General features: G+C 51.7%; 54 protein-coding genes, 1 rRNA gene and 1 riboswitch (1 of these 56 running past the window's edge). Of the genes, 51 read left to right on the top strand and 4 right to left on the bottom strand.

What is annotated here, in order from left to right:
* Positions 1 to 95: the 5' portion of a phytanoyl-CoA dioxygenase family protein gene (locus ACFQ2I_RS22500; protein WP_377568332.1), read on the bottom strand. It extends 736 nt beyond the left edge of the window; only the first 95 of its 831 coding nucleotides appear in the window; the start codon lies at positions 93 to 95; its stop codon lies beyond the left edge, outside the window.
* A 126-nt stretch (positions 96 to 221) separates the two neighbouring features.
* Here ACFQ2I_RS22500 and ACFQ2I_RS22495 point away from each other — a divergent pair, with 126 nt between their 5' ends.
* The 12 genes from ACFQ2I_RS22495 to ACFQ2I_RS22440 all read left to right on the top strand — a co-directional run bounded on the left by ACFQ2I_RS22495 (position 222) and on the right by ACFQ2I_RS22440 (position 9,433).
* The gene (locus tag ACFQ2I_RS22495) at positions 222 to 1,022 is read left to right on the top strand and encodes a helix-turn-helix domain-containing protein (protein WP_377568329.1); all 801 of its coding nucleotides are present in this window, start codon (positions 222 to 224) and stop codon (positions 1,020 to 1,022) included.
* A gap of 107 nt (positions 1,023 to 1,129) precedes the next feature.
* A complete protein-coding gene (gene yabP, locus ACFQ2I_RS22490) occupies positions 1,130 to 1,414 on the top strand; it encodes a sporulation protein YabP (protein WP_262678615.1) in 285 nt (94 codons plus the stop codon).
* Positions 1,411 to 2,022 carry a spore cortex biosynthesis protein YabQ gene (gene yabQ, locus ACFQ2I_RS22485; protein ID WP_377568326.1) on the top strand — a complete coding sequence of 204 codons (612 nt, stop codon included), beginning with the start codon at positions 1,411 to 1,413 and terminating at the stop codon, positions 2,020 to 2,022. The genes yabP and yabQ overlap by 4 nt, the downstream gene beginning before the upstream one ends.
* Before the next feature lie 5 nt (positions 2,023 to 2,027).
* Complete coding sequence (locus ACFQ2I_RS22480) at positions 2,028 to 2,333, top strand: FtsB family cell division protein (protein WP_377568323.1); 306 nt, start codon at positions 2,028 to 2,030, stop codon at positions 2,331 to 2,333.
* 132 nt (positions 2,334 to 2,465) lie between these two features.
* Positions 2,466 to 2,951 (top strand): S1 domain-containing RNA-binding protein, encoded by a 486-nt coding sequence (locus ACFQ2I_RS22475; protein ID WP_377568321.1) that lies wholly within the window; start codon positions 2,466 to 2,468, stop codon positions 2,949 to 2,951.
* A 539-nt stretch (positions 2,952 to 3,490) separates the two neighbouring features.
* Positions 3,491 to 5,923: a stage II sporulation protein E gene (gene spoIIE, locus ACFQ2I_RS22470; protein ID WP_377568425.1), complete on the top strand. Its 2,433-nt coding sequence runs from the start codon at positions 3,491 to 3,493 to the stop codon at positions 5,921 to 5,923.
* Between the two features lie 211 nt (positions 5,924 to 6,134).
* Positions 6,135 to 6,359, top strand: coding sequence for a hypothetical protein (locus ACFQ2I_RS22465; RefSeq protein WP_377568318.1), 225 nt, complete (start codon positions 6,135 to 6,137; stop codon positions 6,357 to 6,359).
* 39 nt (positions 6,360 to 6,398) lie between these two features.
* Complete coding sequence (locus ACFQ2I_RS22460; RefSeq protein ID WP_377568315.1) at positions 6,399 to 6,818, top strand: general stress protein; 420 nt, start codon at positions 6,399 to 6,401, stop codon at positions 6,816 to 6,818.
* A 93-nt stretch (positions 6,819 to 6,911) separates the two neighbouring features.
* The gene (locus ACFQ2I_RS22455; RefSeq protein WP_377568312.1) at positions 6,912 to 8,054 is read left to right on the top strand and encodes a SpoIIE family protein phosphatase; all 1,143 of its coding nucleotides are present in this window, start codon (positions 6,912 to 6,914) and stop codon (positions 8,052 to 8,054) included.
* A gap of 88 nt (positions 8,055 to 8,142) precedes the next feature.
* Positions 8,143 to 8,610 (top strand): hypothetical protein, encoded by a 468-nt coding sequence (locus ACFQ2I_RS22450; protein WP_377568309.1) that lies wholly within the window; start codon positions 8,143 to 8,145, stop codon positions 8,608 to 8,610.
* A 38-nt stretch (positions 8,611 to 8,648) separates the two neighbouring features.
* Positions 8,649 to 9,014, top strand: coding sequence for an STAS domain-containing protein (locus ACFQ2I_RS22445; protein ID WP_377568307.1), 366 nt, complete (start codon positions 8,649 to 8,651; stop codon positions 9,012 to 9,014).
* Positions 9,011 to 9,433 carry an ATP-binding protein gene (locus ACFQ2I_RS22440; RefSeq protein ID WP_377568304.1) on the top strand — a complete coding sequence of 141 codons (423 nt, stop codon included), beginning with the start codon at positions 9,011 to 9,013 and terminating at the stop codon, positions 9,431 to 9,433. Before ACFQ2I_RS22445 ends, ACFQ2I_RS22440 begins: the two co-directional genes overlap by 4 nt.
* A gap of 48 nt (positions 9,434 to 9,481) precedes the next feature.
* Here the strand turns inward: ACFQ2I_RS22440 and ACFQ2I_RS22435 are convergent, their stop codons facing one another.
* A complete protein-coding gene (locus tag ACFQ2I_RS22435) occupies positions 9,482 to 10,306 on the bottom strand; it encodes a CheR family methyltransferase (RefSeq protein WP_377568302.1) in 825 nt (274 codons plus the stop codon).
* A gap of 13 nt (positions 10,307 to 10,319) precedes the next feature.
* Positions 10,320 to 13,043 carry an ATP-binding protein gene (locus ACFQ2I_RS22430; RefSeq protein WP_377568300.1) on the bottom strand — a complete coding sequence of 908 codons (2,724 nt, stop codon included), beginning with the start codon at positions 13,041 to 13,043 and terminating at the stop codon, positions 10,320 to 10,322.
* Between the two features lie 166 nt (positions 13,044 to 13,209).
* On the opposite strand from ACFQ2I_RS22430, the gene ACFQ2I_RS22425 reads away from it, so the two are divergent.
* Genes ACFQ2I_RS22425 through ACFQ2I_RS22415 form a run of 3 tightly spaced genes read left to right on the top strand, consistent with a single transcriptional unit; the run spans position 13,210 to position 14,887 of the window.
* Positions 13,210 to 13,620: a DUF948 domain-containing protein gene (locus ACFQ2I_RS22425; protein WP_377568298.1), complete on the top strand. Its 411-nt coding sequence runs from the start codon at positions 13,210 to 13,212 to the stop codon at positions 13,618 to 13,620.
* Between the two features lie 53 nt (positions 13,621 to 13,673).
* Positions 13,674 to 14,114 carry an ATP-binding protein gene (locus tag ACFQ2I_RS22420; RefSeq protein WP_377568296.1) on the top strand — a complete coding sequence of 147 codons (441 nt, stop codon included), beginning with the start codon at positions 13,674 to 13,676 and terminating at the stop codon, positions 14,112 to 14,114.
* Positions 14,111 to 14,887: a sigma-70 family RNA polymerase sigma factor gene (locus ACFQ2I_RS22415; RefSeq protein ID WP_377568293.1), complete on the top strand. Its 777-nt coding sequence runs from the start codon at positions 14,111 to 14,113 to the stop codon at positions 14,885 to 14,887. The genes ACFQ2I_RS22420 and ACFQ2I_RS22415 overlap by 4 nt, the downstream gene beginning before the upstream one ends.
* An 82-nt stretch (positions 14,888 to 14,969) precedes the next feature.
* Here ACFQ2I_RS22415 and ACFQ2I_RS22410 read toward each other — a convergent pair whose 3' ends face one another.
* A complete protein-coding gene (locus tag ACFQ2I_RS22410) occupies positions 14,970 to 15,365 on the bottom strand; it encodes a YtxH domain-containing protein (protein WP_377568290.1) in 396 nt (131 codons plus the stop codon).
* A gap of 167 nt (positions 15,366 to 15,532) precedes the next feature.
* Here ACFQ2I_RS22410 and ACFQ2I_RS22405 point away from each other — a divergent pair, with 167 nt between their 5' ends.
* The 36 genes from ACFQ2I_RS22405 to ACFQ2I_RS22230 form a co-directional block, all read left to right on the top strand.
* Positions 15,533 to 18,217: a right-handed parallel beta-helix repeat-containing protein gene (locus tag ACFQ2I_RS22405; protein WP_377568287.1), complete on the top strand. Its 2,685-nt coding sequence runs from the start codon at positions 15,533 to 15,535 to the stop codon at positions 18,215 to 18,217.
* A gap of 267 nt (positions 18,218 to 18,484) precedes the next feature.
* Entirely contained in the window at positions 18,485 to 20,674 is a 2,190-nt protein-coding gene (locus tag ACFQ2I_RS22400) for an NAD-dependent epimerase/dehydratase family protein (protein WP_377568284.1), read from the top strand.
* Between the two features lies 1 nt (position 20,675).
* The gene (locus ACFQ2I_RS22395; protein ID WP_377568282.1) at positions 20,676 to 21,581 is read left to right on the top strand and encodes a hypothetical protein; all 906 of its coding nucleotides are present in this window, start codon (positions 20,676 to 20,678) and stop codon (positions 21,579 to 21,581) included.
* Complete coding sequence (locus ACFQ2I_RS22390; protein WP_377568279.1) at positions 21,571 to 23,421, top strand: DUF2194 domain-containing protein; 1,851 nt, start codon at positions 21,571 to 21,573, stop codon at positions 23,419 to 23,421. The genes ACFQ2I_RS22395 and ACFQ2I_RS22390 overlap by 11 nt, the downstream gene beginning before the upstream one ends.
* On the top strand, positions 23,418 to 24,869 hold the full coding sequence (pelF, locus tag ACFQ2I_RS22385) for a GT4 family glycosyltransferase PelF (protein ID WP_377568277.1): 1,452 nt from the start codon (positions 23,418 to 23,420) through the stop codon (positions 24,867 to 24,869). Before ACFQ2I_RS22390 ends, pelF begins: the two co-directional genes overlap by 4 nt.
* Positions 24,845 to 27,958 (top strand): exopolysaccharide Pel transporter PelG, encoded by a 3,114-nt coding sequence (gene pelG / locus ACFQ2I_RS22380; RefSeq protein WP_377568274.1) that lies wholly within the window; start codon positions 24,845 to 24,847, stop codon positions 27,956 to 27,958. The genes pelF and pelG overlap by 25 nt, the downstream gene beginning before the upstream one ends.
* Position 27,959: 1 nt before the next feature.
* On the top strand, positions 27,960 to 28,670 hold the full coding sequence (locus tag ACFQ2I_RS22375; RefSeq protein WP_377568271.1) for a polyphosphate polymerase domain-containing protein: 711 nt from the start codon (positions 27,960 to 27,962) through the stop codon (positions 28,668 to 28,670).
* 16 nt (positions 28,671 to 28,686) lie between these two features.
* Complete coding sequence (locus ACFQ2I_RS22370) at positions 28,687 to 29,367, top strand: DUF4956 domain-containing protein (RefSeq protein ID WP_377568268.1); 681 nt, start codon at positions 28,687 to 28,689, stop codon at positions 29,365 to 29,367.
* Between the two features lie 178 nt (positions 29,368 to 29,545).
* On the top strand, positions 29,546 to 30,271 hold the full coding sequence (locus ACFQ2I_RS22365; RefSeq protein WP_377568266.1) for a vWA domain-containing protein: 726 nt from the start codon (positions 29,546 to 29,548) through the stop codon (positions 30,269 to 30,271).
* On the top strand, positions 30,255 to 31,181 hold the full coding sequence (locus tag ACFQ2I_RS22360; RefSeq protein WP_377568264.1) for a protein kinase domain-containing protein: 927 nt from the start codon (positions 30,255 to 30,257) through the stop codon (positions 31,179 to 31,181). The genes ACFQ2I_RS22365 and ACFQ2I_RS22360 overlap by 17 nt, the downstream gene beginning before the upstream one ends.
* Positions 31,182 to 31,207: 26 nt before the next feature.
* Positions 31,208 to 32,632, top strand: coding sequence for a tRNA lysidine(34) synthetase TilS (gene tilS, locus ACFQ2I_RS22355; protein ID WP_377568262.1), 1,425 nt, complete (start codon positions 31,208 to 31,210; stop codon positions 32,630 to 32,632).
* A gap of 50 nt (positions 32,633 to 32,682) precedes the next feature.
* Entirely contained in the window at positions 32,683 to 33,222 is a 540-nt protein-coding gene (gene hpt / locus ACFQ2I_RS22350) for a hypoxanthine phosphoribosyltransferase (protein ID WP_377568260.1), read from the top strand.
* Between the two features lie 96 nt (positions 33,223 to 33,318).
* Positions 33,319 to 35,340 carry an ATP-dependent zinc metalloprotease FtsH gene (gene ftsH, locus ACFQ2I_RS22345; RefSeq protein ID WP_377568258.1) on the top strand — a complete coding sequence of 674 codons (2,022 nt, stop codon included), beginning with the start codon at positions 33,319 to 33,321 and terminating at the stop codon, positions 35,338 to 35,340.
* 125 nt (positions 35,341 to 35,465) lie between these two features.
* Complete coding sequence (locus ACFQ2I_RS22340) at positions 35,466 to 36,545, top strand: BMP family lipoprotein (protein ID WP_449290085.1); 1,080 nt, start codon at positions 35,466 to 35,468, stop codon at positions 36,543 to 36,545.
* A gap of 90 nt (positions 36,546 to 36,635) precedes the next feature.
* Positions 36,636 to 38,195, top strand: coding sequence for an ABC transporter ATP-binding protein (locus ACFQ2I_RS22335; protein WP_377568254.1), 1,560 nt, complete (start codon positions 36,636 to 36,638; stop codon positions 38,193 to 38,195).
* Complete coding sequence (locus tag ACFQ2I_RS22330; protein WP_377568252.1) at positions 38,195 to 39,292, top strand: ABC transporter permease; 1,098 nt, start codon at positions 38,195 to 38,197, stop codon at positions 39,290 to 39,292. Before ACFQ2I_RS22335 ends, ACFQ2I_RS22330 begins: the two co-directional genes overlap by 1 nt.
* Positions 39,289 to 40,251, top strand: coding sequence for an ABC transporter permease (locus tag ACFQ2I_RS22325; protein ID WP_377568250.1), 963 nt, complete (start codon positions 39,289 to 39,291; stop codon positions 40,249 to 40,251). Before ACFQ2I_RS22330 ends, ACFQ2I_RS22325 begins: the two co-directional genes overlap by 4 nt.
* Before the next feature lie 231 nt (positions 40,252 to 40,482).
* Positions 40,483 to 41,421, top strand: coding sequence for a quinolinate synthase NadA (gene nadA, locus ACFQ2I_RS22320; protein ID WP_377568248.1), 939 nt, complete (start codon positions 40,483 to 40,485; stop codon positions 41,419 to 41,421).
* A gap of 42 nt (positions 41,422 to 41,463) precedes the next feature.
* Complete coding sequence (gene nadB, locus ACFQ2I_RS22315) at positions 41,464 to 43,077, top strand: L-aspartate oxidase (protein WP_377568246.1); 1,614 nt, start codon at positions 41,464 to 41,466, stop codon at positions 43,075 to 43,077.
* Positions 43,070 to 43,957, top strand: coding sequence for a carboxylating nicotinate-nucleotide diphosphorylase (nadC, locus tag ACFQ2I_RS22310; RefSeq protein ID WP_377568422.1), 888 nt, complete (start codon positions 43,070 to 43,072; stop codon positions 43,955 to 43,957). The genes nadB and nadC overlap by 8 nt, the downstream gene beginning before the upstream one ends.
* Positions 43,954 to 44,730, top strand: a complete 777-nt coding sequence (locus ACFQ2I_RS22305) for a type III pantothenate kinase (protein WP_377568244.1) — start codon at positions 43,954 to 43,956, stop codon at positions 44,728 to 44,730. The genes nadC and ACFQ2I_RS22305 overlap by 4 nt, the downstream gene beginning before the upstream one ends.
* The gene (gene hslO, locus ACFQ2I_RS22300) at positions 44,727 to 45,632 is read left to right on the top strand and encodes an Hsp33 family molecular chaperone HslO (protein WP_377568242.1); all 906 of its coding nucleotides are present in this window, start codon (positions 44,727 to 44,729) and stop codon (positions 45,630 to 45,632) included. The genes ACFQ2I_RS22305 and hslO overlap by 4 nt, the downstream gene beginning before the upstream one ends.
* Positions 45,633 to 45,649: 17 nt before the next feature.
* Positions 45,650 to 46,633 carry a peptidyl-prolyl cis-trans isomerase gene (locus ACFQ2I_RS22295; RefSeq protein WP_377568240.1) on the top strand — a complete coding sequence of 328 codons (984 nt, stop codon included), beginning with the start codon at positions 45,650 to 45,652 and terminating at the stop codon, positions 46,631 to 46,633.
* A gap of 128 nt (positions 46,634 to 46,761) precedes the next feature.
* Positions 46,762 to 47,700, top strand: coding sequence for a cysteine synthase A (gene cysK / locus ACFQ2I_RS22290; protein ID WP_377568238.1), 939 nt, complete (start codon positions 46,762 to 46,764; stop codon positions 47,698 to 47,700).
* 109 nt (positions 47,701 to 47,809) lie between these two features.
* A complete protein-coding gene (locus ACFQ2I_RS22285; RefSeq protein ID WP_377568236.1) occupies positions 47,810 to 49,402 on the top strand; it encodes an anthranilate synthase component I family protein in 1,593 nt (530 codons plus the stop codon).
* Positions 49,399 to 49,980, top strand: coding sequence for an aminodeoxychorismate/anthranilate synthase component II (gene pabA, locus ACFQ2I_RS22280; protein WP_377568234.1), 582 nt, complete (start codon positions 49,399 to 49,401; stop codon positions 49,978 to 49,980). The genes ACFQ2I_RS22285 and pabA overlap by 4 nt, the downstream gene beginning before the upstream one ends.
* Complete coding sequence (pabC, locus tag ACFQ2I_RS22275; protein ID WP_377568232.1) at positions 49,977 to 50,867, top strand: aminodeoxychorismate lyase; 891 nt, start codon at positions 49,977 to 49,979, stop codon at positions 50,865 to 50,867. The genes pabA and pabC overlap by 4 nt, the downstream gene beginning before the upstream one ends.
* A gap of 85 nt (positions 50,868 to 50,952) precedes the next feature.
* Positions 50,953 to 51,801, top strand: coding sequence for a dihydropteroate synthase (gene folP, locus ACFQ2I_RS22270; RefSeq protein ID WP_377568230.1), 849 nt, complete (start codon positions 50,953 to 50,955; stop codon positions 51,799 to 51,801).
* Positions 51,802 to 51,818: 17 nt separating this feature from the next.
* Entirely contained in the window at positions 51,819 to 52,205 is a 387-nt protein-coding gene (gene folB, locus ACFQ2I_RS22265) for a dihydroneopterin aldolase (protein ID WP_377568228.1), read from the top strand.
* A gap of 58 nt (positions 52,206 to 52,263) precedes the next feature.
* The gene (gene folK / locus ACFQ2I_RS22260; protein ID WP_377568420.1) at positions 52,264 to 52,788 is read left to right on the top strand and encodes a 2-amino-4-hydroxy-6-hydroxymethyldihydropteridine diphosphokinase; all 525 of its coding nucleotides are present in this window, start codon (positions 52,264 to 52,266) and stop codon (positions 52,786 to 52,788) included.
* Positions 52,740 to 52,952, top strand: a complete 213-nt coding sequence (locus ACFQ2I_RS22255) for a helix-turn-helix domain-containing protein (RefSeq protein ID WP_377568226.1) — start codon at positions 52,740 to 52,742, stop codon at positions 52,950 to 52,952. Before folK ends, ACFQ2I_RS22255 begins: the two co-directional genes overlap by 49 nt.
* Before the next feature lie 8 nt (positions 52,953 to 52,960).
* The gene (dusB, locus tag ACFQ2I_RS22250) at positions 52,961 to 54,007 is read left to right on the top strand and encodes a tRNA dihydrouridine synthase DusB (protein WP_377568224.1); all 1,047 of its coding nucleotides are present in this window, start codon (positions 52,961 to 52,963) and stop codon (positions 54,005 to 54,007) included.
* A gap of 290 nt (positions 54,008 to 54,297) precedes the next feature.
* The gene (gene greA, locus ACFQ2I_RS22245; RefSeq protein WP_377568222.1) at positions 54,298 to 54,774 is read left to right on the top strand and encodes a transcription elongation factor GreA; all 477 of its coding nucleotides are present in this window, start codon (positions 54,298 to 54,300) and stop codon (positions 54,772 to 54,774) included.
* Positions 54,775 to 54,857: 83 nt separating this feature from the next.
* A complete protein-coding gene (gene lysS / locus ACFQ2I_RS22240; RefSeq protein WP_377568220.1) occupies positions 54,858 to 56,360 on the top strand; it encodes a lysine--tRNA ligase in 1,503 nt (500 codons plus the stop codon).
* A gap of 150 nt (positions 56,361 to 56,510) precedes the next feature.
* A riboswitch (cyclic di-GMP riboswitch) is annotated at positions 56,511 to 56,590 on the top strand.
* Positions 56,591 to 56,605: 15 nt separating this feature from the next.
* Positions 56,606 to 57,400 (top strand): transglutaminase domain-containing protein, encoded by a 795-nt coding sequence (locus ACFQ2I_RS22235; RefSeq protein ID WP_377568218.1) that lies wholly within the window; start codon positions 56,606 to 56,608, stop codon positions 57,398 to 57,400.
* Positions 57,401 to 57,605: 205 nt separating this feature from the next.
* Positions 57,606 to 57,671, top strand: a 16S ribosomal RNA gene (locus ACFQ2I_RS22230); the annotation flags it as partial.

Genomic DNA, 57,671 nt, shown 5'->3' with positions numbered 1-57,671 from the left:
CCAATCTCTTGCAAGCTTCCCAGCTTGTCGGCGACCTTATCGTACCGATACAGCTTGGCGGATATATCCTCCGCCGTTCCATTGTGAAGCTTCATCGGCAATAAGCCTCCTCTGTTATATCAATTTACCTACTATACCAATAAGATATGCCAACGAAGAGGCACTTTAAATGTACCATTTGCTATAATGATTTATACAATTCTACCTAAGGTGGTGGGGTAATGGTTCTTGCGCCGGAACATATCCATGCGTCTGCTTACTTCAACAAGGTGCTCTGCGAGCCGGGCTGGAAGTGGGATATCCGCTCCCGTCCCATGAGCGACTACGATCTGTGGTATGTATGGGACGGAACAGGCGATCTGACATTGAACGGTACAGCGTATCAAGTGCAGAGAGGTTCGTGCTTCCTCTTTCGTCCCGGCGACCGGATCTTCGCCTGTCACGACCCCGAGCGTCCGCTTACGGTGTCTTATATTCACTTTCACTGCGAGGACTCGCTTCTGGAGCAAGTGGCTCCTTACCTGCTGATGTATGAGGATGCGTGGTTCGAGGGGCTGCTGGAGAGGTACATGTCCCAGATGCTTGCTAGAGAGGAAGGGTTCCGGGAAGAAGCTCGCCTGCTGATCGTCATGCTGCTTCTGCAATACAGCCGTCATGCGGCATCAATCCCGAACCGTCATGTACAAGAGCATGCGCAGCACACGACTGTAACGGATGCAATATGGGAGATTGCAGCCCGAATCCGGCAGCATCCCGCTCTGCAGCACCGAATTCGCGACTTGGCACGTGAGACGCACCTGTCGCCGCGATACTTCTCCGTGAAGTTCAAGGAAGTGGTCGGCATGTCCTGCGAGCGGTACATGGTGGAATGCCGCATTCAGCGGGCGGAGTATCTGCTTCGGTACAGCGGCATGTCCGTCGGAGAGGTGGCGGATGCGCTGGAGTATCAGAATATTTATTATTTCAGCAGGCAATTCAAGAAGTATAGAGGGATAGCGCCGTCCCGGCTGCTGAAGTCGTGACAGCGGGCAGCAAAGCCTTCCGAGGTGGCAACGAAGTGGCGGGGTTCTAAACCTTGTCCGTTCTCCATAGAGTAGAAGTAAGAATGATTGAAGCGGGGGACGAGGCTATGGTGGAACACGGCAAAGGACAGAAAGGACAAGAAGTCAAGCTGATCAACCGTAAGCTGCTGGAGCTGACGGGCGTAGTCAATGTGGAAAGCTTCGACAGTGAGGAATTTCTGCTGGAGACAGAGCTGGGATTCCTCACCGTAACGGGACAGAATCTGCACATCAAGCACCTTAGCCTGGAGCAGGGATTGGTTGCGATTGAAGGCACGGTTCACTCTCTCGCCTATCTTGACGGCACAGCTACTGCCAAGAGCAAAGGGCTGTTCGGGAAGCTGTTCAAGTGACGCTAAGCGTACAATGGCTGACAGTGGTCATGATGCTTCTATCCGGACTGGGCATGGGAGCGGTATTCGACGGCTACCGGGTTGTCTCCCATGAGCTGCGCTTTCCGCGCTGGTGGCTCCCTGTGCTGGATATTGTCTATTGGATGGCAGCTGCGGTCGTCGTATTCCGGGTACTGTATGCCAGCAACAACGGCGAGGTGCGCGCATATGTATTTCTGGGACTGGCTATCGGCGTCATTCTTTACTACTGGGTGCTCAGCCGCTTGGTAATCTTATTGTCGAAGTGGCTCATTGGTGCTGTTCGTTCTCTTATTGCATTTTTGCTCAAGCTGGTCGATTTTTTGCTGATCAAGCCGATTTTGGCGTTATATCGTCTCGTTATCGTCATTTTGGGATTTGGGTCTGCACTCACTATTTTCCTCCTGAAAATTGTGATACAATTGGTTCGTCCATTCGGCCTCTTATTGCGCTGGATGCTTGGACCGGTCACACGACCGTTAGGTCGATGGCTGACGCCATATTGGCAATCGATGCGAATAGCGGAGCGTATAGGCAAGCTCATACCCGCATTCGTGCAACGGTGGAAATCATGGTTAAGGAGGAAGTAGCAATAATGGCAGCAGCAACAGCGAAACAATCGACAATGCCGGCCGCGAAGCGTCGGATCAAAATCTGGCTTTTCTTTGTAATCTTGTTTTTGGGCTGGGCCGGTTATACGCTATTCGGTCAGATGCAGCAGAGCCAAGCTACAGAATCCAAGCTAGCCACGATGAAGGAAGAGCTTGAAGCTGCTAAGGCGCAGAGCGACGCCCTGAACATGCAAATCGAAAAATTGAAGGATCCAGAGTATATAGCACAATTAGCGACGAAAGAGCAAGGAATGGTCAAGCAGGGCGAACAACAGATCTTTAGCGACTAAATCGGGCGCTACAGCGGGATGAACGTCTGTTGACCTTCCTTCGGAGATTCGGTTATAATCACGTTAGAAGCAGGCTGCAGCAGTGATGGAGCGCTGCTCACTATAACTTTTCAGAGAGGAACATTTTATTTTATGGCAATTGAAGTGGGCGCCAAATTAGAGGGGAAAGTTACCGGCATTACACATTTCGGAGCATTTGTTGACTTGTCGGGAGGTGTCACTGGTCTTGTACACATTTCTGAGATTGCAGACAACTATGTCAAAGATGTGAAGGATCATCTGAAGCTGGACGATGTAGTTAAGGTCAAGGTCATTAATGTGGACAAAGACGGAAAGATCGGCCTTTCAATTAAACAAGCCGTCGATCGGCCTGAAGGCGCGCCGCCGCCGCAGCAGCGTGAACGCACGGGTGGTGGAGGCGGAGATAGATTCAACAACCGAGGAGGCTTCGGAGGCGGACGTCCCTTCAATAAGCAATCGTCTGGCAGGCCGTCATTCGGCAAACCGTCATTCGAGGATAAAATGTCCCGTTTCTTGAAAGATAGCGAAGAACGGATTTCGTCGCTTAAGAAGAATACGGAAGGCAAACGCGGTGGACGCGGCGCCAAGCGAGTGTAACCGTCAGCTCCCATTTAACTTATAAATAGATGCATATAGCTATTCCAGAGCAGAACCGTTTAGGGCTTCTGCTCTTTTTGCTGTTGCATCGGGTTAGTTGACTATTGCAGGGACGCATAACGACAAATGCCAAAGGTTACCTGTCAGTATGATCGCAAATGTCGTATTCAGGATACGGGAATACGCATAATTCTTCTTTTTTATAAGGCTCTTGCAATACCGACAGGTTATCGCGTCGATTCGCTAGAGAATTGAAAGCGTTTCCTGTACAATTTGTTGACAGAGAACACGTGGCGTATAGCCATGAACGTAACGAACCCCTTGCGAGGCTTGCATGTGACAGATTTATGACATAGTGCGTTGAGACAACTGTTTTGTCGGAAAAAAATTATTGAACGTGTTACGTTAACTGACAAACTTCATAAGGACAACCCCCTATAATGAGAACCACATTACTCTCGGAATGGTGGTGTCTGAACGTGAAGAAGGAACAAGTAGCGGGTACGCTTGAGCTAAAACGTCAGAAGCTGGTGCAAAGCATGGCTGGAATGGGAAGAGATTGGGTCGGGGCGAAGCGCATGATAGGTTTTTTCTCAGGGAAGAAGTGGGCGTTCTTGATGCTGGCGATCGCTTTTCTATTGGGACGGGCCGTTATATTGGAGTCTCTTATGCCGTTTGCCGCGGCATATTTTGCCGTCACTTACTTTATGCGCAGAGATCTCTTTCCTTGGGTCGCTGTGGCGCTTGTCGCGGGTAGCTGGTTCGCTCCCGATCCTGCACCGCTCTGGATCGCCCTTGAGCTCGTCGTCTTGTTCCTGCTGTTGAAGGGACTGAGCGCTTATGAGAAGGCGGAGTTGTCCACCGCCCCGATCCTCGTCTTCACCGCGACACTGCTCGTCGGTATGTTCAGCGTATTCATAGGGGACAAGCTGAGCTGGTACAACTTCGTAATGGTGGTCGTGGAGTCGTCGCTAGCCTTCGTCCTGACGCTTGTCTTCATCCACGCAATGCCGGTACTGATGATGACGAAGAAATCCTCCGTCTTGAAGCATGAAGAAATCATATGCGTGATGATTCTTCTAGCTACTCTGATGACGGGAATGGTGGGCTGGGTGTTCTACGATATGTCAGCGGAGCATGTAATGAGCCGGTATATATTGCTTCTGTTCGCTATGGCGGGCGGCGCGCCGCTAGGAGCATCGGTAGGCGTAGTCGCGGGGCTGATTCTCAGTCTGGCTGACTTCAGCGCGATTATACAGATGAGCATGTTGGCCTTCGCGGGTCTGTTGGCGGGATTGCTGCGAGATGGCGGCAAGATGGCAGCGGCATTCGGCATGCTGCTGGGCACGTCGATCTTGACGGTCTATATCGGGACGGGCTCTGATGTGATGAGCTCCACCTGGGAATCCGTCGCAGCCGCTACGTTGCTGCTGCTCACGCCGCGGGGAGTCATCCGCACGATTGCCCGTTACGTGCCGGGTACGCACGAGCATACGAAGTCACAGCATGACTATGCGAAGCGCGTGCGAGAAGTGACCGCGGAACGGGTCGTCCAATTCTCGGAAGTGTTCCGCCAGTTGTCGCGCAGCTTCGGCCAGTTGAACCGGAAGTCAAATGAGACGACACGCGAGGATGAGATTGGCCACTTCATGAACGCCGTCGCAGAACGGAGTTGTTCCTCTTGTCATCGCCAGAGCGCATGCTGGGATAGTAAGTTCTACAATACGTACAAGATGATGACGGAGATGATGACGACCGTGGAGGAGAATCGGATTCCGCTCACCAGGGATCATCCTCGGTCGTGGACTTCGCATTGCGTGAAGTCTTCTCAAGTGATGGCGGTGATGAAGCATCAGTACGAGCTATATCACAATGATATGCAGTGGAGGAAGCAATTATACGAATCCCGGCAGCTTGTCGCCGATCAATTGCTTGGGGTATCGCAAGTGATGGAGGATCTGTCCAGGGAGATTAGACGGGAGGGGCAGACGCTTCATCTGCAAGAAGAACAAATTCGGGAGGCGGTGGAAGGGTTAGGGTTGTCTATTCAAGGTGTGGACATTGTCAATTTGGAGGAGGGAAGCGTTGAAATTGAAGTATATCATTCCTTCGAGAAAGGATTCGATGAATGCCGAAAAATAATCGCTCCGCTGCTTAGCGATATTCTGGGCGAGCATATTGCGGTGAAAGGGGAGAAAGCGCCCGAGAAGCCGGGCGAGCCAACGCTCGTCGTCTTCGGATCGGCCAAGCAATTCGAGGTGGATACTGGGGTGGCGGGAGCTGCCAAGGGAGGCGATCTGCTGTCGGGAGACAGCTTCAGTCTGGTAGAGCTGGGAAGCGGCAAGTTCGCTGTCGCGATAAGCGATGGCATGGGCAATGGGGAGCGCGCGCGCCAGGAGAGCAGCGCAGCGCTATCCATTCTGCAGCAGCTGCTGCAGTCGGGGATGGATGAACGACTGGCGGTGAAATCGGTCAATTCCGTCCTGCTGCTTCGTTCGTCCGAGGAAATGTACGCTACGGTAGATCTGGCTATTGTAGATTTATATACAGCGCATACGACCTTCTTGAAGATTGGGTCGACGCCAAGCTTTATTCGTAGAGGAAGGGAGGTTATCCCAATTACCGCCAACAATCTGCCGATCGGCATTATACAGGACATCGATGTCGACTTCGTCTCCATGCAGCTGCAGCCAGGCGATACGCTCATTATGATGAGCGACGGCATCTATGACGCCCCCGGCTATGCAGTGAACAAGGAGCTGTGGATGAAGCGCATCATCGGCGAGCTGGAGACGAACGATCCGCAGGAGATGGCCGATGCGTTGCTGGAGCGCGTCGTGCGGCATCATGACGGCGATATTGTCGACGATATGACGGTGCTCGTCACCCGTATCGACAAGCATGTGCCGGAATGGGCGGCATTCCGTTGGCCGGGCGTTACCCGGATGGAGCGGCCGAGAACGGTGAGTTGAAGGAGAGCTGGATGTAGTTAATCATTAGTTGTATTTGAGTGCGAATGTTGTCTAAAATAATAGACCATGTTAAATTTTAAACATTAGACTTATATTAGGAAGCAATCTGAGAATTTTCTCATGGCCGGGTATGATTCAAGTCGGTTTCTTCGGGTTAATAAGGACTAAGGAGGCGCTCCTAATCCAATCATGACGAACCGGGAGGATGACGATGATGAATAAACATTCCTATATTCGTAAAACGAAAGTGATATGGACGGCAACGCTTTGCGCGGCATTGATCTTCACAGCGGCAGCCTGCAATAATGATGGATCGAGTGGCAATGCAGGCACAGACGGCGTGAACAATGAGTCGCCCGCCAACGATGCCATGGTTCCCGATGCTGACGGCAATGCGATGAATTCCCTGACGCCTGATGCTGGAACAGCAGAGTAATCATGCAGTGAATCATACCTATTCCAAGGAGGGATTGCGATGATGAACATACCAGATACCGACAAGACGAAGGTTCATACGGTTATGACGCGTGATGAAGTGCAAGAGCAGGTGAGAAGCTTCGCCAGAGAGGGCTATCCGGAGGAGCGAATCTTCGTGCTGACGCATGACAAGACCCGAACGAAGCGGCTTGCCGAACGTACTGATGCAGAGGAGATTGGCTTGAACGAGCAGGGACTCGGCACAGCCATTGCCAACTTGTTCCGTTCGACCGGCGAGGAGCTTCAGGCGAAGATGCGATCGCTAGGCATCTCAGTGGAGGAAGCCGAGCGGCTGGAAGCTGAGATGGAGAAGGATAAAATTGTGGTCATTGCATGGGGTGGCAGAGAATACGAGGACGATGATTTCGACAGGGATATTGTCTACCATCCTTACATGTATATGAATCATCATTATTAGAAACGCACCTATTAGCGTATGATACAAGCCTACCCAATAAGGGTAGGCTTACATCATACATAGGAGTATTCATCACCACGGGAGGAACTTTCCTTGAGCATTCTAATCGTAGACGATAATGTGACCAATCAAATGATTATTAAGACGATATTAAGCAGAGAAGGATATACCGGTCTGAGAACGGCTTCCTCGGCTGGCGAGCTGTATGACATGCTCCATATTGATACAGGTTGCCCAGCAGAAGAAGCGGTCGATCTTATATTGCTGGATATGATGATGCCGGAGATTGATGGACTGGAAGCGTGCAGGCGCATACAGCGGGATGAACGCTATAGCGATGTCCCTATTATATTTGTGACAGCGGTAGGCGATTCGGCGAAGTTAGCGGAAGCATTGGATGCGGGGGCGACCGATTATGTGATGAAGCCCATTAACCGCTTGGAGTTAATGGCCAGAATTCGGTCCGCTCTTCGATTGAAGTATGAGAAAGACTGGCATAAGGAGCAGGACAAGCGGATTCGCTATGAGCTGGAATTGGCCAAGCAAGTGCAGAGAAGCGTGCTCAGTGAGCCGATCTGTAATGACAAGATTGCAATCGAAGCGGATTATCGTCCGTCGTATGAGCTGGCAGGCGATTATTACGCCTGGTTCCGGATTGACAGCAAACGTTATGGCGTCATCTTGCTGGATATGATGGGACATGGCGTTGCCTCTTCTCTCGTGTGCATGTTCATCTCTTCTGTGCTGAAGGATACTATTCTTCGCATTACGGACCCCGAGGAGGTCATCTCCGAGCTGAACCGCTATATGGGTCAGTTGTACCGGGAGGAAGAGTTGATGAACTATTATTTTACGGCCATATTCGTACTTGTGAATACGGAAGAGAGGGTCATTCAATATGTCAATGCCGGGCATCCACCCGGTCTTGCCGTTACGAATGAGGGGACATTCTGGATGCATGCATCCGCTCCGGCCGTCGGTCTGTTCGAATCAATCCGGGTTGAGAAGGGCGTCATTTCTTATCAGCCGGGCACGACGGTCTTGTTGTATACAGACGGCTTGACAGAGGCGATGACTGAGCCGGATGAGGAGCGAGAGCAGCGAATGGCAACTCTGATCAGGAGCTGCTCCGAGGAGGAGTCCGCTTCGGAATTGGTGGAGCGCTTGCTTCCGGCCAGCGAGGGAATGAAGCGACAACCGGACGATATCTGTCTTGTCCGAATGACGTTGAAATAACGGTTCTTCTGTTTCAATTGTCTTCAATCGGTTTATACATGTTAATAAGAACCTTGATAGCCGATGATGGGCAGGAGGGAGTTCAATTATGCATGTTATTATCATATTGACCTTATTGCTTGGCGATATGTACACGTTGACGGCCGACGCAGAGAAGCGAAGTGTGGAGCCGATTCATGCGGAGTGGAGCGAAGTGAACGGGGTCTCCATCTACGATAGCCGTGAAGCGGTCGTGGAGAAGCTGGGGCCGCCCGATCGCATCTCGCAGGACGAGCATCTGCCCGGCATAGAGACTTATCATTACGAAGCGATGAGTATTAGCTTTCAAGACAGCCAGATGCAATATATCGACGTGGAAGCACCGGGCCGGTTGACCGTGAATCAGATGGAAGTGAACATGACGGAGCGGGAGATGCGACGTCTGTTGGGTGAACCGGACTATGTAGCTGAAGACGGGATCGTATTCCAGAGAGGTGCGACACTACTGAAGCTGTTCCTGGACAGCGATACTGGCGCTTCACAATATGTGAGCTATTATCATATAGCGGCAGTGTAGCTTGCACCATAGCTGGAAAATAGGTAGGATCAACATATATGCTACAGATCGGAGTGATGAATATTATGAAGTTGGATCCGTTACATATTGAACAGCAGGAGAGCAACGGACGATACTTGCTGAAGCTGAGCGGCGAGCTTGATCTGGCCGTCGTGCCACAGCTGCAGGCGGCGCTTGATCGCGTCATTAAGCGTACCGATGTGGCGCTTGTGCTGGATATGAAGGATGTCGCCTATATTGACAGTACAGGCATCGGCATTATTGTATCTATACTGAAAACGAGACACAGTATCCATGCTCCATTTTATGTAAGGAATATTCCTGACCGAGTTCGCCGATTGTTCGATATGACAGGCCTGTCCGGCTACTTGAAGGAAGGGGAAGGGGAAGAGGCTGAGGCATGAACGCAGTGCATTTGCAAATTCCGGCGGTAGCGGATTATATCGATCTTGTCCGTCTATGTCTGACAGGTGTAGCCACCAAATTGAATTACAGCTACGAAGAAATAGAAGATATGCAGGTAGCGGTCTCCGAAGCGTGCAACAATGCCGTGCTCCATGGCGGCAACGCTTCGGGGCGGCATGTGATCGATATTTCATTTGAGCCTGTTGAGGAAGGTCTGATGACTAAAGTAATCAATTATGGGCCCCCCTTTGCCTATCAAGAGGCGGTGGGAAGCGGGGCTAGTCTGCGGAGCGAAGAACCTGAAGAGCTGCGTGCCGGCGGTTTGGGCATTTATTTAATGGAAGCGCTTATGGACGAGGTGCATGTTCAGTCGGACGAAGACGCTACAGAAGTAAAGTTAATCAAATATCGCGTTTGAGGAAAGAGGCCGCTTGCTTATGCTGGGCAAGGCCTCTTTCTCTGTCGTTCAGCCGTTCGCATATTTGCGATAGATGCGCCACTCGGGCTGGTCTTCGACGAATCGCTTCTGTTGGGCTGCGAGGATGGTCTCTTTGCAGCCCAGCGCTAGATAACCATCGTACGTTAAGCTGTCAGCCAGCACATTGAACACCCGGTTTTGCAGCTCCGTATCGAAGTAAATGAGAACGTTCCGGCATAGGATGGCATGAAATTCATTGAACGAGCCGTCCGTTGCCAAATTATGCTGCGCGAACACCATTCGCTGTTTGATCGTGTCATGAAAATAGGCATGCGTCCGGTTAGTGCAGTAGTAAGAAGAAAATTCCCCTTTTCCCCCGGCTTGCAGATAATTCCGTGTATATGCCTGCATTTTCTTTAACGGGAACCTGCCTGCCTTGGCTCCATCTATCGCATCCTTGCTCATATCCGTTGCATAGATGATTGTCCGATCGAGCAATCCCTCTTCATCCAATAGAATCGCCATGGAATACACCTCTTCGCCTGTAGCGCAGCCCGCATGCCAGATGCGGATTTGTTCCTGCATTCGGAGGTGCGGGACAACGAACTTGCGGAATGCGAGGAAGAAGCCGGGATCGCGGAACATCTCCGTCACTTTGATAGATAAATCCTCCAGCAGCTTATTCATCCATTGTTCATCGTGCAAGATTCGGTCCAACAATGCAGAGACTGTCGGCACATGATCCAACTGCATCCGATGGAGGATGCGTCTTCGCAGCGAGGAACGCAAATATTGGCGGAAATCAAAACCCTTCACACGATAGATCGCTTCCAGCATCAGATCAATCTCAAGCTCTTCGATTTCTTCACTCATCGTATCCCACCCGCTAACTGGTCAGCCATACGCGCATAAGCGAGAATAGCTGCTCCATCACTATTGGCTTGCTAATATAGTCCGAAGCGCCGGCGGCCAGACAGTTGTCCCGGTCACTCTTCATTGCTTTGGCAGTAAGAGCGATAATGGGCGTATGCCGGAACGCTTCGCGCTCCTTCAGCGCCCGAGTCGTCTGGAATCCGTCCAGTACAGGCATCATGATATCCATCAGTATCAGATCGAAGCGAGCATCAGAATCACTGTCCACCATGTCGAGGCATTCCTGACCGTTGCGTGCCACTGTAACATGAAGCCCCCTCTTCTCAAGAGACTGGCAGATGGAGAAGATGTTGCGCTCGTCGTCTTCTACCAGCAGCACTTTCTTGTTCAAGAAGACGGTATCTTCTTCCTGGGGGGTAACAGCCTGAGAGGGCGCCTCAGACATCAATGCAGCTTGAGCTGACTCGTCCCGCGTGGCCGGAGCTGCTGATTCATGCGCTGCTGCAGCTTCCAAGACGGTATTCCCTCGCTCGATAGGGAGCAAGAGCGTGAAGGTGCTTCCCTGATTCGGCATACTGCTTACAGCGATGCTTCCTCCCAGCATAGTCGCGAATTCTCTGCAGATGGACAGTCCCAATCCTGTGCCGCCGTAGATACGATTGGTATTGCCGTCCACCTGCTGGAAGGCTTCGAATATTTCCTCCTGCTTCTCAAGCGGGATGCCGATGCCCGTATCTTTAATCGAGACGGCCACCGCATTCTCCTGGGGAAGAGATGGTATATGCCGCCGGATGAAGGCCGGATCGGGCCGATGCAGCGTAAGTGTAACCGAACCTTTATGTGTGAACTTGAAAGCATTGGACAACAGATTCTTCAATATTTGCTGCAGCCTCTGACCGTCCGTGCGAATGGTAGGCGGGAGCCCTTCCTTCAGCTCGGTATGAAAGGCGATGCCCTTATTCTCCGCTACGGGAGCAAAGCTCGGCTTTAGCATGTCTGGAATTTCCGACAAATTCACTTCATCCATAACCAGTTCGATTTTGCCGGCTTCCAGCTTGGACAGATCCAGCATATCGTTAATGAGTGTGAGCAAGTCGTTGCCGGAGGAATGAATGACTCTTGCATAGCCGGCTTCTTCCTTGGAAAGGTTGCTGTGCTCATTCTCGTAGAGCATCTGTGACAGAATCAATATGCTATTAAGCGGTGTTCGAAGCTCATGAGACATATTGGCGAGGAAGTTCGACTTGTACTGTGCGCTTTCTTCCAGCCGATTAGCGTAATCCTCTAATTCCTGCTTCGCTTGTTCCAATTCCTTCGTCTTCTGCTCGGCGTACAGATTCTGTTCTTCCAAGTGCTCCGTCGTCATTCGCATCTCTTCCTGCTGCATCTGCAGTTCTTCCGATTGCGCCTGCAGCTCCTCCGTCAGAGCTTGAGACTCCCCTAGCAGTCGTTCCACTTCCATTCGGCCGGCGACATTGTCGATGGCCACTCCGAAGTGCTCCTCAATTGCCTCCAGCAACTTCAGATGCTGTGCTTGGAACGCTTCCATGGAAGCGAACTCCACGACGGCAATCACTTTGCCTTCCAGCTCTACGGGAATAATCAGCACGCTCTGCGGCTCCATCTCTGTTAGACTGGACTGTATGCGTCCTTCATAATGTTCCGGCCGTGTGAGCAGGAACGGACGTTTGTCCTTGGCGCATTGGCCTACCAATCCCTCGCCGACAAGGAAGCTGGACCTGGCGTCGCACCCGCCTTGCGCGGCATAAGTAGCAAGCTTGTCCAGTCTGTCATTCTCTCCGCTGCCCCTCCGATAGTAGAACGCGCCATAGCTGGCGCCAATCATCGGAGCCACATGGCTGAGGAAGGCGTCGGCCAGTTGAATTAGATTCTGCATGCCCTGATTCATCGTGGCGACATCGGCAACATGTTTCTGTACCCACGATTTCATCTCCATGCTTTCAAGCAGACTGTTGGTAGCCTCCGCCAGCCCCTGGATCTCATCTCTGGAGCGGACCTTGATACGTCTTGCCAGACCAACTCGGGACTCTGCGATCTCGCGAATGGCGGTTGTCACCTGACGTATCGCATTCACAATCGTTTGCGATACGTAGGCTACAATAAGGAGTGACAGGAGCGCTACGGCAACTAATATGATGATAATTGTGCGAATCATGGACGCATTGCGCTGCTCCAGCAGCACCAATGACGCCTCATTGGCTGATAGGTGATTCTTGCGAAGGTTCTCCAGCTGCTCTCGGAGCCGTTCAACGCTGTTTTTACCGGAATCGTTACGGAAGTAGTCAATGACAGTAGCGGTCTCATTGTTTCTTCTCAGCTGTATAGTCGGTTCTCCGTATGTATTAATCCAATGCTCGATCGTTGCCTTTATGCCCTCGAGCTCCTTCTGTTTCTCCGGATCGGCATCGAAGTGGTCCTGCAAGTCCTCTAGGTTATTCCGCCATTCTGCTTTCCCTTGCGTATAAGGCTCCAGATAGGCTTCGTCTCCCGTTATAATGTAGCCTCTCTGACTAGTCTCCATACTAATGACATTGTAGCGGATCATCGTAATTAGGCTGCTAATTTCAATGCTCTTGCTCGATAGCATTTCCATTTCATGCTGCTGATGCGCAATACGTTCGGATATCACCCCGATTGCTGCTCCTAGACAGCCGATCATGAGGATATAGCCGATAGCGATTTTGTATCGAATACTGAAGCTTCTCCATCTGAACATAGCGATTGGGCACCCTCCTAACGGCTGACTTTGAACACACTCTATTAAGTATAGCATGCGAGAAAGATAGATTCGAGGAAGCGGAGAAGGCGGGAGAAGTGTTTCAAAGGTGTCCGCAACGGGTAAAACGTAGCAAACAGGTTGCATAAAGGAGTGCTTTACAGAGATGAATACAATCGTCCTGATTAGTGCAGTTATTGTGGCATTAGCCGTGGTAATCGTCCTGATTGCGGCATTTCGAATGTTCCGGCTTGCCGGCTTGATGATGCAGGAAGGGCAAAGAGCAATCCAGCAGATGCGGCAAGAGATGATGTTATTAACCGCTGAGGCAAGAGATGTGGTAGGAACGGCTAGCGGAGTCGCCCGGCAGGCGGAACAGAAGCTGAAGGAACTGGACGGGGTATTCGCCACTATCAAGATTATGGGGGACACGGCGCACTCCGTCTCGCTGTCGTTGCAACAGAGCGCAGCAGCTCGGACTCCCGAGAGTCGGGAGAGACCGGAGAGCTCGAAGTTCAGCCGCGTCAGCCGCATTGCGCGGACGGCAGCGGCTGTCATGCGAATATGGAAGATTTGACGGCAATAGGAATCGATGCCCATCATCCATAGAGAAAGAAGGGATTGTGTGATATGAATAATCATCCTATAGTAATGACCATACCGGCAATTGCAGACAACTTGAGTATTATTCGCTCCGTGTTGTATGCCTTGGCGGTGAAGGCCGGCTTCTCCTATGAAGAGATCGAGGATATGAAAGTGGCCGTCACGGAAGCTTGCTCCAACGTTATTCAGCATGCATACGGCGATCAAGAAGGGTTCATCCGGATATCCTTTCAATGGAAGGATGTGGATCTGTATATAACGATAAAAGATGACGGAGCCGGAGTTCGGGAAGAGGGAGAGAGCACGATTCGCCAGGGGCTGCACGCCATCCCGCTTGTTGAGGCTTCTATAGGCGGACTGGGCATTTATATGATGCATGCGCTTATGGACAAGGTGGAAGTGAAGCGGCTCAACGGGACGGAGGTCGTGCTGATCAAGCGCTTGGGCAGAATCGAGGAGATTGTATGAGTGAAAGGACAGCGCAATTATCGTCTCATCAGATCAAGTCACTGATGGAGCAATATCGTAAAATGGAATGCAATGAGAGTGCTACCTTGCTGCTCAAGCATTACGAATTTATCGTTCGAATGGCTGCCGGCAAGATGTCGCGGAGCAGAACGGATCTGTACGATGATCTCTATCAGGTCGCGCAAATAGCCATGCTGCGGCTGTTCCAGCAATATGACGCGACGAAAGGCATTCCGTTCGAGGGATATGCGATGAAGAGTCTGATTGGACACTTGAAGAACTACTTGAGGGACAAGGCATGGTATATTCAGATTCCGCGGCGGATAAAGGAGAAGGGGTTAATGGTGCAGCGTGCCGTCGATGAGCTGACGGTAGAGCTGGGTCGCTCTCCTATGGTCGAAGATATCGCGTCAAGATTGGAATTATCAATAGAAGAGACGATTGAAATATTGGCGGCCCGAGAGTCGTATCATTATTTGTCCTTGGACAAGCCTCTGAGCTCGGATGAGGAAAGCGCGGCCACGATCGGCGATGTGATTCCCGGCGATAGCGGTGAGTTTCACGCCTTGGACGGCAATCTCGATCTTCAAGCGGCTATGCTCCGCTTGAAGGAGCAGGAGCAGCTCGTGCTTCAGCTGGTCTATAAGAAGGGACAGACGCAGCGTGAAGTGGCGGAATGTCTTGCTATATCGCAGATGAGCGTATCCCGCATTCAACGCCGGGCATTAGAGAAGTTAAGGCGCATCCTTCAGGATGATGAAGTAGATGGCTGATCATATAGACACAATAAAGCCCATGGCCGGCAATGTTGGGATAGTGCCGGCCATGGGCCTGTTCATGATGATGTATAGCTGGTCATTGTTCGGGGTCTGGTCTCTTGCCTTCTTCTCTCAATTCCGAATTGGTAGGCATTGTGTCCATCTCCTTGCCCAGCTTCACGATGTCCGGCTCGGATGGTGCCATCGTATTCATGCCTTCCGAACGAACCTCCGAATCAGCTGCGGTATGACAGCCATTCTCATCAGCTCCATCGGATTTGCCGGTCACGCTTCCGGCAAGCTCCTTCGCTTGCGCGCTGAGCTGATTGGCCAGCTGGGAAGTGTGCTCCTTGGCCGACAGCGCCTTGGCACACAGGTCGGAACGGAGTTCCCGTCCGGACTTCGGTGCCAACAGCAGAGCGGCAATTGCGCCTATCGCCCCGCCGACGATTGCTCCGGCGACTGTGCTGTTAAAGGAAGTATCTTTTGACATGGTTATCTCCTCCGCATGATGGATTTGTAGAACAGCTTGCTTTAAAATGTAGTAAACCAATTCCCTGGCATTTGAAACAGGCAGATTGTCCCTATTATTTGGCAATGTTAGTTGATATACTTGCATTATTCTAACAATCAGTGCGCGATGAAAGAGACGGTGGAGAGATGGCTGAACAACGCAAGAATCCTTCTGTCCTTGCTTATGCGAAGATTGGCTTCGCATTAATGATGTCGTTAATGATTTTAATCTCCTATTCGCCTCTGGCTGCATACTCCACGAGCCAGTACTCACACGCCACTTATTATGTGGCAACAGACGGGGACGATACAGCGGTCGGCACGCTTGAATCTCCCTGGCGGACGATTCAGCACGCAGTGAACGCACTTCTGCCCGGGGACACGGTAATGGTACGGGGCGGAATATATGAGGAATTTATCAATATATCCACTTCGGGCATGAAGGGCGCTTACATAATTATTCAGGCCTACCCTGGAGAACGGCCTGTAGTCGATGGAACGGGCTTGACTATAACCAGCGGCAACAATGCTCTCTTCAATCTGAAAGGGGTTAGCTATGTCGTCATTGACGGCTTTGAGCTGCGTGGGCTGACCACTTCAAGCAGTTCGGAGACACCGGCGGGCATACGCGTGCGCAGAGGGGGCTCTCATATCCATATATTGAATAATGATGTACACCATATTGAGAATTTGTCCGATGATGGCAATGCGCACGGGATTCATATTTACGGCAATGATGCCGTTCCCCTTGCGAACATTCGCGTCAGTGGCAACCGGGTGCATCACCTGAAGCTTGGCTCAAGCGAATCGCTGACTGTAAGCGGTAATGTCGATGGCTTCTCGGTCGATAATAATAAGGTGCATGACAACAATAATATCGGCATCGATATAGCAGGCTTTTACGGAGCCTGCTCCAGCCCTTGCCGGGATCAGGCGAGGAATGGCGCTGTATGGGGCAATACCGTGTATAATATCGATTCTTCCACGAATCCTGCGTATAGGAGCGGCTCGAGAAGTGCCGGCGGTATTTATGCCGACGGGGCCTCGAATATCGTAATTGAAAGAAACGAAGTGTATAACAGCAATTTCGGCATTGAGATTGCCAGCGAGAATGCAGGGAGAATGACTAGCAGCATTACAGTACGCAATAATTATGTTCATCATAATGACGGGGCGGGCATTCTGCTCGGCGGCTCGGACGAGGACAATGGCGGTGCAAGCCATAATGTGGTAAGCAATAACACGCTGTTGTTTAACGATACGTATAAGCAGGGGTACGGAGCAATCACTTTTCAAGAGAATAATGTGGATAATGTTGTGGTGAATAATCTGATCTATGCGGGACCGGGACAAAAACTGGTACATAAGTATGGGTTTAGCGGATCTGGCAATGTGGTGGATTACAATCTCTATTACAGGTCGGATGGTATAGATGCGGCAGGGTGGCTATGGGAGAGACAATTCTACTCTACTTGGGAGGAATACAAGACTGTGACGGGCTTCGATGAGCATTCCATCTTTGCCGATCCGCAATTGGCAGGACTGGTGCATGGTGATATCAGACTGTCCGCGCAGTCACCGGCAATTGATAGCGGAGCGAATGATTATATCGGGTCAGATGCACTGGACTTGTTCGGGGGAGTCCGATTGCAAGGTGAAGTTGTAGATATAGGCGCTATCGAATACGGAGGGGGCGGGCCGTCCCCGACAGCGATTCCGGATTCGGAATCAACGCCCAGCCCAACGCCCAGCCCCATGCCCACACCCGAGCCCACCAGCACTTCTGGAGGAGGCGGTGAAGCAACACCGACACCGGAACCAACGCCTACCACTCCTCCGTCCGAGAATGGCTTCACTATAGACGGTTATGCTGGTGATTGGAGCCATATTCAAACTATAGCGGAGAGCAATTCCAATGTGCGTACATTACAGGCCATCCTTTCACATGGAAAGCTCTATGTATTGGTGACGGGCAGCTTGCTGGGAGATAAGGGACAGCTATATATGAATACGGATAATAATACGGCTACCGGCTTCCAGCCCCCATTCTGGTCCGATGGTGGAGCGGATTATTTGCTGGAGAACGGCATATTGTATCGTTACAGCGGATCGGGCGGAACCGATTGGGGCTGGACGAAAGTTGTTTCTTACAAGGAGAACGGCCAGTATGCCGTGACCTCAACAGCTGTGGAAGCCGCGCTCTCATTAGATCATATAAATGCGATGGAGGGCGGTATCGAAATCGGCTATGTATGGAACGATTCCATGGATGATCGCTTGCCGCAAGGCCGGAGCCTGATTATGGTGAATGGAGACAGCGGGAGCCCTAGTCCGACTACACCTCCGGCGCAAGATCTTTCTATTGTCATTGACGGCTCTGCAGATGATTGGAATCACGTGCCGGTGCTTGATGAAGGTCCTGGTAATCCTCAGTTGCTCAAGGCTTACCATAATGGGCAGCAGCTCTTCTTATTAATAGAGGGCAGTGGTCTGCGATCAAGGAAGATCCAAGTATATCTGGACACAGATCCTGAAGCAGATGCAGGTTACCGAGCTTCTGATTGGAGCTCCGGGGGGGCTGAATTCATGCTGGAGAGTGGAAGATTATATCGTTATAACGGAGACGGAGAGAATTGGTCATGGGTGCAGGTGAGTAATTTGAAGCGACAATCCGGCTACTACGAGCAGGATAATGGGATTGAAGCAGCGATTTCACTGAATGAGCTGGGCTTGCTTATAGGGAGCAAGCTTGCACTGGGCGTGATATTGGATGATGACAACACAACCCAGTTGCCGTCAGATGGTGATATGCTGCGTTATGCAGTGGAGTAAAACGAAAAAAGATAGGTACTAAGAACTATAACCCCCCTCTGGTAACAGCGAATGGATGATTTCCTGACATCGCTTCAATCATGGGGTTTTTTGTCTATTACACCAGAGATATGATATAATGAATTTGTCGATTAATGTCGATTTCAGCGCGTGTTTAAGGGAGTTTTGTATTATTGTGGCAGCCTGTTGCAGGCATGCACATTGGAATAATGTTCATTTTTTGTTCAGTCAACCCATGTATATTATTGAAAGGAAAGAGGTGATAGTATGAAAGTCCTAATTACAGGGGGTTATGGGTTCATTGGCTCGCATATCGCAGATCGCTTCCATAAGGAGGGACATGATGTAGTTATTATTGATAACTTGTCTACGGGCAAGAGAGAACATGTTACATTCAAGCACAAAAACTATCAATTATCGATAGATGATCCCAAGTGCGAGGAAGTCTATCGCAGCAATAAGTTCGATATTGTCGTACATATGGCGGCGCAGGTTAGTGTAACGGACTCCATTCTTCATCCTGCAAGGGATGCAGAGGCGAATGTGTCCGGCCTGATTAATATGCTCAATCTGTCCAGAAGCTTTAACGTATCCAAGTTCATCTACGCATCATCAGCTGCCGTATATGGTGTTCAGCAGCATATGCCGATCAAGGAGGATGCGGAATGCTCCCCGCTGTCGCCTTACGGCATGAGCAAGCTGGTGGGCGAGCGATATGCAGGGAAGTGGACGGAATGGTACGGGCTAGATACGCTCGGCTTCCGATTCTCCAATGTATATGGGCCGAGACAGTCGGTCATCGGCGAAGGCGGCGTGATCACTACATTCCTGAATCGGGCTCTAGCTGGACAAGATATCGTCATACATGGGGATGGAAGTCAGACCAGGGATTTTATCTATGTCGAGGATGTGGCGGATGTCATCTATCGTGCCTCTCTTTCGCAGGTGACAGGCGTATATAATGTTTCCACAGGTACGGAGTGCAGTGTGAAGGAACTTGTTGACTACGTGCAGGAGCTGCAGCCGGTGAAGAATATCACTTATGGCAGCTCACGCATTGGAGATATCGATCGTTCCGTCCTGAGCAATGAGCGCGTGCAGAACGATCTGGATTGGGCCCCGTTATACTCCATAGCGGAAGGGCTGCAGCGTACATTTTCCTATTTCCAGCGCGAGCAGGCTGCGGCTGAATCGGCGGCGACGAAGGTGCAGCGTGCATCATCCGGACTGAGAGCTTATAAATCGTTACTTAAGCAGGTACAGCCTTTCGGTGAGAACTTGCTGGCGTTCGGCCTAACCGCATGGCTGACACTCAACGGAGATATTGGTGTGGGAACGGCAATAGATGTAAAGTTTTTCTATATTACGATTATGGGCATTTTGTATGGCAACAAGCAGGCAATTGTGGCGGTCATGCTTTCCATTGGTCTGTATATATTCGAACGGTTGGAAGAGGGCAACGAATTCATATCGCTTCTTTATATACCGGATTTCTTCTTTCAGATTGCAATTTACTTATTTATCGGACTGGTAGTCGGCTATTCAATAGAACGGAAGAATAATCAGATCGAGCAGCAGCAGGTCAAGATTGCCGAATTGGAAGACAAGTACGAGTTCTTGAATGGCGTGTATCATGATGTACGGGAAGTGAAGGAAGAGCTGCAGCTGCGGATACTTAATGCGGGTGACAGTTACGGCAAGATCTATTCCATCACGAAGGAACTGGAAAGTCTGGAACCGGAAAAAGTATTTACGGCAACAGTTAATGTCGTGAAGTCCATTATGTCCGCACCCTTTGTATGTATCTATACAGTTAATCGGGACGCTTCTTATTTAAGGCTTGTCGCAAGCTCAGGTACGAGCGGGGCAGCGACGGCCAACTCGTTGAAGGTGTCCGATCACGCCTATATATCCACTGTTATCCATGACAGGCAGATGTTCATCAACAAGCAACTGATAGACAATGCGCCGCTCATGTGCGCCCCTATCTACGATAAGGGGACGGTATCCGCTGTTGTCATGATAGACGGCTTACCCTTTGAGAAATTCTCATTGTATCATCAGAATTTGTTCAAGACCACAGTAGACCTGGTCACTTCGGCTCTGTCCAAGTCATTCGCCTATATCCAGGCGACGGAAGACCGGCGCTATATAGAAGGCACTCCGCTGCTGCGGGATGAGGTGTTCCAGGAGATCGTCGCTTCCAAGAGGCTCGCCTTCAAGGAACATCATACACCGTACTTAATTCTAAGGAGCAGTGGAGATCATGTCGATCATATAAGAGAGACCAGTCGGGCTATTGCTGCTATGCTGCGCGAGACCGACTATATTGGACGGCATGCTGACGGTCATGTGCTGGTGCTGCTGTCTGGTACAAGCCGGGAGGATGTGGAATCCGTTATGGAGCGCTTTGCCCGTAGAGGCATCTCCCTCACTCTAGTAGAAGAGGATCAGTAATATGTTCATGATTATTTACATCAGTTATGTCCTGATATCTGCGGTTATACTGGGCATGCGTCACCATAAGTCAACGCGCGACTGGTTGCTTAGACTTATCATCGTGGCGATGTTTCCCGGGATAGGCTGGTTATATCCCTTGTTCTGGCCGAAGCGTATAGTAAGGAACAAAGGGAATGAGTTCGATGATTACGTAGCCAAGCAACACGAAGAGCAGCATCTTCAGCGTACACGCGTTTATGCCCAGGTGAACCGGGAGAAGGAATTGGGAATTATCCCAATCGAAGATGCGCTGCTTATTAGCGAGCATGCTACGCGTCGTCGGGTGATGATTGATGTGCTCAAGCAAGATGCTACTCATTACCTGGATATTCTGCAGAAGGCGGTAAGTAATGAAGATACGGAGACGTCGCACTATGCGGTCAGCGCAATCATGGAAGTGAAACGCAAGCTTCTTCTTGCGTTGCAGGATCTGTCTGTTCGCTTCGAGAGCGACAGGGAGGACAGGCATGTCGTGAAGACGTACGCCGAGGTGCTGCAAGGGTTCATGAAGAGTGGATTTTTGGATGAGCGGACGCTCTTCAAGTATCAATATACGTATCTAACTGTGCTGGAGCAATTGATTATGCTGGGAGAAAGCGCGGAGTGGGCCTATGAAGAGAAGGTTGAGACGGAGTTGGTGCTGAACCTGGTCTCGATGGCGGAGGCGACAAGCCAAGAGTTTCTTAAGGAGTATCCTTATCGCGAAGAGGCTTATTTGTGTATGATGAAGGTGTATTACACCATGAGATCCATGACCAAGCTTCATCACACGCTTGGTCAGCTCAAGCAGTCGCCGATCAGGCTGTCCAATCGCGCTTTGATGCTCGTGAGGTTTTGGTCGGAGGGAGTAAGACATGCAGAGTGAAAACAAGTTCAAACGCAATATTATATTCATCCTCTTATTCATCCTGATGCTCGGTGTATTCATTCAGGTGTCGCGCTCGCAGTTTATTCTTAGATTCAACCAGAATGATCGGTTCCTAGAGGAATACGATGCACTTATGAGCTTGAAGGAGCAGACCGGAGAGCAAGCGGGCTTCGCAATGACGGATGAGCTCTACTGTGTCACTTATTCGGGGCAAGTAGAGGAGAGTGTGGGGCTTAAGGACAACACCGTCCGTATGCTTCAATATATGAAGCGGGATTCGCTTGAAGTCAATGTGGCAGAGGACGTAATCGATTACGGAGCATGCACTTCTGTTTTACTGACAACGGCCGAGCTGTCCGACATTGGTGATGTAGACGCGTTGATAGAGTTCGTCAATAACGGCGGATCGGCGTTTCTGATGACCATGCCGGAAGTTGATGACAGCTTTCATCAGTTGTATCGCAGGCTCGGCATCACCGATTTTCTATACGCTGATGAGTCCACCGGCATTGAATTGACCTCCAATATACTGATCGGAGAGAATGGACTGCGGACGGGCGAAGGGTACTTATACAATACTTCTCTGTACCTGGAGCTTGATCATGAAGCGACCCTGTTGGCCAAGAGTCTGGAAGGCATACCGCTTATGTGGCATCGCGATTACGGTCAAGGGCGGTTCCTCGTCTTTAACGGGAATATGCTTCATCTGAAGCATAGCAGGGGACTGATTGCGAGCGGAATCAGCATGCTGCAGAAGGAGTTCATCTACCCTGTCTTCAATGCCAAGCTGTTCTATATCGATGATTTCCCAGCGCCTTACAGCAAGGGGACTGAACCTGTTATCTATCGCGAATATGGCGTTGATAATATTACTTTTTTCCGCAACGTCTGGTGGCCGGATATGCTGAAGGCGGCTAAGCGATATGATGTGAAGTATACAGCCGCCCTGATTCAATCGTATTGGGAAGATGTTCTTCCGCCCTATGACAATCCGGGTGATGAAGAGAAGCATAATCTGATCTCATACGGCCGCGAAGTGATCAAGAGTGGAGGAGAGATTGGGATCCACGGCTACAATCATCAGTCGCTAACCGTGGATGAGGAGATTTCCAGTACATTCGACTATGATTCCTGGCGATCGCAGGAAGAGATGGAAGCGGCAATAAGGGTGGTGTTGAATTATTTGGAGGAGGCCTTCCCGAATTATAAGGCGCTGTCTTATGTACCGCCTTCTAATGTGCTGGGTCCGGAAGGTCGCAAGGCGCTCAAGGCGGCATGGCCGGATCTGGCTGTTATCGCCTCGCTATACGATACTGATCACAGCGGGAACGCCTTTGTTCAGGAATATGAGATCGGCGACGATGGTATTCTGGACATGCCGCGCATTACATCTGGCTACTTCGAAACTTCTTACAATCGCTGGCTGGAAGCCAATACCATCACATCACTCGGCATCATGTCGCATTTCATCCATCCGGACGATCTGCTGGAAGAAGCTCGCGGCTTGAACAAGTCGTGGTCGAAGCTGTATGAGGACTTCACCGGTATGCTCGGCCGGCTAGATCGCACTTACCCATGGCTTAGGGATATGACATCAGCAGAAGCGGGACTGGATATGACCAGAATGCTGCAATCGCAGGTGTCGACAGTTTTTGACGACAATCAGCTTCGCGGAGAGGTTATCAATTACGAAGCTCCGCTTTATTTTATTATGAGAACGGAACGTCAGATTAAGCGTCAAAGCCATAGCACAGCACAAAAGATAGATGAAAATACTTACTTGGTGAAGGTTACGGGACCGGAATTCGCCATTGGATTAGGTGGGGGAGAGGCATGAGAATATGTATGATTGCGGAAGGTTCCTATCCATATATAACTGGCGGTGTATCGAGCTGGATTCACAATATGGCAAGGCAGATGCCGGAGCATGAGTTCATTATTTTCGCTATAGGAGCCCATACGAAGCAGAAGGGGAAATTCAAGTACGAACTGCCACCCAACATCATTGAGGTGAGAGAAACATTCCTGGACGCTTATCTGGATGAAGAAGGGAAATGGGGGAAGCGGTTCAAGCTGACCCAAGAGCAGAAAATGAGTATTTTATCATTACTTGGTGGTGACGACGTCGGTAGCAATGGTGTGAACTGGACGGACTTGTTCAATCTGTTGCGAAGCAATAAGTTCCGCAATGTCGCCGACTTTCTGACCAGCAAAGACTTCTTCGACTTGCTGGAAGAATTGTGTCATACCCGTTATCCGCTCGTCCCCTTTACAGAAATGTTCTGGACAGTGCGTTCTATGATTCTTCCTCTGTTCCTTGTCATCCGGCACGATCTTCCTCAAGCCGATATTTACCACAGCGTGTCCACGGGGTATGCAGGTATTGTAGGTGCTCTGGCCAGGCATGTTACCGGCAAGCCGATGCTTCTGACAGAGCACGGCATCTATTCCCGTGAACGGGAGGAAGAGATTATTAAGGCCGATTGGGTCAAGGGTTACTTCAAGGATATGTGGATCCAGTACTTCTATCACTTGTCGACAGGGGCATATACAACGGCAGATACCGTTACGACGTTGTTCCATCGCAACAAAGAGATTCAGATCGAGCTTGGCTGCGAAGCCGGCAAGATCGCTATTATCCCGAATGGCGTATACACCGAGGACTATCTGGATCTTCCAGAGGCGCCTAATGATGGAGTTATTCGAATTGGAGCGATTGTACGTGTCGTACCAATTAAGGATATTAAGACGATGCTTCAGAGCTTCGCGCTTATTAAAGCGGAGGTGCCGGAGGCTGTCTTCTATGTGATGGGTCCATATGAAGAAGATGAGGAATATTATGCAGAGTGCTTGCAGCTTGTGTCCGCATTGGAATTGACAGATGTGGTATTCACAGGATCGGTGAATATTAAGGATTATCTAGGAAAGATGGATTTGCTCTTGCTGACGAGTATCAGTGAAGGCCAGCCACTCGCTATATTGGAAGGTATGGCAGCATCCAAGCCATTCGTAGCCACGAACGTCGGTAGCTGTAAGGAACTGTTGGAAGGTCTTGATGATGGCATTGGCCAGGCCGGTCGAATTGCGCCTGTGATGCATTATGAAGGGATAGCAAGGGAAACGATCGAGCTGTGCAAGAACGAGAAGCTTCGTCGGGAGATGGGTTGCAATGCATTCCGGCGGGTCGAGCGTCATTATCGGCAAGCGGATGTCATCGCTCGATATCGCAAGCTATATGCAGCGTTGGGAGGGGGAGAGTCATGGCGGGCATTGGGTTCGAGTTAAGGAAGCTGTTCCGGAAAGAGGGACTGATTAACAATGTGAAGGCGTATGCGTACTCCTCTCTGACGACTGTTGGGCCTATGATTCTGTGCATGGGCTTGATTATGGGGCTCCAGTTTATTATGTCTTATGAAAATGAAAGCTATATCGAATGGGAATTATATGTAGCTACCGTATCGTATTGCTTCGTGTTCTCTATCGTCTTCACTTGCGGAATCTCCATGGTGCTTACCCGATACGTGGCAGATATGATGTATCAGAAGAAATATGACCGGTTAATGTCCTCCTTCTATGGAGCACTTTTCATCATGTTGCCGCTTGGCGGATTGGTAGGCTGGCTGTTTTTAAGAGGAGTTGCCGCAGATCCGCTATATAAGCTGGCCGCTTACTTATTCTTCATGGAGATGATCGTCATCTGGCTGCAAGGCGTATATCTGTCGGCTTTGAAAGATTATACCCGGATTGTGAGAGGCTTTGCGATAGGCGTAGCTGCAGCCATGCTAAGCGGCTGGCTTCTGTTCAAGTATACCGATTTGCAGGAGACGACTGCGGCTATTCTGGGTCTGGATATCGGCTTCTTCATTATTGGGGCGCTGTCCCTCTATCATTTCGAGGAGAAATTCCCTAAGGCGAAAAGTGTGTATTTTTTTGATTTTTTACAATACTTCCGAAAGTACGCTTCGCTCTTCTTTGCGGGCAGCTTTGTTTATTCTGGTATTTATTTGCACAACTTCGTTTACTGGTTAGGGCCGAGAGGCGTAGAAGTAGCCGACAGGTTCAAAGTGATGCCGTTTTACGATGTGGCGACTTTTTATGCATTTATTACAGTGATGCCGACACTTGTTACCTTTGTGGTGTCAGTAGAAACCTCTTTTTACGAGCGGCTTCGATCCTATTATTCCAATATTTTGGAGGGAGGCACGATTCAGGAGATCGCTTCCGCAAAGAAAAAAATGCAGGATACATTAATGAGAGAAATTTTGTTTATGATGGAAGTGCAATTATTGTTTACGGTTTTGGCGCTGGCTTTGGGTATCAAGTTTCTGCCGCTGATCGGCTTCACTATGGCACAACTTGATCTGTTCAGCATTCTTGTATTGTCTTACTTTATGTTTATTATCATGTTTGTGCTGACCCATGTGTTGATGTATTTCGATGACCGTAAAGGCGTAGTAGCCATTAGCGGCTTGTTCGTAGTGCTTAATATCGTATTTTCGTTATGGATGATGAAGCTGCAGTTTGACGGTCTGGGCATGTTCATCGCAGCATTCATTACAGTGGTTGCGGTAATAATCAGGCTTCTACATGTGCTTCGCAATATCGATTACTACACGTTCTGCTCACAGCCGATTCATCAGCGGAAGATGAGAAGGATGTCGTTCTTCAGCAAGCCCAAGGCAACGATAACGGCTATGCTTGTTATGATGCTTCTGTTGTCTGCATGTACGACAGGGGGTGACGGTGAGAGCAATTCTGGCGTGAAGGAGCCGGATAACGGCTTAAGCTTGCCGGATGTTCCTGTATCTACCCGACTGACGGAGGACAAGCGGCTGTATGAGCGGGATGAAGATGACTCGCTTAAGACGCTGTATGTGACGATCTTGCCCGACAAGCCCGGTGAGGAGAAGCCGCTTGACTGGTACGGGCTGAACCGGATTCCGGAGGATTCTGATAGAAAGCTGGACATCATCGTGCAAGAAGGAATGAGCGATAGCGGCGTGCCTCAAGCCGGTATGTTCGGTTATGGAACGGACAAGAGCAATGCAACGATTACGCTGCGGGGCAATACGGCTTGGACGAAGCCGCAGAAGTCCTATCGGATCAAACTGCATGACGAAGCAGGATTGTGGCTTGGACAGCGGACGCTGAACTTGAACAAGCATATTGATGATCTGACCAGAATACGCAATAAGCTGAGCTTCGATTTGTTCGAGAGCTTGCCGGATATGACCAGTCTGAGGACGCAATTCATTCATATGTACGTCAAGGATTTATCGAACGGGGCTTCCGATGCAGAATACGTGGATTATGGATTGTATACTCATGTGGAGCAGCCAAACAAGCGTTTCTTGAAATCGCATATGCTGGATCCTAATGGTTACTTGTATAAAGCGAGTTTCTTCGAATTCCATCGTTACGAAGAGTCTATCAAGCCCCATGACGACCCAACATACAGCAGGGAGGCATTCGAGACGAAGCTTGAAATCAAAGGGCGCGAGGAGCATAACAAGCTGATCCAGATGTTGAATGATGTCAACGATAAGAGCATTCCAATTGAGGAAGTAATGGAGAAGCACTTTGACCTCGATAACTTCCTGACATGGACGGCGGCTACGATGCTTATGGATAATATGGACACGGACGCCCACAACTTCTATCTCTATTCGCCGCTTAATTCCGACAAGTGGTACTTCCTTCCATGGGATTATGATGGCGGCTGGGAATTGCAACGCATTCGGAATTATATTCGCCCGTATCAGAGCGGAATAAGCAACTACTGGGGAACGGAGATGCATAACCGCTACTTCCGGAATCCAGCCCATGTCCAGCAACTGCAGGAGAAGCTGGAGGAACTGTATGCGAATTATATTAATGAGGAGATCGTCAAGGAGCAAATTAATAAGTATATCAGCATAGTGGAGCCATTCATGCACAGAGATCCCGATATCGGTTATTTGCCAGGCAAGCTTGAGGATGTGAAAGAAGAGCTTCTCATGGTGGAAAATACGCCGCTGAATTCGATGCAGCGGTTCAAGGAGGATCTGGAGAAGCCCAAGCCGTTCTACCAGCATGAAACGGTACAACTACAAGACGGAAAGATGAAGTTCGGCTGGAACATATCCTTCGATCTGCAGGGCGATTCTCTCGTATATGACGTAACTATAGCCAAGGATCCGCTGTTCTCCAGTATTGTGTTGACCAACCAGAATGTGAAGGAAAATCACATGACAATTGACGCTCTGCCTCGAGGGATCTATTATTGGAAGGTCATTGTTCGCGACAGCAACGGGCATGAGCAAGTATCCTTTGATTACTATGAAGATAATGAAGGCGATATCTATCCCGGCATGTTGAGATTAGAGGTGAAGTAGCATGTTGTATCGTGGACGCAAGCTTCGGACGGAGCACAAATACTACCTGCATATTCATGACTATATGACAGTCAGCCGCCGTGTATCGTCTGTGTTGCGGATGGATCCCCATTCCATCAGCGAGGAAGGGTATAATATTCGCAGCCTTTACTTCGACGGTCCTCATGCCCACTCGCTACATGACAAGAACAACGGCATCTTTAAGCGGGACAAGTATCGCATACGCATATACAACGGAAGTGACTCAGTCATATCTGTAGAGCGCAAGAGCAAGTTCGGTGAGTTTGTATCCAAAGAGTCTGCCGGCATCTCTCGCAAAGAATATGACCATATAATGGCAGGGGAATACGCTTGCTTGGCAGATAAAGAAGCGATGGTGCTGCGCGAGTTCCATGCGGCGCTTGCGTATCGGGCATTCCGCCCGGTCGTTATCGTCGACTACTGGCGCGAGGCCTATATTTACGAGTATGGCAATGTGCGTATTACCTTTGATAAGAAGCTGTCGGCTGGCGTGAATACGATCGATTTGTTCGACCCCAATATCGTGCTGGAAGAGGTCATTCCTGTTCCACAGACCATAATGGAAGTGAAGTTCGATGCTTATTTTCCCGACCATGTGCGCAAGCTGGTGAATCCGACGAGCCATATTCGATCTTCTATATCCAAATACGTGCTGTGTCGTGAAGTTGGGATTAAGCATTTTAAAGAATAGAGGTTGATACTCAGTTATGGGAGATACATTAAACTTTCAGGATATTATCAAGAAGAGCGCACTGCATTTGGATGCATTCCGAAGCATCTCGTATATCGATATGGTGCTTGGCTTGCTGTGCGCGTTTTTAATCGGGCTGTTCATCTACTGGATCTATCGGAGAACGTTCCGAGGCGTCGTATACAGCTATAATTATAACGTGTCCTTCGTATTGATGACGATGATTACGGCGCTTATTATTATGACGATTAGCACCAACATTGTGCTCTCGCTCGGTATGGTCGGCGCGCTCAGTATTGTGCGCTTCAGAACCGCGGTGAAGGACCCGCTGGATATTGTCTATATGTTCTGGTCGATCTCAGCAGGTATTGCGAGCGGGGCGAAGATGTATCCGCTGGCACTAGGTGGTTCGCTCATTATCGGTCTGGTGCTGGCATGGCTGTCGAAGCGTAAGCTCCGGGAACAAGCGTATCTGCTTATTGTCAGGCATACGGACGAACCGGCCAACGAACTGCGTGTTGAGCTTCGCAAGCTGGATGGCAAGCTGAAGTCTAAGACGGTGCGCAAGGGTTTCACCGAGCTCACAATCGAGATCATGCTACGCGACGACAACACGGCCTTCGTGAACAAGCTTAGCACGATGGAAGGCGTTCAGGATGTGTCACTCATCAACTATACCGGAGACTATGCACAATAGTTCGACTTGTTTCAGCCCCAGGGCGCCCTTATTAGGCACTGGGGTATTTTGCTATTATCATGCTATAATAGGACAGGTTCGTTTATCTCTCGGAAAATGGGTAAAGCTGATAGAAAGGCTTTATACTAAATGCGCATGCTGGCAGGTAGCTTCATGCGCGGCGGAGGGATCATATCGAATGAGGCAAATACTATTAATTACAGACGGTTGCTCCAATGTAGGGATGAGTCCTGTTATTGCGGCAGCTCATGCCAAGTCCGAAGGCATTACCGTCAATGTGATAGGGGTGCTGGATCAAGGGGACATAGGAGAGCTGGGTGCTGCGGAAATATCTGAAATTGCCAAAGCGGGCGGCGGATTAAGCCGTACCGCTCATACGAGGCAGCTGTCGCATACGGTTCAGATGATGACGCGCAAGACTGTGGTGCAAAGCATACAGCTTGCGGTACAGAAGGAATTGAAGCAAGTGCTGGGCAATGAATCTATCGAAGCGCTGCCGCCGGAGAAGCGCGGCGAGGTGGTAAGAGTCATGGACGAACTGGCCGAGACCTCGTCATTGCAGGTGGCGCTGCTCATTGACGCAAGCTCCAGCATGAAGCCCAAGCTGGCGGCTGTAGAGGAAGCTATCCGCGACTTGATGCTGAGCCTGCAGGCCAGGCAAGGGCGAAGCGAGATCGCTGTGTTCCACTTCCCGGCCTCGCGGCACGGTGAGGACTGCGTGCTGGATCTCGGCTGGACAGAATGCCTGAACGGGGTGCAGAGTATATTGCCCAAGCTGTATATGAGCGGAACAACGCCAACGGGTCCAGCCTTGATGCATGTCATTGCCTATTGGCAGCAAGGTGGAAGCAGCCGGTCGATTAGGCACGAAACGGATGGGATGATGGGTGACTACGTCGTTTAAAGTAGACCTGAGGCGCGGTAGCGTCGTGAATGGCAAGTGGCGAGGCGCGAAGTATCGCGTTGAGCGCTTGCTGGGCGAGGGGGCCAACGGCAAGGTATATCTGGTTCAGCGGGGCGCGGAGTGGCTTGCGCTCAAGGTGGGAGCCGACTCTATCGATCTGCAATCGGAGATCAATGTGCTCCGGTCGCTAGCGGGCGCCAAGAAGCGGAGTGCAGAGGCCTTCCTGTACGATGTGGACGATTGGCGGGCGCCTGATGGGACGGAGTACCCCTTCTATACGATGAAATATGTTAGAGGAACGACTGTAGCCGCGTATCTGCAGCGGTTCGGTCGGGAGTGGTTCCCGCTTGCAGCTCTTAACTTGCTGAAGAAGTTGGCTGAGCTTCATGCGTCCGGCTGGATATTCGGCGACTTGAAGGTAGAGAATGTGATGGTGTCGGATTACGGCTATGTGGAATTGGTAGACTTCGGAGGCGCGACGGCAGCTGGCAAGAGCGTACGCCAGTTCACGGAGATCTACGATCGCGGTTACTGGAATGAAGGCTCCCGATCGGCTGATTATCAATACGATCTGTTCTCGTTCGCTGTCCTGTGCATCCAGCTGCACGAGCCTAAGCGGCTGCATGAGCTAAGCAGGAGCCTGCTGCCGCAGAACCGGTCCGCGGAGGATCTGATGGGTATCGTGGATCATTGCGCGGCGCTTAAGCCGCTGTCTGCTTGGTTGAGGCGTGCGCTTACCGGAGGGTTCCGGCATGCCGGAGAAGCGGCGGAAGCCTGGCGTCAACTCATGCACCGCAAGCGTTATCCGCACCGCTCTTCTGTCATGCCCGGCTGGCTGAAGGGACTGGCGGCGGTATCCAGCGTGCTGCTGGCCGTATCGCTGTACTGGCTGCTGCGCAATATGATGTAGGCAAGAAGCGAAAGGCGGGAAGGCTTGTGGACATACATAATGATATGATCAAGGAAGCGCTTCGGAACGGCCTGTGGCAGGAGGGCGACAGCATCATAGTAGCGGTATCCGGCGGGCCGGATTCCATGGCTCTTCTTCACATGCTTCATCGGGCTTCAGCGGAGTACAGCCTGTGTCTCGTGGCGGCACACGTCAACCATGGCTTCCGGGAAGAGTCAGCAGCAGAGATGGAGGTTGTGCGGGCATATACCGCACAGCTGGGGGTGCCCTGCGTGACGGCTGAGCTGGAGCTGCGCGAATATATAACAGATAACCGCCTGAATCTGCAGGCCGCGGCCCGCGAGAAGCGCTACCAGTTCCTGCATGAGACGGCAAGCCGCCATGATGCGGCCTGCATTGCGCTGGCGCATCATGCGGACGATCAAGCGGAGACGGTGATGATGCGCATTATTCGCGGAGCCGGGCTGACGGGCCTGGCGGCCATGAGTATGAAGCGCAAGGGAAAAAACGTGGAACTTATTCGTCCGCTACTGCGTATATACAAGTCGGACCTGATTGCCTATTGCGAGCAATACGCTGTGCCGTACTGTACAGACAGCAGCAATGAGGAGAGGTATTACTTCCGCAATACAGTTCGATTAGATATACTGCCGTTCCTGACAGCGTACAATCCGCAGCTGTCCCAGTCGCTCGTTCGGTTGGCGGATGTGGCATCGGAAGAAGACGATTGGATGGAGACCCAGACAAGGGAATCTTTTGAATCCCATGTACAATGTGAGAAGTCGGAATGCCGCTTAAGCTGCAAGGCGTTCGGACAGCTTCATGTCGCTTTACAAAGGAGATTGATTAAACTAATATTAAGATATCTTTCGCCTGATACCGATCATATCTCGTTCGACAGCGTGGAGAAGATGCGGCGTGCGATGCTTGGCGAAGCCGGATCGACCTGGCGGATGGATGCCGGCAGGGGGATTCGTAGCGTGCTGGAATACGGTACGATGAGATGGATTCGCGAAGCCGGATATCACGGCGAGCGTCACACTCCCGACGAAGGATTCAGCTTCGTCATAGACAGAGCCGATATGGAAGGTGTCGTACGGACGCCGGACTGGCAGCTGACCTTTATGCTGAAGCCAATATCTTCTGAAGGGCTATGCATGCCGAAGTCTCGGCTGGAGGCCTGCTTCGACGCAGATCGGCTGGCATGGCCGCTGCAGGTGCGCAATCGTAATCGGGGGGATCGAATTCAGGTTTTAGGGTTAAATGGAACGAAAAAAGTGCAAGATATGTTCGTTGACGAGAAAGTTCCGCCATCGGAGCGTGAACGGTATCCGTTATTAACGGATGCAGATGACGCATTGCTATGGGTTCCGGGTATTCGAAGATCCGGACTTGCGCTAGCGGATAGCGGTACGAAGCTGGCATTATTCGTAACAGCGGACAAGGAATAGCGGCAAGACGACATTCATAACATAGTTAAAGGTGTAGGGGGACTTTGGTTTTGCAGAACGATATTAAAGAAGTATTGTACAGCGAAGCGCAAATTCAAGCGAAAGTGAAGGAACTGGGTGACCAGCTCAGCGTGGATTTCGAGGGGCGCAATCCGCTTGTCATCTGTGTGTTGAAGGGCGCCTTCATCTTCATGTCCGATCTGGTCAAGGCGATATCGGTGCCGCTGGAAATCGACTTCATGGCGGTGTCCAGCTACGGCCAATCGACCCAATCCTCCGGTGTGGTCAAGATTATGAAGGATCTGGATGTATCTGTGGAGGGGCGCGACGTGCTGATAGTCGAGGATATTATCGATAGCGGCTTGACGCTCAGTTACTTAATCGATGTGCTGGAGCATCGCAACGCCAAGTCTGTAACCGTCGTTACACTGTTCGACAAGCCGGCGCGGCGTACGGTGGATCTTCAACCGGATTACAAGGGCTTCACACTGCCCGATGAATTCGTTGTGGGCTACGGGCTGGACTTCGCGGAGAAATACCGCAACCTGCCTTATATTGGCATACTGAAGCCGCATGTATATGAAAAATAGACGTTTGGCACGTACATATCCTTCTCGAGCGGCTTCTATTGAGATGGAAAGTCATGCTATGGTAAAATGTTTAAAGCGTCTGAGAGGAGGTAGGGGATGAATCGCATCATCCGAAATACTGGGTTTTATTTAATCATCTTTCTGGTTACGGTTGGCATATTCCAATACATTAGCGGATCAGGCGATAATGCCAAATCGTTAAGATACGATGAACTGGTCAGTGTCATCGAATCCGGTAACGTGAAGGAAATTGTACTGAAGTATGAAGACGAATCTTATGCAGTCAAAGGTAAGTATAAACAAGCTCCTCCAGAGGAGAATGAACGATTCAACTCTCGGGCCGGCGTAGACTCATTGGATCAGTTCGAGGAGTGGCGCGAGCAGTATGGCTTCGCGCTGGAATACGACAAGATGGACAGGCCGAGCTTCTGGGTGACGTTCTTGACGTCGATTATTCCATTCATTCTGATTTTCGTGCTGTTCTTCTTCCTGATGAATCAGGCGCAGGGCGGCGGCGGCAAGGTGATGAACTTCGGCAAGAGCCGGGCTCGTCTCTATAACGAAGAGAAGAAGAAAGTGACGTTCGAGGATGTAGCAGGAGCCGATGAAGAGAAGCAGGAGCTGGTGGAGGTCGTAGACTTCCTGAAGGACCCGCGCAAGTTCAATACTGTCGGGGCCCGTATTCCGAAGGGGGTACTGCTTGTAGGTCCTCCGGGAACAGGTAAGACGCTTCTGGCAAGAGCGGTTGCCGGTGAGGCAGGAGTGCCGTTCTTCAGCATCTCGGGTTCCGACTTCGTGGAGATGTTCGTCGGCGTCGGCGCTTCCCGTGTAAGGGACTTGTTCGAGAATGCGAAGAAGAACGCTCCGTGTATCATCTTCATTGACGAGATTGACGCTGTGGGACGTCAGCGCGGCGCCGGACTTGGCGGAGGCCATGACGAGCGCGAGCAGACGCTCAACCAATTGCTTGTAGAGATGGACGGATTCGGCGCGAACGAGGGGATCATTATTGTCGCCGCGACGAACCGTGCGGATATTCTAGACCCCGCCCTGCTTCGTCCGGGACGCTTCGACCGTCAGATTACGGTAGACCGTCCGGATGTGAAGGGACGCGAAGCGGTGCTGAAGGTGCACGCCCGCAACAAGCCGCTCACAGACGATGTGAAGCTGGATGTCATCGCGAAGCGCACGACGGGCTTCAGCGGCGCGGATCTGGAGAACTTGTTGAACGAAGCTGCGCTGCTGGCAGCCAGACGCAACAAGAAGGAGATCGCTATGAACGACGTTGACGATGCGATCGATCGCGTCATTGTCGGTACAGAGAAGAAGAGCCGCGTCATCAGCGATCGCGAGAAGCGAATCGTGGCTTATCACGAAGCGGGTCATACGATTGCAGGCTTCTTCCTGGAACATGCGGATCAGGTGCATAAGGTGACGATCATTCCGCGCGGACGCGCGGGCGGATATGTCATTATGCTACCGAAGGAAGACCGGATGCTCGTCACGAAGCAAGAGCTTCTTGACAAGGTAACGGGCCTGCTGGCTGGCCGTGTAGCTGAGGAGCTGTATATCGGCGAGATCGGTACGGGCGCTTATAGCGACTTCAAGTCGGCTACAGGCATCGTGCGCAGCATGATTATGGAATACGGCATGAGCGATAAGCTCGGTCCAATGCAATTCGGCAGCTCGCAAGGCCAAGTATTCCTGGGACGAGATATCGGTCATGAGCAGAATTACTCCGATCAGATCGCTTATGAGATCGATCAGGAGATGCAGAGCATTATTAACGATTGCTACACTCGCGCGAAGAACTTGCTGACAGAGAAGAGTGAAGCGATGCATCTCATCGCGAACACGCTGCTGACAGAGGAGACGCTGGAGCTGGAGCAGATCAAATCGTTGATTGAGACCGGCAAGCTGAACAGCAAGAGTGATAAGTCGTCCGGAGAAGGTTCTGATGCGTCTGCAAGCGAACCGAAGACGGAGCCGGTAATCGATGAGATCGGCGACGTGAAAGTGCGCATTCAGCCACGTGATGAACAGGAAGCTACGGAAGCTACAGAGACCGACAAGACGGATTCTGACTCCAATTCATCCGATGGCACGGATAAGAAGTAATAAAATAACTGTATCAGCATCCCGCTGCTCCGAGAAGGAGCGGCGGGATTTTTTTGCGTGCGGTGGGGGATAGTATACCAATAGTGAAAAAAAGGAGAGAACACCGCATGAAAACAAAAAAATCAATGTTGAAGCGTCTACGCGGAAGCTGGCGCAGGACGTTGCCACTCTTGGCCTTGGTCGTTGTCATATCGGTATCCGGCTGTGGTGTGGAGCAGAAGGAAGAGGGCGGCAACGGCAATGGGGGTCAATCGGCTGGCAACGAAAGTGCAGTGGAGTCTGACAATAGCGGCAAGGATTACCGTATCGGCATGGTGACCGATGTAGGGGGAGTGAACGATAAATCATTCAACCAGAGCGCTTGGGAGGCGCTTCAGCGGCTGAACAAGTCCACCAGTGCGTCAACCAAATTTCTGGAGAGCAAAGGAGAGGCCGACCTGGAGCCGAATTTGAACGATTTCATTCGAGAAGGCTATGACCTCACTTGGGGAATCGGCTATCTATTCTCCGACGCGCTTGCGAAGGTGGCCAAGGACAATCCAGATGCGAAGCTGGCGGTGGTCGATACGATTGTAGACGCTCCTAACGTGACATCGGTGACGTTCGCGGAGCACGAAGGCTCCTTTCTGACAGGAGTCGTGGCAGGACTGATGACGAAGAGCGACGGAGTGGGATTCGTCGGGGGCATGGAGATTCCCGTCATTAAGCGCTTCGAAGCGGGCTTCGTGGCCGGGGTGAAGGCGGTTAAGCCTGACCTGAAAGTAGACGTCGTGTATTCCGGCGCATTCGATAAGCCGGATCTCGGCAAGAGCATCGCCGCTACGATGTATAACAAAGGCGTGGATATCATCTTCCATGCGTCAGGCGGCACGGGCAACGGCGTGTTCAATGAAGCGATTGACCGGCGCAAGGCCGGCAAGGAAGTATGGGTAATCGGTGTGGACAAAGATCAGTCGCTGGAATTCGGCGATGAAGTGACGTTGACCTCCATGATGAAGGGAGTGGAAGTAGCAGTCTATAAGGTATCCAAGGATCTGATCGACGGCAAGTGGACAGGCGGGCAAGTGCTGGAGCTGGGATTGAAGGATGATGCAGTGGGGCTTCCCGATACATCTACTAAAAATGTGCCGCAGGATGTTCTAACCAAGGTAGAGGAATTCAAGCAGAAATTGATTAGCGGTGAAATCAAAGTGCCTACCCAGTAAGCGAGGCTAAAAGGAAGCATTGTCATTGTCCGGAGAATGGAGAATGGGGAATGGGCAAGGGCGGCAAGGCAAGAAAGGGGATGCGCTGATATGGCGGATTTCAGCGAAGAAGTAGTACGGCTGCAAGGCATTACGAAACGGTTCGGGGGATTCGTCGCGAACGAATCGGTCGATCTGCAGCTTCATCGCGGCGAGATTCATGCTCTGCTCGGCGAGAACGGGGCAGGCAAGTCCACCTTGATGAACATCTTGTTCGGCTTATATCAGCCCGATGAAGGAGACATATGGATTCATGGACGGAAAACAGTCATTCATGGCGCCGCCGACGCTATTGCGCTTGGCATAGGCATGGTGCATCAGCACTTCAAGCTTGTGCAGCCGTTCACGGTAGCCGAGAATATCGTACTGGGCAACGAGCCGCGCCGCGGTATCTCGCTTCATTACAAGCGGGCCAATGACAACGTGAAGGAGCTCTCGGAGCGATATGGCATGAAGGTCGATCCTGAAGCGGTCATCTCCGATATAACTGTGGGCATGCAGCAGCGCGTTGAAATTCTGAAAACCCTGTATCGGGGCGCCGATATCATCATTCTGGATGAACCGACAGCGGTGCTGACCGTGCAGGAAATCGACGATCTTATGCAGATCGTGAGAAATCTGGCTGCGGAAGGCAAGTCTATCATCATCATTACCCACAAGCTGCGAGAAGTCATGGCGATTGCCCACACGGTGACGGTGATTCGCAGAGGAAGGTTGGTCAGAACGGTGAGAACCGCCGATACAGATGAGCGCCAGTTGGCGGAATTGATGGTAGGCCGCGAAGTGCAAATGGAAGCAAGAGATAAGAACAATCGGACGTTCGGAGAAGTGGTGCTGGAAGTTCAGGGGCTTCGCTTGAAGGGAGAGCAAGGAAGGGATGTACTGGACGGCATCGGTCTGCAGGTTCGTGCCGGAGAGGTGCTCGGTATCGCCGGAGTGGATGGCAACGGACAGAGCGAGCTGGTATTCGCTATAGCGGGTATGCGTAAGATAAGCGAAGGCAGCGTGAAGCTTGATGGCAAGGACGTAACGAACGCGACGCCCCGGACGATCTCTCATGCCGGGCTGGGACATATTCCGGAAGACCGGCATAAGCACGGTCTGGTGCTGGACTTCACACTAAGCGAGAATATGATTCTTAATACGTATTATTTGCCGCAGTACGGTCGATCGGGCTTCATTGATGAGAAGGCGATGAATAAGCTGGCGGAATCGTTGGTCCGGGAGTTCGACGTTCGTACTTCAGGAATAGATGTGCCCGCCAGAGCATTGTCGGGAGGCAATCAGCAGAAGGCGATTATCGCCAGGGAGATGGTTAAAGACCCGGGGCTAATCATTGCGGTGCAGCCGACGCGTGGCCTGGATATCGGGGCTATACAATATGTACACAGCCGTCTGCTGCAGGCGAAGGAGGAAGGAAAGGCGATTCTTCTTATTTCGTTCGAGCTGGACGAGCTGTACGCCTTGTCCGATACGATCGTCGTCATGTACGAGGGAAGGCTCGTGGGGGAAGTGGATGCGACGCATCGGGATGATGAGAAGCTGGGCTTGTTGATGTCCGGCCATACCGATCTGTCGAACGGGAAGCTGGCGAAGGGAGGAACGCGCTAATGTCGGATGGGATCAGGAAGATGTTCACCCCTTCCTCGCTGCTGGTTCCGCTTGTATCGATCTTGCTGGGCCTGCTTGTAGGAGCGATTGCCATGCTGGCGGGCGGTTATAATCCCATTGTCGCTTATCTCTCGCTATTTGACCGCATATTCGGCAGCCCGTATCATATGGGCGAAGCGATTCGCGCCATAACGCCCCTTCTATTCACCGGCATCGCCGTGGCATTCGCCTTTCGGACGGGATTGTTCAATATCGGCGTAGAAGGCCAGTTCATAATGGGTATGACGGGAGCGACCATTATCGGCGTAACTCTGAAGCTTCCTTGGTATGTGCACGGGCCGCTTGCCGTTGTAGTGGGCGCTCTGTTAGGAGGTCTATGGGCAGGTCTTGTCGGCTATTTGAAAGCACGGCGCGGCGTGAACGAGGTGATCTCCTCCATTATGCTGAACTGGATTGCCTTGTACTTGGCCAACTATATTGTATCCCGCTACCTGATGGAGCCAGGGCAGCAGAAGTCCAAGCCGATTCACGAATCGGCGCTGATGTCGATCGACTGGCTCGTAGAGCTGATGGATCGTGCGCGCATGCATTGGGGCACCGTAGTCGGACTGATTTGCATTGCGATCTTCTACGTGCTGCTGTGGCGGACGAAGCAAGGCTACGAGCTGCGAGCGGTAGGGCTGAATCCCGATGCCGCGCTATATGCGGGCATGAACGTCAATCGCACCATCTTGAAATCGATGTTCTACAGCGGGGTGTTCGCCGGTCTTGGAGGCGTGTTCGAAGTGCTGGGCGTATTCGGCAATCAGACGATTATGGCGTCCTACTGGGGATACGGCTTTGACGGGATTGCCGTGGCGCTGCTGGGAGGCAATTCGCCGATCGGCGTACTGCTTGCGGCGATGCTGTTCGGGGGATTGACGTATGGCTCTGCGGGCATGAGCTTCGGAGCGGGAGTGCCGTCGGAGATTGTGCGAATCGTAATTGGTTCCGTTATTTTCTTCGTAGCCGCCCACGGCATTGTCCTGCTATTAGTGAAGCCGTTAATGTCTGGCAGGGCCAGGGCTGACAAGAGAAGAGGAGGCAACGCGGCATGAATTTCGTAGACATTGCGGGGCAACTGTTGAATATTACGCTCGTTTTTTCGACGGCGCTTATTTTTGCCGCGCTTGGAGGCATGTACTCCGAGCGATCGGGCGTGATTAATATCGGCCTGGAGGGTCTGATGGTGTCGGGCGCCTTCGCCGCCGCTGTCATGACGGATTATGCCACGAACGCGGGGTTCGGCGCTCTGTCGCCTTGGGTCGGCCTTGCGGCTGCTGCAGTGTACGGCGTGCTGTTCTCGTTGCTGCATGCTGTTGCCGCCGTGACGTTCCGTGCGAATCAGACGGTTGTCGGTGTCGTGATCAATATACTGGCGCTTGGCTCCGCTATATACTTCACGCGCAGCTTGTATAACGAGTCTGCCCAGACAAGGCAGCTGCAGTATGTGTTCGGCAAAATGCCCATTCCCGGACTGTCGGACATTCCGATTATCGGGGAGGGACTGTTCAGGGCCTATCCCACAACCTATCTAGCCATTGTGCTGGTCGCCGTCAGCTACGTCGTAATGTACATGACGCCGTTCGGACTGCGCTTAAGAGCGGTCGGCGAGCATCCCAGCTCGGCGGATACCGTTGGCATCCATGTGGCCAAATATCGTTATATCGGTGTCATGCTGAGCGGTGCGCTAGCTGGGCTTGGCGGCGCGACGATTACACTGACCACGACCAGCAGTTTTGCCCACAATACGATATCGGGGCAAGGCTTTATCGCGCTTGCGGCGCTTATATTCGGCAGATGGAATCCGATAGGTCTTGCAGGTGCGGCACTCTTCTTCGGACTTGCGAGTGCCGTTCGCAACTTCGTGCAGTTGTTCGAATTCTCCAGACAGCTGCCGTCAGAGCTGTTCTATATGCTGCCTTATGTGCTAACGCTAGTTGTGCTCGCCGCTGCCGCCGGCAGAACGCAAGCTCCAGCTGCGCTGGGACAGCCTTATGATCCTGCAAGACGGTGACGGGGGCTCCGATCGGGAAATAATGCTATGAAATGCCCTTTCATCCATTGACAGACCTTCCTGCCAAGTGTAAATTTAATCTTAATTAAACGAACTATGCAGCGAAAGGCGAACGCCTCCATGACTTTGTGCATCAATTCACAAAGTAGAGGCGATCGCCGTACAATGGAATGGGGCGAAAGTGATTATTCTCACATATCGTCCCATCCCTCATAAGAGGAGAGGATTAACGTGGAAGCACTGGCACTGGAGCGCAAGGCGGAGCAGAACCGCGTACTGCGTGAACGGCTAATGCAATTGAAGAAGGAACGCAATGCCATTATTCTAGCTCATTATTATCAGCGAGACGAAATTCAAGAGGTCGCAGATTTCCGAGGCGATTCCTTCCTGCTGGCCCAGAAGGCTGCGCAGACCGATGCGGAGGTTATCGTATTCTGCGGCGTCCACTTCATGGGCGAGAGCGCCAAGATATTGGCGCCGAACAAGACGGTCATTATTCCAGACGAGCGTGCAGGTTGTCCCATGGCCGACATGGTCAATGTCGAGGGTCTTCGCAAGCTGAAGGCGCAGCATCCCGGCGCCACTGTCGTCACTTATATTAATTCATCGGCAGAGATTAAAGCCGAGACGGATATTTGCTGTACGTCAGCCAATGCCGTGAATGTCGTCAATTCCGTAGAGGGGCAAGATGTCATCTGGGTTCCAGACAAGAATCTAGGTCATTACGTGCAGCAGAATACGGACAAAAATATGATCATCTGGGAAGGCTACTGCAATACACACGACATGCTTACCGTAAAGGATGTCGAGGAGATGAAGGCCAAGTATCCGGAGGCGCAGTTCGTCGTTCATCCGGAATGCCGACCCGAAGTGGTGGCGCTTGGCGATTTCGTAGGCAGCACTACGGCTATTTTGAAATATTGCCGCGATTCGGATTATCAGGAATTTATTGTTGGCACCGAGGATGGAACGGGGTATCAGCTTCGTCTGGACAGTCCGGACAAGAAGTTCCACTTCGCTTCGAAATATTTGGTTTGCCCCAATATGAAGGTTAATAATTTGAAGAAGCTCGTCAAATGTCTGGAGACGATGCAGCCTCAAATCTATGTACCGCCTCAAGTAGCGGAGAAAGCACGTCTGTCATTGGAGCGCATGCTGCAGGTGAAGTAGCATGCGCTGCTCCCATGCTTAAGCGAAAGTGGAGGAACCGCCGTGATACCAAGATACCTAGTAGACATAGAGCTCAACAAGCTCAAAGTAATCGATAGAGACGTTATTGTAATCGGGGCCGGCATTGCCGGTCTTTTTACCGCTATAAGGGCTAGCGAGCTTCATTCGGTGCTGATGATCACAAAAAAATCGTTGCTCGACAGCAATACGCGCTATGCACAAGGCGGTATAGCGGCAGTGATATCCGATGAGGACTCACCGGCCTATCATCGGCAGGATACGCTGATCGCGGGAGCGGGCTTGTGCTCTGGAGAAGCGGTCGATGTGCTGGTGCACGAGGGGCCCGAGGGCGTGTGCAGCCTGATCGGGATGGGGACGCAGTTCGATCAGGAGAACGGCCAGTTCGCCCTGACGAAGGAAGGAGCGCATAGCCAGCGTCGTATATTGCATGCCAATGGCGATGCGACCGGTTACGAGATTGTCAGGGCGTTGTCGGAGAAGGCGGTGGCCAGTGACAGCATCGAAGTGTGGGACGAGCACTTCGCGATCGACCTGGTGACGCAGGATGGCGAGTGCTGCGGGGCCATTGTGCAGAAGCCGGATGGCGAGCGTGTATTCGTGCGGGGCAAGGCTACGATTCTATGCTCAGGAGGAACGGGTCAACTCTACCGCTATACGACCAATCCGGAGGTAGCTACCGGAGACGGCATTGCGATGGCGTATCGCGCTGGGGCGTATATCCGGGATATGGAGTTCCTGCAATTCCATCCAACCTCACTGTGTTATCCGGGAGCGCCCAGATTCCTCATCTCAGAGGCGGTGCGCGGCGAAGGCGCCGTTCTGCGCAATATAAAAGGAGAGCGGTTCATGGAGAGATATCACGAGCAGCAGGAGCTGGCTCCGCGTGATATTGTGGCCCGAGCTATTGTCAGTGAGATGGAGGAGACGCGGTCGACGTTCGTCTATCTGGATATTACGCATGAGCCTGCCGATCGGGTAAGGCATCGGTTCCCGACGATCTACCAATACTGTCTGAAGTACGGACTTGATCTGACGACAGACTGGATACCGGTCGCTCCTGCCATGCATTATATGATGGGGGGCGTCAGGACCGATCTGAACGGGGAGACGAATATTAGACGTCTGTTCGCTTGTGGGGAAGTATCTTCAACCGGCGTGCACGGAGCGAACCGGCTTGCGAGCAACTCCTTGTCGGAAGCGATCGTGTTCGGCCGCCGCATCGTGAAGCGGATCGAGCAGCTGCATTCGCTAGATGCGGCGCCGCATATTTCTTGCGGACAGGAGAGAGACAGCGTCTCTATGCAAGCGGTCGTGGAGCGAAGGCTGAAGCTTCAGAAGATTATGGTACGCTACGTCGGATTGAGGCGGGATGAGAAGGGCTTGCGGAAAGGGCTGGAGGAATTGAAGCGCCAGCTACCCATCTTCCACTCCATCCTGACAGAGAGAGAAGAGCTGGAGTTCGCGAATATGCTGACTTGCGCTCTTCTGACGGCGGAAGCGGCATTGATGCGGGAAGAGAGCCGCGGCGCGCATTACCGGGAGGACTTTCCCGTGAAGGATGACTTGGTATGGCGGAAGCATACGATATTGCATCGTACAGAAGGGATAACGGAGGAGCGTATTCATGATGCTTGATTGGAAGGCTGACGGATATAGCCAGCAGCAACTGCGGGAGCAGATCAAGAGCTGGCTGGCAGAAGATATCGGAAGCGGGGATGTGACGGCGGAGACGACGATTCCCGCATCCGCCCGTTCTGTCGCAATTATTCATGTGAAGGACAATGGTCTGGCAGCCGGCATTCCGGTTGCCCGTCTTGTCTTTCAGGCGGTAGATCCCACTCTCGTATTCAAAGCGCATGTAGCGGATGGGGAGAAGGTCAGCTATGGAACGGTGCTTGCCGAGGTGGAAGGCAGTACGAGGAGCCTGCTGATGGGCGAGAGGCTGGCGCTGAATCTGTTGCAGCGCTTGTCGGGTATTGCCACGAAGACAAGCGCGTATGTCGATGCGCTGCAGGGCCTGCCTGTCCGTCTGGTCGATACGCGCAAGACGACACCGGGTCTTCGTATGCTGGAGAAATATGCCGTGCGTGTAGGCGGTGGATATAATCATCGCTTCGGTCTCTATGACGCCGTGATGATCAAGGATAATCATATTAAAGGGGCCGGAGGCATTAGTACGGCTGTAGAAGCTGCCCGTGAAGGTACTCCCCATACGATGAAGATCGAGGTGGAGACTGAATCGCTCAGTCAGGTAGAGGAAGCGCTGGCCAGCGGAGCGGACATCATTATGCTGGACAATATGCCGCCGGAGCTGATGAAGCAGGCTGTCACCTACATCAAGGAGAGAGCGCCCCATATCGTGACCGAAGCTTCAGGCGGCGTATCGCTGCAGACGATTCATGCCATCGCTTCGACAGGTGTGGATGTGATATCGGTGGGGGGATTGACCTATTCTGTTCCTGCACTTGATATCAGTCTCGATCTGAATGAGAAGAAGGGCGGTAAATCACAATGATTCTGGTCATTGATGTAGGCAATACTAATATTGTCATCGGGGTCTACAAGGAATGTGAATTGCAGCATCACTGGCGGCTTAGCACGAACCGTTCCAGCACCGCAGATGAGTACGGTATGGCGCTTCACAACTTGTTCCACCATGTCGGTGTGTCGATTGCATCCATTGAAGGAGTCGTCATTTCTTCCGTTGTTCCGCCTCTGATGAGAACGCTGGAGCAGCTTTGTCAGACTTATATCAGGAAGGCTCCTCTCGTCATTGGACCGGGAGTGAAGACCGGATTGAATATTCGCTATGAGAATCCAAGGGAGGTCGGCGCCGATCGTATTGTCAACTCGGTAGCCGGTATTGAGAAGTATGGGGCGCCATTAATTATTGTAGACTTCGGCACGGCGACTACCTTTGATTACATTGACCAGAACGGCAGCTACCTGGGAGGAGCAATTGTACCGGGCATCGGCATTTCTACGGAGGCGTTATACCAGCGAGCGGCCAAGCTGCCGCGCATCGAACTGGTGAAGCCGAAGAGCGTAATCGGCCGCAACCCGATAACATCGATGCAAGCGGGTATCGTATTCGGCTATGCGGGACAGGTGGACGGCATCGTCAATCGAATCCGTTCGGAATTCGGGGTATCCCCGAAAGTGGTGGCTACTGGCGGACTGGCGGATCTCATTGCGGAGGAATCAGACACGATACAAGAGGTGGACCATCTTCTAACGCTGGAGGGGTTGCGGATCATATATGAACGAAATCAGGAGGGACAATCATGAATAACGGTTTGAAGGACGTGCTCGTCCGCGGAACGGCATGGGGCGGCAAGCTTCGTCTGTTCGCGGTACGCACGACTAACCTTGTAGAAGAGATGCGTCGCAGGCAAGACAGCTTTCCAACCGCAACGGCTGCATTAGGACGCACGGCTGCAGTGGGAGCGATGATGGGAGCGATGCTGAAGGGCAAGGAGAAGCTGACGATCCAGGTGAAGGGAGACGGGCCGATCGGAGCGGTAGTCGTCGACGCCAATGCGGACGGGGACCTGCGCGGCTACATTGATCATCCGCAAGCCCATCACGCCAGCAATTCGCTAGGCAAGCTGGATGTAGCTGGAGCGGTAGGGACGAGCGGACACATTCACGTCATCAAGGATCTGGGCCTGAAGGAGCCATATCGTGGCAGCAGCCCAATTATATCTGGCGAGTTAGGCGAGGATTTCACCTATTACTTCACGGTATCCGAGCAGACGCCTTCCGCTGTAGGCGTCGGAGTGCTGGTCGATACGGACAATTCGGTTATCCATGCCGGAGGATTCATTGTGCAGGTCATGCCGGGTCTGGCCGATGAAGAGCTGACGAGACTGGAGCAGGCGGTCGCCGCCATGCCGCCTGTAACGTCGCTGCTGGACCAAGGCGAGACACCGGAGAGTATTCTGGAGTGGCTGGTCGGTGAAGGTGAACTGACTGTTCACGATACGATGGAGCTTCGCTTCCGCTGCCAGTGCTCCGATGAGCGTGTGACTCAGATGTTGGTCAATCTTGGTGAACAAGAGCTGAAGAGCATCTTGGAAGAAGACGGGCATGCCGAGATCGTATGCCACTTCTGCAATGAGAAGTATTCATTCGACAAGCCGAAGCTGGAAGAGCTGCTGGTGCAAGCGCAATCGAAGACATCCCCGTAAGCGGAGGGGAGCGTGCCATGAGAAGATATAATTGGTTGAAAACGGTCGTTATGATTCAGGCGGTATGCATGATTGCCCTGACAGGGGCCGTCATGGTGAAGATATGGCCGCTCCCAGCTCAAAGAAGCAATATACAGAATGATCCGCCAGCATTGTCGGATGACGGCGGCAGCGATTCCCAAAGCCAGTCCGGGGATCATGCCGGAGAGGATGTTGCGAAAGTAGGGAATCTCTCCATCACGCGGCAGCAGTTGAATGAAGAGCTCTATAGGCAATATGGCGATGAGGTGCTTCGAGCCATGCTGCTGCGCCGTGCGGTGGATCTGGAGGCGGAAGCGACAGGCCTGCGCGTAATGGATGAAGAGCTTGACAGGGAGCTGGCCGCCGCAGCGGAAGGCTATGACACGATGGAGCAGTTCTTGAAGGTCATGAAGGAACAGCTCGGCATGTCGAAGCAGGAAGTGAGGCGCGATACGAAGTATCGCTTGCTCATGGAGAAGTTGGCCATTCGGGATATTGTCGTCACGGATGAAGAAGTGGAGCAGTATATCGCTATGCATCCGGAGCAATTCGAGCCGCGGCTGCAGCTTCATCTGCAGTGGATCGTAACAGCAACGGAGGCGCAAGCGCTGGATCTGCTGGAGCGCTTGGCGGATGGGGAACCGTTCGATGAACTGGCAGCGGCTTACTCGCTGGATGAGTTCACATCCGGCATGGGCGGCGATCTAGGCATCATCGAAGCCGACGACCCATTCTATGATGAAGCGATGCTTCAAGCGGCGAGAGAGATGGAAGTAGCAGAGATTGCAGGACCGATTGCGATGAGTGATAGTGAAGGGTTCTGTATCGTTCAATTGTCCGGAAGGAATGTGCTGGATGAGATGAACGGGCGCAGGATACAGGATACCGTCCGCAAGCAGCTGGCGCTGGAGCGGGCGAAGCCGTTGAAGAAGCTGGAGGAAGAACTGCTGCAGAAGCATGGGGCAGTCGTGTTGAGATGAGGGGCCAAGGGCAAGGAATGCGGATCGGCCAGATCGCCAAGAAGGCTATTGACAACCAGACTCTGACATTGATAAGATGGAAATAATAAAAACCAACTATTTTAGTCGGAATAGGGAGGCTTTCGTTCATGGCCAGAATTGTGCAGAGTGTTACGGAACTTATCGGAGATACGCCTTTAGTACGTCTCAATCGCTTGGTGTCTGAAGACAGCGCGGAAATATATGTGAAATTGGAGTATCAGAATCCTGGTGCTAGCGTAAAGGACAGAATTGCGATTAGCATGGTGGAGGTTGCCGAGCAAGAAGGAAGGATTAAGCCGGGCGATACCCTTGTCGAGCCAACCAGCGGCAATACCGGTATCGGTCTTGCTCTTGTGGCGGCGGCCAAGGGATACCGGGCGATACTGGTCATGCCGGAGACAATGAGTGTGGAGCGCCGCAATCTGCTTCGCGCTTATGGGGCAGAGCTGGTATTGACCCCGGGATCGGAAGGGATGAACGGAGCGGTTCGCAAGGCGGAAGAGTTGGTTCAGGAGAATCCTTCCTACTTCATGCCTCAACAGTTCAAGAATCAGGCCAATGTAAAGATCCATCGCGAGACGACAGGCCCGGAAATCGTAGAGGCTATTAACTCGCTGGACGGCAAGCTGGATGCATTCATTGCAGGCATCGGCACGGGCGGGACGATCTCGGGCGCCGGAGAAGTGCTGAAGCAGAACTTCGAAGGTGTCAAGGTGTATGCGGTCGAACCGGCTGCATCCCCATTATTGTCCGGCGGCAATCCGGGACCTCATAAAATTCAAGGCATCGGTGCAAATTTTGTGCCGGATATCCTGAATCGCGAAATCTATGACGGCGTAATTGCGGTAGAGAATGAAGACGCATTCGAATATGCGCGCCGTGCGGCGAAGGAAGAGGGCATTCTATGCGGCATCTCTTCCGGTGCAGCGATCTACGCAGCGTTGAAGGTGGCGAAGGAGCTGGGTAAAGGCAAGCGCGTCGTCGCCATTGTGCCAAGTAACGGTGAACGATATCTCAGCACCCCTTTATTCAACTTTGAGAACTGATTCTATGTTGTGCAGAGCCTTCCATTCCTCGGAGTGGAGGGCGCTTTTCTTTTGTCCCGCGATTTTGTATACTTAGCGAAACAAACAACATGATCGGGGGTTAGAGGTGATGGTCACCGCTTGGGAGCAATGGGTTCGGTGGCACGCCGAAGGCATCTATACGACGTTGCCGTTGCTGAAGGAGTTGCCATTGGGAGGTGAAGACGCTATAGCTTCTTGGGAGGAGGCGTGGCAGGATGCTTCTCCGTATTCGTTCGTGCTGGAGAGCGGCAAGAATGGAAGATATACGTATTTGGGTCTTCATCCGGATGGCTTCATTAGCGGGAAGGGGCTGGCGGCCGAATCGGTCGCATTCGCAGGTCTCCAGGAGCAGAGCGGCGAGAAGCGGAAGTGGACGGGAAAGCCTCTGGAAGTGGTGAGAGAGTGGCTGGGCACTTCCCGAGGCCCGAGAGTGCACGAAGGACCGCGCTGGCTGGGAGGCTGCGTCGGCTTCTGGGGCTACGATATCGCACGGACGATTGAGCGGCTGCCTATGCTTGCCGAAGATGATACACACTTGCCGGACTATCTGTTCTTGCGCATGAACGAACTGTGGGTTGTGGATCATGAGAAGGGAATCGTATATTGCGCCGTTCATAGCCCAGTAAGTCCGGACATGTCTGAAGCTGCCGTTCGGGTGGTCTATGAGCGGGCGATGTCCCGAGCGGAGGGCATGTCGGACTATTGGCTTACCTGGTTCGAGGAGGAACGCGCAGTCGCCAGAGCCAGAGAGATGAGAAGGAACAGGCGCACACTTATGGAGAATGATACGCTCCATATCGATATTGAGAGCATGCCCGGCATCCGTTCTCCGTTCGGCAAGGAAGCGTTCATGGATGCGGTCAGATCTATACAGCGGTATATCGGTCAAGGCGACGTCTTTCAGGTGAATCTGTCGCAGCGGCAGAGCCGCCGAACAGCTACACCCCCGGAAGAGCTTTACGAATGGCTCAGACTGTTCAATCCTTCTCCATATATGGGTTTTTTGCGTTGTCCTGACTTTCAACTGGTGTCCGCATCACCTGAACTTCTGGTGAAGTTGACCGATGGCCGTCTGGCGGCGAGACCGATTGCAGGAACGCGCAGGCGGGGACGTACGGAAGAAGAGGAAGCACGGTTCATTGAGGAGCTGCGGAGCAATGAGAAGGAACGGGCGGAGCATATTATGCTTGTGGACTTGGAGCGTAACGATCTGGGTCGCATCTCGGCATACGGATCGGTCGAGGTGAAGGAGCTAATGGTTATTGAGCGCTATTCTCATGTGATGCATCTGGTCTCACAGGTGGAAGGGACGATTGCCGAGGGCAGGGATGCCTTCGATGTCATTGCCGCGACCTTCCCAGGCGGTACAATTACGGGAGCGCCCAAAATCCGCACAATGGAGATTATTGAGGAACTTGAGCCGGTCAGGCGCGGGCCTTATACAGGATCGATGGGCTGGATTGACTACAATGGCGATATGGAATTTAATATTATTATTAGAACGATGGCTGTCCAGGACGGGCTTGTTCATATTCAGGCCGGCGCTGGCATCGTCATCGATTCCGACCCGGAGCGGGAATATACGGAATCGCTAAGCAAGGCTAAAGCGTTGTGGAAGGCGATTCAATACAGCGAGCGGTTCGCCGGAGAGAGGAAATTAAGGGGGATGGAACAAAAATGATACTCGTGATCGATAATTATGATTCATTTACGTACAATTTAGTACAGTATCTGGGCGAGCTGGGTGAAGAGATTGTGGTGAAGCGGAATGACGAGATTGACCTTGCGGGTATTGAAGCGCTCGCTCCGGATCATCTCCTAATCTCGCCGGGGCCCTGCACGCCTAACGAAGCGGGAATTAGCCTGGCGCTCATTGAGCGGTTCAAGGGGGAGATTCCGATCTTCGGCGTATGTCTCGGTCACCAGTCAATCGGGCAAGCGTTCGGCGGAGAGGTCGTGAAGGCGGACAAGCTGATGCACGGCAAAACCTCTCCGATTCATCATGACGGCAAAGGCGTGTTCGAAGGGATGGAGTCTCCGTTCACTGCAACGCGTTATCATTCACTTATTGTCCGGAGAGACACCTTGCCGGAATGTCTGGAGATTAGTGCGGAGACGGCCGAAGGTGAAATTATGGGACTGCGCCATAAGCGCTATGCGATTGAAGGCGTACAATTCCATCCGGAATCCATCATTACAGAGCATGGCTTGACCATGCTGCGCAACTTCCTGCATCATCGGACCGGCGTCGTCCAATGAGCGGCTTGAAGGTAGGCTTGAATGGTACAGTGCTTGAAGCGGACGAAGCTGTGATCTCAGTATACGATCACGGCTTTTTGTACGGACTGGGCTTGTTCGAGACATTCCGAACGTACGGTGGACAGCCGTATTTGTTGGGTTCGCATATGAAGAGACTGAACGCTGGCTGCAAAGAACTTGGCATCGCCTTCTTCATGTCGGAGGAAGAGGTGGAGAGATGGGTGCGGCAGCTGCTGCAGGCGAACGGGCTGAATGACGGCTATATTCGGCTTACCGTCAGTGCCGGGGTTGCCGAACTTGGCTTGCCTAGTGCTGATTATACCGAGCCTACTGTGTTGCTGCTTGTGAAGCCTCTGCCCGCAATCGCAGAGGAAGCGGTGCTTCGCGGCAAGCCGCTGCGGCTGTTGAATACGAGGAGAAATACGCCGGAAGGCAACGTCCGCTTCAAGTCGCTTCATTACATGAATAACATTCTGGCCCGCAGAGAATTGTTGTCGTACGGCGATGACATCGCTCCAGGAACGGAGGGGCTAATGCTGAGCCGCGATGGCTGGCTGGCAGAAGGCATCGTGAGCAATCTGTTCTTCTACCGCGCTGGCATCGTGTATACACCGGATATAGCTACCGGCATTCTTCCAGGAGTTACCCGGAAGCGAGTGATAGAATTGGCGGAGCTGGAGGGGCTGCAAGTGCAAGAAGGCTTCTACACCTGGGAGCAGCTTCGGGGGGCGGAGGAAATATGGATGACCAATTCCATACAGGAGATTGTGCCTGTAACGACCCTTATTGCTACGGACGGAGAGTATATTGCTGTGAGCGGCGGCATAGCGGGAGCTGTGACCAGACGGATGCTCGCCGCTTATCGGAATGACATAAGCTGTACATAGTAGGGGTGGGAGGGGAAGCTTGATGCCATAACGGCTAGTCTGGGCACTGCGGCAAGGTCATGTCAAGGAAAGGGAGCGTTATGAGATGTTAGATGATCGTACAAGATATAGGAAAAGGCGATATGAATTCGGCGACGGAGTCACGATGCAGCTGGGACGGAGAACGCTTGTTATGGGTATCTTGAATGCCACTCCGGATTCCTTCTCCGACGGCGGGCGATATCTGGGAACGGATGCTGCAGTGGCCCATGCGGTAGCGATGGTGGAGCAGGGCGCGGATATACTGGACATCGGTGGCGAGTCGACTCGGCCGGGAGCGGAACAGATTGATCAAATGGAGGAAGAGCGCCGAGTCATTCCGGTTATTGCCGCAATCAGACGAGAGCTGCCGCATGTGCCGTTGTCCATCGATACATACAAGGCGGAGACGGCTAAGGCTGCGTTGGAGGCCGGAGCTCACATTATTAATGATATATGGGGGTTGAAAGGCGATCCCCACATGGCTTCCGTAGCTGCGGAATACGGCTGCCCCGTTGTCATCAGCCATAACAGGCATTCTCATCAATATGAGAATCTCGTGCACGATGTCATCTCCGACCTGCGAAGCAGCATAGGCCTGGCTAGAGCCGCAGGTGTCAAGGACGAGTGGATATGGCTTGATCCCGGCATCGGATTCGCCAAAAGTTATGAAGAAAATCTGGAGCTTATGGGTCGCTTGTCGGATATAGCAGACATGGGCTATCCGTTGCTACTGGGCACATCACGCAAGAAGTTCATTCAGCGAACGCTGAATGCCTCTCCGCAGGAAGTCGTCGAAGGGACAGCCGCGACTGTGGCGGTGGGAATTATGCATGGCTGTCAGATTGTCCGTGTACACGACGTCGCGGCCATCAAGCGTACCGTTCGTATGGTAGACGCCATTCAATACCGATAAAGGAGAATGTAGCAAAGATGGATAAAATGAAGGTGAAGGGGATGCGGTTCTACGGCTATCATGGCGTGTATCCCGAGGAGAACAAGCTGGGACAGCAATATTCCGTCGATTTGGAGCTTTACCTGGACTTGGAGCAGGCGGCAGTGACTGACGATTTGCAGTATACCGTGAATTATGCCGAGCTTCATAGTGTAGTCAAAAAAATGGTGGAAGGGCCTCCTGTTCAATTGATTGAGACTTTGGCAGGGAACATTGCATCAGAGGTGCTTGAAGCTTATACTATGGTAAATGAAGTGATGGTAGGTGTAACGAAACCGCACCCGCCATTCGATATACACTTTGACGGCGTATCGGTACAGCTGCGAAGAAAGCGGGACGAGCATGGCAATATCGTACGAGCATAATATGAAGGAGCCGGGCTCCAGCATAGGTACGACGGCTGGACAAGAGAGCTTACGCAATATGTCCGAGGCATACATCGCTCTCGGTTCCAATATGGGAGATCGCGAATCGCTGCTCATGAAGGCGATTCAGCGGCTGCATGCCCAGCCCGGTATCACTGTCAATCGTGTATCCGGCATGTACGAGACCGATCCCGTCGGGTATACGGAGCAACCGCCATTCCTTAATATGGTCGTTGCCGTTGCTACTGGTCTGACTCCCTTATCATTACTGCGAACCGGACTCCGGATCGAGCAGGAGCTGGGAAGAATTCGCCATGAGCGCTGGGGGCCGAGAACCATTGACCTTGATCTGCTACTATACGATAATGTCAGAATGGATCAAGAGGAGCTGACGCTGCCGCATCCTCGCATGATGGAACGGTCATTCGTACTTGTTCCGCTGTATGATGTGCTCAATGTTGCGCATCCGCTGCATGAGCAAGTTGCGACATCGTCTGTTGCGGCGACACAGGCAGGAAAGGAAGGCATCACCCTATGGAAAACAATCAATTGGCTCAACGAGTCAGAGCCTTTCGAAAGCTGAAGGGATACACGCAGCTGGAGTTGTCCAAGGAACTCGGCGTATCGGTAGCGGTGCTGGGTTCATTGGAGCGCGGAACGCGGAAGAACGATCCCAGGTTGCTTCAACATATCGCCCAGACGCTGGGAATCAGCTATGAAGAATTAATGTCAGTTAAGGAGGAGTAAGGAGCGACATGCTGAAAATCGGACACATCGAGATGAAGAATAAAGTGGTACTTGCGCCGATGGCCGGCGTGTGCAATCCCGCTTTTCGCTTAATTGCCAAGGAATTCGGAACTGGTCTGGTCTGCGCCGAGATGGTGAGCGACAAGGCGATCCTGCATGGCAACAAACGCACGATGGAGATGCTCTATGTCGATGAGCGGGAGAAACCGCTTAGCCTCCAAATATTCGGAGGGGACAGGGAGTCGTTGGTCGAAGCGGCCAAGGTCGTTGATAAAGGGACGAATGCGGACATCATCGATATTAATATGGGTTGTCCGGTGCCCAAGGTGACCAAATGCGATGCAGGCGCTCGCTGGCTTCTTGATTCAAACAAGATATATGAGATGGTGTCTGCCGTCGTGGCTGCTGTCGATAAGCCTGTTACGGTCAAAATGCGTATCGGCTGGGACGACGAGCATATCTACGCTGTGGAGAACGCGCAAGCTGTGGAGAGGGCAGGCGGCAAAGCCGTCAGCGTCCACGGCAGAACGCGGGAACAGCTGTATACGGGTAAGGCCAACTGGGATATTATCAGAGACGTGAAGGATGCTGTCTCCATTCCGGTTATCGGAAATGGCGACGTCTTCTCTCCTGAGGATGCGCGCAGACTGCTGGAACATACGGGCTGTGATGGCGTCATGATTGGAAGAGGCGCTCTGGGCAATCCTTGGATGTTGTACCGCACGATTCAATATTTGACGACGGGTGCGCTGCTAGGCGATCCCACTCCGCGTGAGAAGATGGATGTAGCTATTTTGCATCTGGACCGCCTTGTTGCATTGCGCAATGAATCGGTGGCTGTCCGCGAGATGAGGAAGCATCTAGCTTGGTATCTAAAGGGCCTACCAGGCGCTGCCCGCGTGAAGGATATCATTATGGAAGAGACGAGCCGGGATCGATTGGTGGAGATTCTGAAGGATTATATTGATTCCTTGGACTGTGATGGGGATGGGGAATTCGCCGTGTCGAATGGCAGACTACAGATGGCGGGCACATCGAATATAGCCGCACACTAGCCAATTGCATGGAGGGAAAGGAAGTATAGCATTCTTAGCAACAGGAAGCGACGCTCCGCCTTTTCCTTGTCATGCTGCGGCAATGTAACCATGCGGAAACGGTTTCAAAATACAGGTTGGCTTTGATTGACATTCGGGGTGATTTTGCAATATAATCGTGCAATATCAATCCCCATGAACAACTTAACTTGCGCAGACATAGGTATGTTGGAAATCATGCGTAATATATTTAGGTAAAGTGAATTCATACAACGTATGAAAATTAGTCACATGACAGGAGAATCGGGAAGATGAGCGATAAGGAAATCATTCTGACTCAAGACGGTCTGAAGAAGCTTGAAGATGAACTGGAGAACCTGAAGTCTGTTAAGCGTCGTGAAGTGGCGGAACGGATCAAAATCGCGATCGGCTACGGGGACATTAGCGAGAACTCGGAATATGAGGATGCCAAAAACGAGCAAGCTTTCATCGAAGGGCGAATTATTACTTTGGAGAAGATGCTCCGAAATGCCCGAATCATTAACAACGATGAGATTGATGTGGATACGGTCAGCATCGGCTCTATCGTCACAGTGGAAGACATGGAATTAGGCGACACGATGGAATACGCGATTGTAGGCACTGCGGAATCCGATCCGCTTCAGAACAAGATCTCAAATGAAAGTCCTGTCGGCAAGGCGATCTTGGGCAAGCAAAAAGGCGAGGTTGTCGAAGTGAATGTGCCTGCGGGCGTTATACAATATAAAATAATCGATATTAAAAAATAAGGTGCGCCAGTCATCGTTTGGAAAGCTTCCGTGCCGGAAGCTTTTTGAACGTTCACCGCCAGATTTAGAGGAGATGAATTCATTTGGAACATGAGCATAATGACAACGGTCAGGAGTTGAGTGAACTCCTGCAGATTCGTAGAGACAAATTGGACGAGTTGCGGGGGCTTGGCATCGATCCGTTCGGCAGCAAGTACGAGCGCACGCATCATGCGCAAGCCATCCTGGAAGAATATGAAGAGGTAAGTAAGCCGGAGCTTGAAGAACGCGCCGTTAAAGTGAGCATTGCCGGTCGTATTATGCAGAAGCGCGGAATGGGAAAAGCCGTCTTCGCCCATATCCAGGATTTGAGCGGAAGAATTCAAATCTATGTGCGCAAGGATTCGGTGGAAGAGAAGCAATTCGCCGCGTTCAGTCTGCTTGATATCGGCGATATTATCGGCGTTGAAGGAGTCGTATTCAAAACGAACACCGGCGAAGTGTCAGTGAAAGCGGAATGTATCGAAGTGCTGACCAAGTCACTTCTGCCCTTGCCGGACAAGCATCACGGCTTGAAAGATGTGGAGTTGCGTTATCGTCAGCGCTATGTCGATCTGATCGTTAATCCCGACGTCCAGCAGACATTCATTACGCGTTCCCGCATTATTCAATCGATGCGCCGCTATCTGGACTCATTAGGCTATCTGGAGGTCGAGACGCCGACTCTCCATACCATTGCCGGCGGAGCGGCTGCACGTCCATTCGTCACTCATCACAATGCGCTGGATATGGAGCTGTATATGCGAATAGCGATCGAGCTCCATCTGAAGCGTCTAATCGTTGGCGGACTGGAGAAGGTGTACGAGATCGGACGTGTCTATCGCAACGAAGGCATCTCAACGCGCCACAATCCTGAGTTCACTATGATCGAATTGTATGCCGCATACGCGGATTATAAAGATATTATGGCTCTTACAGAGAGTATGATCGCTCATATCGCGCAAGATGTGCTTGGTACCATGAAGATTAAATATGGTGATCATGACGTGGATCTTACACCGCAATGGCGTCGGGTGAGTATGGTAGAGCTGGTGAAAGAAACGACCGGTGTAGACTTTAGTGTAGCAATGAGCGATGAAGAAGCGCATGCATTGGCGAAGGAGCACAAGGTTCCGGTGGAGCCGCATATGACTTTCGGTCATATCGTGAATGCATTCTTCGAGAAGTTCTGCGAGCATACGCTGATTCAGCCGACATTCGTGACCGGCCATCCTGTGGCGATCTCCCCGCTGGCCAAGAAGAGCGAGGAGGATCCACGCTTTACAGACCGCTTCGAGCTGTTCATTGTAGCGAGAGAGCACGCTAACGCGTTCACGGAGCTTAATGATCCGATCGATCAGCGCGAACGCTTCGAAGCTCAGCTGGAGGAGAAGGAGCAAGGCAATGACGAGGCGCATGATATGGACGATGACTTCATACGCGCGCTGGAGCACGGCATGCCTCCGACAGGCGGGTTAGGAATCGGCATAGACCGTCTCGTGATGCTGCTGACTAACGCACCATCCATCCGAGATGTGCTGCTGTTCCCTCATATGAGGGATGCATAGGATACGCTAGATCTGAACCTTCATGTTCGCTGATTTAAGCGGATGTGGAGGTTTTTTTGAATTAATGGATTGCGAGATTTGAATAATATGGTAGTATAAACATACAACCCTGTCGAAATATACACGCTGGGTGAACGAGAGAACAAACTCATACGACAATGGCAAACCTATCGAAAGGTAGGGACGCAAAGCTAAAGGGCCTTCCAACGGATGGCAGCCTGGCTACCGAAAGGAGTTTATTTGTTATGCGCAAGCACTTATTGATCATGATTTGCGTGGCTATGCTCGTTCTTCCTACTGGAATGGCGACAGCTGCGGACGGGAACAACGGGAAGTGGCTGGATACAAGCGAGCTCGATAAAGGTGTTGTGACGGTCAAGTATGCAGTAAAGCCGAATGTGAAAACTAAAGTTATGATTATGAAAGGCGAACAGCGCTATACATACCAATTGCATAGCGGGGACGACGAGGAATCGTTTCCTCTCCAGATGGGCAATGGCAAGTATAGAGTGCTGGTGCTGGAGCATCTGTCCGAGAAGTCTTATAAGGTCTTAAAGAGCGAATATGTTCAGCTGGCGCTGAAGGACGCCAACAAGCTTTACTTGAACTCGGTGCAAAATGTGAAGTGGACAAGCACGGACGAGGCCATTAAGAAAGCGGCTGTGCTGACCAAAGGGCTGGAAACGGATGCGGAAAAGGTTAAGGCGATCTATCAATTTATTATCACTACTATTAAATATGATGAGAAGCTGGCTAAAACGGTGACTACCGATTACTTGCCGGATATCGATCAAACCTTGAGCGAGAAGAAAGATATATGTTACGGTTATGCAGCTTTATTCGGTGCTATGATGCGGAGTCTGGATGTTCCAACCAAGCTGGTCATGGGCGAAGCGGATGACATTAAGACATATCATGCTTGGAATGAAGTGTTCTTGAACGGCGAGTGGGTCGTAATCGACACGACTATCGATGCCGGCGCAAAGAATGCTGAGATGGTGAAAGACAGCAGCAAATATAGTGCTCAAAAGGTCTACTAATCACTCTTAAAAACAAATTCAAAAAAAGACTTGCATTGGTATAGTTGTCTGTGATATATTATTAAAGTCGCCGCTGAGACATTGGCGATACGCAAGAGGAAAGAGATTGTTCCTTGAAAACTGAACAACGAGCGAAACTGCCCTGTTAATTCTAATGGATTAATGGAAAAGCAATATAAGTAATGAGCAAGTCAAACGAACTTCTTTTATGGAGAGTTTGATCCTGGCTCAGGACGAACGCTGGCGGCGTGCCTAATACATGCAAGTCGAG

Source organism: Paenibacillus chungangensis (assembly GCF_042675905.1).
GTDB classification, from domain to species: domain Bacteria; phylum Bacillota; class Bacilli; order Paenibacillales; family Paenibacillaceae; genus Pristimantibacillus; species Pristimantibacillus chungangensis.
This window is presented reverse-complemented; position numbering and strand designations above follow the sequence as displayed.

Coding starts and splice junctions, on each gene's coding strand:
- ACFQ2I_RS22495 (WP_377568329.1), top strand. CDS start 222: ATGGTTCTTGCGCCGGAACATATCCATGCGTCTGCTTACTTCAACAAG.
- yabP (WP_262678615.1), top strand. CDS start 1,130: ATGGTGGAACACGGCAAAGGACAGAAAGGACAAGAAGTCAAGCTGATC.
- ACFQ2I_RS22480 (WP_377568323.1), top strand. CDS start 2,028: ATGGCAGCAGCAACAGCGAAACAATCGACAATGCCGGCCGCGAAGCGT.
- ACFQ2I_RS22475 (WP_377568321.1), top strand. CDS start 2,466: ATGGCAATTGAAGTGGGCGCCAAATTAGAGGGGAAAGTTACCGGCATT.
- spoIIE (WP_377568425.1), top strand. CDS start 3,491: ATGGCTGGAATGGGAAGAGATTGGGTCGGGGCGAAGCGCATGATAGGT.
- ACFQ2I_RS22465 (WP_377568318.1), top strand. CDS start 6,135: ATGATGAATAAACATTCCTATATTCGTAAAACGAAAGTGATATGGACG.
- ACFQ2I_RS22460 (WP_377568315.1), top strand. CDS start 6,399: ATGATGAACATACCAGATACCGACAAGACGAAGGTTCATACGGTTATG.
- ACFQ2I_RS22450 (WP_377568309.1), top strand. CDS start 8,143: ATGCATGTTATTATCATATTGACCTTATTGCTTGGCGATATGTACACG.
- ACFQ2I_RS22445 (WP_377568307.1), top strand. CDS start 8,649: ATGCTACAGATCGGAGTGATGAATATTATGAAGTTGGATCCGTTACAT.
- ACFQ2I_RS22440 (WP_377568304.1), top strand. CDS start 9,011: ATGAACGCAGTGCATTTGCAAATTCCGGCGGTAGCGGATTATATCGAT.
- ACFQ2I_RS22435 (WP_377568302.1), bottom strand. CDS start 10,306: ATGAGTGAAGAAATCGAAGAGCTTGAGATTGATCTGATGCTGGAAGCG.
- ACFQ2I_RS22430 (WP_377568300.1), bottom strand. CDS start 13,043: ATGTTCAGATGGAGAAGCTTCAGTATTCGATACAAAATCGCTATCGGC.
- ACFQ2I_RS22425 (WP_377568298.1), top strand. CDS start 13,210: ATGAATACAATCGTCCTGATTAGTGCAGTTATTGTGGCATTAGCCGTG.
- ACFQ2I_RS22420 (WP_377568296.1), top strand. CDS start 13,674: ATGAATAATCATCCTATAGTAATGACCATACCGGCAATTGCAGACAAC.
- ACFQ2I_RS22415 (WP_377568293.1), top strand. CDS start 14,111: ATGAGTGAAAGGACAGCGCAATTATCGTCTCATCAGATCAAGTCACTG.
- ACFQ2I_RS22410 (WP_377568290.1), bottom strand. CDS start 15,365: ATGTCAAAAGATACTTCCTTTAACAGCACAGTCGCCGGAGCAATCGTC.
- ACFQ2I_RS22405 (WP_377568287.1), top strand. CDS start 15,533: ATGGCTGAACAACGCAAGAATCCTTCTGTCCTTGCTTATGCGAAGATT.
- ACFQ2I_RS22400 (WP_377568284.1), top strand. CDS start 18,485: ATGAAAGTCCTAATTACAGGGGGTTATGGGTTCATTGGCTCGCATATC.
- ACFQ2I_RS22395 (WP_377568282.1), top strand. CDS start 20,676: ATGTTCATGATTATTTACATCAGTTATGTCCTGATATCTGCGGTTATA.
- ACFQ2I_RS22390 (WP_377568279.1), top strand. CDS start 21,571: ATGCAGAGTGAAAACAAGTTCAAACGCAATATTATATTCATCCTCTTA.
- pelF (WP_377568277.1), top strand. CDS start 23,418: ATGAGAATATGTATGATTGCGGAAGGTTCCTATCCATATATAACTGGC.
- pelG (WP_377568274.1), top strand. CDS start 24,845: ATGGCGGGCATTGGGTTCGAGTTAAGGAAGCTGTTCCGGAAAGAGGGA.
- ACFQ2I_RS22375 (WP_377568271.1), top strand. CDS start 27,960: ATGTTGTATCGTGGACGCAAGCTTCGGACGGAGCACAAATACTACCTG.
- ACFQ2I_RS22370 (WP_377568268.1), top strand. CDS start 28,687: ATGGGAGATACATTAAACTTTCAGGATATTATCAAGAAGAGCGCACTG.
- ACFQ2I_RS22365 (WP_377568266.1), top strand. CDS start 29,546: ATGAGGCAAATACTATTAATTACAGACGGTTGCTCCAATGTAGGGATG.
- ftsH (WP_377568258.1), top strand. CDS start 33,319: ATGAATCGCATCATCCGAAATACTGGGTTTTATTTAATCATCTTTCTG.
- ACFQ2I_RS22340 (WP_449290085.1), top strand. CDS start 35,466: ATGTTGAAGCGTCTACGCGGAAGCTGGCGCAGGACGTTGCCACTCTTG.
- ACFQ2I_RS22335 (WP_377568254.1), top strand. CDS start 36,636: ATGGCGGATTTCAGCGAAGAAGTAGTACGGCTGCAAGGCATTACGAAA.
- ACFQ2I_RS22330 (WP_377568252.1), top strand. CDS start 38,195: ATGTCGGATGGGATCAGGAAGATGTTCACCCCTTCCTCGCTGCTGGTT.
- ACFQ2I_RS22325 (WP_377568250.1), top strand. CDS start 39,289: ATGAATTTCGTAGACATTGCGGGGCAACTGTTGAATATTACGCTCGTT.
- nadC (WP_377568422.1), top strand. CDS start 43,070: ATGCTTGATTGGAAGGCTGACGGATATAGCCAGCAGCAACTGCGGGAG.
- ACFQ2I_RS22305 (WP_377568244.1), top strand. CDS start 43,954: ATGATTCTGGTCATTGATGTAGGCAATACTAATATTGTCATCGGGGTC.
- hslO (WP_377568242.1), top strand. CDS start 44,727: ATGAATAACGGTTTGAAGGACGTGCTCGTCCGCGGAACGGCATGGGGC.
- ACFQ2I_RS22295 (WP_377568240.1), top strand. CDS start 45,650: ATGAGAAGATATAATTGGTTGAAAACGGTCGTTATGATTCAGGCGGTA.
- cysK (WP_377568238.1), top strand. CDS start 46,762: ATGGCCAGAATTGTGCAGAGTGTTACGGAACTTATCGGAGATACGCCT.
- ACFQ2I_RS22285 (WP_377568236.1), top strand. CDS start 47,810: ATGGTCACCGCTTGGGAGCAATGGGTTCGGTGGCACGCCGAAGGCATC.
- pabA (WP_377568234.1), top strand. CDS start 49,399: ATGATACTCGTGATCGATAATTATGATTCATTTACGTACAATTTAGTA.
- pabC (WP_377568232.1), top strand. CDS start 49,977: ATGAGCGGCTTGAAGGTAGGCTTGAATGGTACAGTGCTTGAAGCGGAC.
- folP (WP_377568230.1), top strand. CDS start 50,953: ATGTTAGATGATCGTACAAGATATAGGAAAAGGCGATATGAATTCGGC.
- folB (WP_377568228.1), top strand. CDS start 51,819: ATGGATAAAATGAAGGTGAAGGGGATGCGGTTCTACGGCTATCATGGC.
- folK (WP_377568420.1), top strand. CDS start 52,264: ATGTCCGAGGCATACATCGCTCTCGGTTCCAATATGGGAGATCGCGAA.
- ACFQ2I_RS22255 (WP_377568226.1), top strand. CDS start 52,740: ATGGAAAACAATCAATTGGCTCAACGAGTCAGAGCCTTTCGAAAGCTG.
- dusB (WP_377568224.1), top strand. CDS start 52,961: ATGCTGAAAATCGGACACATCGAGATGAAGAATAAAGTGGTACTTGCG.
- greA (WP_377568222.1), top strand. CDS start 54,298: ATGAGCGATAAGGAAATCATTCTGACTCAAGACGGTCTGAAGAAGCTT.
- ACFQ2I_RS22235 (WP_377568218.1), top strand. CDS start 56,606: ATGCGCAAGCACTTATTGATCATGATTTGCGTGGCTATGCTCGTTCTT.